Genomic DNA, 57,671 nt, shown 5'->3' on the forward strand with positions numbered 1-57,671 from the left:
AATGTATGTATCATTCCTGTAAAAATACCGCCGCCGACTGGCTTACTTGCCTCATCTTGCGGTGTAGCAATCCGCAATGAACCGCTTGCACGTGACAATTTAGCCGATGCCAATACCGCGACTTCTAACAGGATGATAGAGATAGCAATAAGCCAGGTTCTCCCGATATGCTCAATCAGGCCGCTTGTGATGGCTGAACCTAATAGTCCGCCAAAGGTTGCCCCTGCAGATAAAATGCCAAACAGGCGTTTGCCTTGTCCGCTATTAAAAATATCCTCTATGAACGACCAGAAGACGGAAACCACAAATAAATTGAAAACCGACACCCAAATAAAAAATGCCCGGCCAACCCAAACCTGATGCGCCTCTGAACTACTCGTCATAAGGACGATAAAAATAACTAAATTTGCGGCAAAAAATCGATACGCGATCGCAATGAAGCGTTCTCTCGAATAGCGCCGTACGATATATCCATAAATAGGGCTAACGAGCAGCATAACAATCAAGGTACCAGTGAACAGCCAGGGTAGATTACTGACGCCACCGGTCACCCCCAATTCATCCCGAATAGGCCGCAAGACATAGTAAGCGAGAAATAAAGCAATGATATAAATAAGCGACCAGCCTACTAAAGATGCTTCTTCAGGCCTTATGCCCGTTAGCCGTTGCAAAGGGCCTGGAATAACTTGCCTCTCTTTATACATTTTCTCTTAAACCCTCGTAAATCTTGCGCCTAACTATCGATGGATAATCGTCATGAAAGCCGCAGAAGTACGGCCTGGTGTTTTTATATTGATGGATGAATTGATCTATAACTAGTGGGTGAATTTTTAATGAGTTTGTGAGAAAAACTCAGCAATCTCTCATACAGAAAAAAGGGGCATCCGCGATTAAAAAATTATCCCTTGGTTTGTCTGAAAACTATGCGCGATAAATTTTTAAGGCACTCTTATATACCAAAAAAATATGCTGAATGACGACGTAACATGGGTGGAAAAAAGAAAAGGTCATCTGGCAGATTGCAGAATGTGCATCCAGATGACCTTTATTGGCCTTATTTCAGATTCTTGCTAAAGAAGTCAGTGATCTTATCAAACGGGATTTTGTCCATGCGGTCATAAAGATCGACATGGTTAGCATCCTTGATAATCACAAGCTCTTTCGGCTCAGCTGCGGCTTTATAAGCGTCTTCAGTGAAATAGCGAGAGTGTGCTTTATCACCAACAATAAACAGAATTGGACGCGGCGAAATTTCTTTGATGTACGTGAGCAGAGGCATATTCATGAACGCCATCGGGCTGGTGCCAGTGAATGCGCCCGAAGAGGCCACTGAGTTCTTATGGAAGCCACGCGGCGTGCGGTAGTATTCGAAGAATTCTTCGGTGACCGGATTCGGGTTTGCCGGCAACGTCTCTGGAAGGATTCGTTTGGCGATCTCGACATTGCCGTTCGCATCAACGTAGAAGTCGTGAGCGCCTGGAGCTGGCGTGCCACGCTCGGCGTCCGTCCAGCGCTGCTCGCTCAGGCGGGTCAGGATCTTAGTCCGGTTCTCCAGCGACAGACTGTCTTCAAAACCCTTACCCATCAGGCGCGACATGTCGTACATGGTGGCGGTGACGACCGCTTTAACACGCTTGTCGACAGCCACGGCATTGAGGGCCATACCACCGAAGCCGCAGATACCAATGACGCCGATGCGGTTGCGATCAACCGCAGGGTGCAGGCCAAGGTAGTCCACTGCGGCCATGAAGTCCTCGGTATTGATCTCAGGGGACGCCACGTTGCGAGGTTCACCGCTGCTCTCACCCGTATAGGACGGATCGAATGCGAGGGTAACAAAACCATGCTCCGCCATAGTTTGTGCGTACAGACCAGAAGATTGCTCTTTAACCGCGCCAAAGGGGCCGCTCACGGCAATCGCAGCAAACTTTTTGTTACCACGATTTTTCGGGAGATACAGATCGGCGGCCAGAGTAATGCCGTAGCGATTCTTGAAAGTGACTTTCTGATGGTCGACCTTCGTGCTCTGCGGGAAAGTTTTGTCCCATTCCTGGGTCAGTTGTATGGTTTGCCCCTTGCCATTAGCAGGATTACTTTCTGCCAAAGCGGGATGCGCACTGACAAACATCGCGGTACAGGCCATGATGGCACCGCGAATAAATTGTTTGCGAGAAAGCAGATGGCTCATTGAATCTACTCCTTAATTTATATGTTAAAAATCGAGCAACGACAGTGCGTTTTCCAGCATCAATTTCCCTGCTTCCTGAGGGAAAATATCGCGATGCCAAGAAACGCCTATTGCTTGGTATATTCACAACAGGTATTGACCGAGCGACAATGCTTCGTCTTGGTCGGATTAAAGAAAGTAAAACGTTTCATGCCACGTGCCTTCGTCATTAAATACAAATCACGTAACAGCTATTTCCCTAACGCCCCTTCTTGTAAGAAATAACTGAGGGTATAGAGAAAGTGATTACGGGTAAGATGGAAAAACCCAAATGGATTTACCTTACCCATCGACATTCTTCCCCATCTGTCCTCCGCATCGATATACAAATTATCTCGATTTATTGCCTTATAATCTGAGAGTGTAGATTTTTGGAAGAAAAAATAGCGCGCTTCAGATTTAGACAATCAGGCAAGTATTCAAGGGAATTATGTTATTCCATCGTCGAGTGATGGCCTGATGATAGACAACGTTACCTGTGCCTATCTGCCACCTGTAAGCAGTCACCGTCTTGCTCGGGGGAGAAGAAATCATTCAACTTTTTAGGGGAGTAAATATAGTGATAAAGCGTTCTCTACTTTTATCATTGCTTATGGCTTCAACCGTCGTACATGCTCAGGAATTTCAGGTTAAGAGTAATGATATAAAACAAGGAGAGGAGATAGGGAATACTTTTATTCAAAACGGATCTGGCTGCTTTGGAAAAGATATATCACCTCAACTCTCCTGGTCAGGAGAGCCCGCAGAGACGAAAAGCTTTGCGATTACGGTGTATGATCCTGACGCCCCAACGGGGAGTGGGTGGTGGCATTGGACGATGGTAAACATCCCTAAAAATGTCCACAGCCTTGAAAGAGATGCTGGAAACAGGAATGGAAAAAATATTCCTGCCGGTGCCGTTCAGGGACGTACCGATTTTGGTAGTCCTGGCTATGGTGGTCCTTGCCCTCCAGCAGGAGACAAAACACACCGTTACCACTTCAAAGTCTGGGCGCTTAAGGTCGATAAACTGCCGATTGATGAACAATCCAGTGGTGCATTGGTTGGTTATATGCTGAATACGAACAAGTTGGCCGAAGCAGAATTAGTCGCTCATTCAACGCGATAAGAGAACGGATGACTATGCGCAGCGGATGACATCTACCATACGCTGCGCGTACCGTTATTCAGCGAGTAGAATCAACATCACGTTAAATTCCCTCTCATAAAATATTTATAAATCAAATACATTACCAACCTAGCGATGATTTAATTTTCACTCTCTGAAAAATGATTACTGAATTTAATTCAGTGGCCTTTCAAATGAGGGCCCATTTATCACCATATTATTTTCAGGTAGCATTTCTCTCATAGCATGACTTATCTAAAAGATAGGTAGAGAACCAGAAATATTACTTTTCCCACAGGGAACGTTTTCAATAAATAACCCAATAGCGCAGAGACGCTGACCGGAAAACCGATTGAGATAATCTATCGGGAAACAATAACGGGTAATAAAAAACATCGAAAGTAATTCAATTTCCAGCAGATAGCAGAATGTGGGTTAAGACATGCATTGGAAGGAAGGAGAATTGTTTTCCCACCACTGAATTGCATGGTGGGAAAACGAGAGTTTTTGCTATTAAGCGGCGGTTAGACCTCGATCTCCGCCTTATCGCCCTTCTCTTGCAGCCAGTTGCGGCGATCTTCCGAGCGTTTCTTCGCTAGCAGCATATCCATCATCGCCATCGTCTGATCCATATCTTCTTCACTGATGGTCAACTGCACCAGACGGCGAGTGTTGGGATCCAGCGTGGTTTCACGCAGCTGTAGCGGGTTCATTTCACCCAGACCTTTAAAGCGCTGCACGTTCGGCTTGCCTCTCTTGCGCTTAAGCTGCTCCAGCACGCCCGCTTTTTCCTCTTCGTCCAGCGCGTAGTAAACCTCTTTGCCCAGATCGATACGGTACAGCGGCGGCATGGCGACATAAACGTGCCCGCCCTGAACCAGCGCCCGGAAATGGCGGACAAACAGCGCGCACAGCAGCGTCGCAATGTGCAGACCATCAGAGTCCGCATCCGCCAGGATACAGATCTTGCCGTAACGCAGCTGGCTGAGATCGGTGCTGTCAGGATCGATACCGATCGCGACTGAAATATCGTGTACTTCCTGCGACGCCAAGACCTCATCGGAGGAGACTTCCCAGGTATTCAGGATCTTACCTTTCAGCGGCATGATCGCCTGAAATTCACGCTCGCGCGCCTGCTTCGCCGATCCGCCCGCCGAATCCCCTTCCACCAGGAACAGTTCCGTCCGGTTGAGATCCTGCGAGGTACAATCCGCCAGTTTGCCAGGCAACGCCGGCCCGCTGGTCAGCTTTTTACGCACCACTTTTTTGGCGGCACGCATACGACGCTGAGCGCTGGAAATCGCCAATTCGGCCAGCTGTTCCGCTGCCTGCACGTTCTGGTTCAGCCACAGGCTGAAGGCATCTTTCACGACGCCGGACACAAACGCGGCGCACTGACGAGAAGAGAGACGTTCTTTCGTCTGCCCGGCAAACTGCGGTTCCTGCATTTTGACCGACAGCACGTAAGCACAGCGTTCCCAGATATCGTCTGCACTCAGCTTCACGCCGCGCGGCAGAATATTGCGGAATTCGCAGAACTCACGCATCGCATCCAGCAAGCCCTGACGCAGGCCGTTAACGTGCGTCCCGCCCATTGGCGTAGGGATGAGGTTAACGTAGCTTTCCGTCAGCAGCTCACCGCCTTCCGGCAGCCAGAGCAGCGCCCAATCCACGGCTTCAGTATCGCCAGTAATCGACCCCAGAAACGGTTTTTCCGGCAGCGTGATCAGGCCATTTATCGCCTCGCACAGGTAGTCATTCAGGCCATCCTGATAGCACCAGCGCTGCTCGGTGTTGTTAACTTTATCTTTGAAGATGATTTCCACACCGGGACATAAGACCGCTTTGGCCTTCAGCAGGTGCGTCAAACGAGATACGGAAAAACGAGGGCTGTCGAAGAACTTCTCATCCGGCCAGAAATGCACGCGCGTTCCGGTGTTACGACGTCCACAGGTGCCGGTTACCGTCAGTTCCTGCACTTTATCGCCGTTTTCAAACGCGATGTCATGCACCTGACCATCGCGCTTAACGGTAACTTCAACACGGGTAGACAGGGCGTTCACCACGGAAATCCCGACGCCGTGCAAGCCGCCCGAGAACTGGTAGTTTTTACCGGAAAATTTGCCGCCTGCGTGCAAACGACACAGAATCAGCTCAACGGCGGGTACGCCTTCTTCCGGGTGGATATCCACCGGCATCCCACGACCGTCATCAATCACTTCCAGCGACTGATCGGCGTGCAGAATCACATCAATTCGGCGTGCATGGCCCGCCAGCGCTTCATCAACGCTGTTATCTATGACCTCTTGTCCCAGGTGGTTAGGACGCGTGGTATCGGTGTACATTCCCGGACGACGGCGCACCGGTTCCAGTCCGCTGAGTACTTCAATCGCATCAGCGTTATAACTTGATTGAGCCATAGTTTGCGTTAATTCTTTGAGTTCAGTGAATGGTGTTTAACGAACCGCTTTCGGCGATTCGTTTTTCAATGCCTATGTGTGGCGATTCAGTCTGTCGTGAGCCCTAAAAAATTCACAATCGGTGTGAAAAAGCGCTCAAATCCGACAAAGGCATGATTGCCCTCTGACTCCACAGTTTGACGGCAGGCCGTGTAATACGCGACTGCCTGACGATAGTCCAGAACCTCATCCCCTGTCTGCAACAGCAGCCAGAGCAAATCCGGCGATTCCAGTCGGTCAACCTGCATGACCTTCAGATCGTAAACGTGCCGAGACTCTAGCACATATTGTTCACCGGTGTAGGGGTTCTGATATTCGCCGAGATGGTCCAGCAACAGTTCAAACGGCTTCACCGCTGGGTTCACCACCACGGCTGGCAGCATAAAACACTGGGATAGCCAGGTGGCATAATAACCACCGAGGGAAGAGCCAACAATGCCCACCGGACGACCGGCTCGCTCCATAATCAGCGACTCCATCATCTCAGCCGCCTCCGACGGATACGGTGGGATCTGTGGAATCACCATGTCAATTTCAGGGTGCCGCTCTGCCAGCCACGTTTGCAGAGCCGTCGCTTTCGCCGACTGTGGCGTACTGTTGAAGCCGTGCAGATAAAGAAGCGTTGGCATTAGTAACCGTCCGAATCCATGTCAGGCAGGAATTCGCTGCCTGAGAGACGATAGACCTCGGTTTCCAGACGGCCATCCGGCAGCAGGTCCAGATAGCGCCATCCCGGTGCCACATCATCAATAGTGAAGTTAGTGCAGTGCGGTTTGAACTGTACGCAGGTCGACGGCGTGGCCAGCAAGCGGCGGCCATGCCAGTCAAAATCCATCTCCTGATGAATATGACCACACAGCACGGTGTTCACCTGTGGATAGCGCTCCAGTACCGTAGACAAATTATGCGCGTTACGCAGGCTGTGCTGATCGAGCCAGGTACAGCCGGAAGGATGCGGGTGATGGTGCAGCAACAGCAGCGTAAAACGTTCTGGCTGGCTTTTCAGGCTACGCTCCAGCCATTCAAGCTGGTATTCGCTCAGTTCACCATGTGGGACGCCGAACACCTGGCTGTCCAATAAAATGATCTGCCACTTGTCTCCCAGCAGCACATGCTTGGACGGCGCAATACCGGCGTCAGCCAGCGCATCAACCATCGCCGGTTGGAAATCGTGGTTACCCGGAAGCCATACGCAAGGTGCAGGGATCTGCGCAATTCCGCGCGAGAAATGATGATAGGCTTGCAGCGTGTGGTCCTGTGCCAAATCGCCCGTCGCGACGATCAAATCAAACGCATCCTGCCGAGCCTTGATGGCATTCAGCACAGCGTGATAGCTACGATAGGTGTTGATACCCAGCAAGGTTTCATGCTCGCCCGCAAAAAGATGGGTATCTGTTATTTGTAAAATCCTGACTCTGGCGCCACTCGCCACAGGCAGTGTCAACAGGCTTTCCAAATGGTGTCCTTGGTTACGTAAATCTGTCTCTACCCGTCATCTTTCAAATTGCAGAATACGCTGCTTTCCCTTGTTGGCTCGACTGCCGCCGCCCTGCGTCTTGAAATCTATTGGGTATCAAAAACCGGTATCGACATCGAACCATACGCCAAACAATACTTTAGCCAATCAGCAAGAAACTGATTAATTTGATGCTTTTCGTCACGTTGATGTAACTTCTTATTAGGATAATCATAACGTGCTTTGAAGCGAAAGATCTGCTGGCTGGCACACACTTCCGCAACCAACGCATCATGATACAACCTAACGCTCATCATTGGCAGGCTCCAGTAGCTGACAGTGGGCGCTGTCTGCTTAATTTCGACCAATGAGGTATAGCGAGTAGATTCAAGAATCGTCAGTTGATAGACCGCATTATTGACGTGATAAACCGCGATTTCGCCGACTTCATCATTTTTTGGCAGCAAACGCCGCAATTGCATGAAGTTGGTTTCACATAGCCTCATCATGGCTGGGAAATCCGGAGTATAACGTTTCATAAATTCAATCCACCCACTCACGTTTCAGTTCTTCATGGTGCAATGCCAACCATTGCAAGGCAATGACAGATGCGGCGTTATCAACAATCCCTTCTTCAACCCATTGATAACTTTGTTTACGGCTCACCACATGTACACGGATATCTTCATTCTCTTCCGCCAGGCCGTGAATACCTTTCGCTGTACGAGTATCCACTTCGCCCACCATCACCGCCAGGCGCTCGCTGGTGCCGCCGGGGCTCGCAAGATAGTTGATTATCGGTCGGCAACGGCCAACCCTTAATCCGGCTTCTTCCTCTGCTTCGCGCCGTGCCACCTCTTCATGGCTTTCTCCTGGCTCAATCATGCCAGCCACCAGCTCAAACAGCCAGGGAGACGCACTGGTGTCGTAGGCAGCGATACGAATCTGTTCGATTAATACCACTTCATCACGCACCGGATCGTAAGGCAGCAACACCACAGCATGACCGCGTTCTAAAATCTCGCGGCTAACTTCACCGCTCATACCGCCATTAAACAGGCGATGACGGAAACGGTAACGCTCCAGCGAAAAAAAACCGTCGTACAGCGTTTCGCGTGCAATAATTTCTACATCATCTTTGGTGAAAGTAACCGGACCGGATACGGAAGACGCCATGGCTGTACTCCTGTAACAAGTATTAATGGAATCCGGTATTGTATGGCGGAATCCGCTGTCATTATACTCATCATTGTTTTTGAACGTTTATTCGGCGTGACGTCGGCGAAGTGAGGGAGATTCCCATACATCGCATCACTTTTCGGTGCCTGACTGAACAGCAAAACGCCGCACTGAATCATCCAACAGGTCAATTTACCTGACCCTGTAGGCATATTCCGCTGAAAGATGGCACGTTCAGCTACCTTATCCTATTGGCAGATTCTGATAGAATCGACAATTATTCGTCTACAGACAGCGCTACCATAGCGAGATTGCTGCACAACAAGGAATGCAAATGAAGAAATTGCTCCCTCTTCTTATTGGTCTGAGCCTGGGTGGTTTTAGCGCCATGAGTCAGGCGGAAAACCTGTTACAAGTCTACCAGCAGGCAAAAAACACCAACCCTGATTTACGCAGCTCTGCGGCAACCCGCGACGCCGCGTTTGAAAAAATTAATCAAGCGCGTAGCCCGTTACTGCCTCAGCTCGGTTTAGGCGCTGACTATACCTATAACAGAGGCTACCGTGACAGCAAAGGCGTCGACAGCAACGCCAAGAGTGCCTCACTTCAATTGACCCAGACCTTGTTCGACATGTCCAAATGGCGTGCGCTGACGTTGCAGGAAAAACAAGCGGGCATTGAAGACGTCACCTATCAGACCGCTCAGCAAAACCTGATGCTGAACACGGCAACCGCCTATTTCAACGTCCTGCGTGCTATTGATTCGCTGTCCTACATCAATGCACAGAAGCAGGCGATTTATCGCCAGTTGGATCAAACGACACAGCGCTTCAACGTCGGTCTGGTCGCGATTACCGACGTCCAGAACGCCCGTTCACAGTATGACAGCGTGCTGGCAAACGAAGTGCTGGCTCGTAATACGCTGGATAACGCGCTGGAATCACTGCGTCAGATTACGGGCAACTTCTACCCACAGCTGGCCGGTCTGAACATCGAACGCTTCTCTACCCAGAAACCTGAAGCGGTTAACAACCTGCTGAAAGAAGCCGAAAACCGCAACCTGAACCTGTTGTCCGCACGCTTGAGCCAGGATTTGGCACGTGAGCAGATTCGCTCCGCCGAAACAGGCTATATGCCGACGTTGGATCTCACGGCATCGACGGGCGTGACTGATACCCGCTATTCCGGCTCACGGACGAATAACAGCAACTCGTTTAACGATTCAGACGCTGGGCAACACCGAGTGGGAATCAACTTCACTCTGCCGCTCTACAGCGGTGGTGCCACCAACTCTCAGGTGAAGCAGGCACAGCACAGCTATGTCAGCTCCAGTGAACTGCTGGAAAGTGCACACCGTTCCGTTATCCAGATAGTACGTTCATCGTTTAACAATATTTCTGCCTCCATCAGCAGCATCAACGCTTACAAACAGGCAGAAGTGTCTGCACAAAGCTCTCTGGATGCAATGGAAGCCGGTTATCAGGTAGGAACACGCACCATCGTTGACGTGCTGAATGCCACCACCACGCTGTATAACGCTAAACAGCAGCTCTCCAGCGCTCGTTATGATTACCTGATCAATCAGTTAAACATTAAATCCGCGCAGGGCACGTTGAGCGAAACCGACCTGCAAGCGCTGAATGCGTCACTGGGTCAACCGGTTTCAACCACGCCAGCCGTAACCGACAACACTGCTCCGCAGGCCACTACCGCCTCGGCGCAGCGTTAATCGGTAGCAGCGTTTACAAGCATTAAGATAGAGGGGAACCACGGTTCCCCTTTTTTATACCCGTTCTTTCCCCACAAAATAACGCGATAACACCTGAACACAGGAGCCGTCTTCTTTCGCCATAAAGCGAAACGTTGCACAACAGAATGTATAGCAACGTAAAGACATCTTTCGTTACACCTATTGCCGCTTTAAATTCAAGCAGTGTTCCCCTATCCTTAGGCACACTTATTTGTTATTGGCCGTGATGCTTTGCTCTGGGATAAACACGATGAAACGTACAAAAAATATTAATCAGGAAACGTTCCGCAAGGAATGGCGGACTCACCGTCTGGCACCTGTTGCTTTGGCCGTCAGCGCCGTATTTTTCCTCGCGGGCTGCGAACAAACGGATGAAACCGTCTCCCTCTACCAGAATGCGGATGATTGTTCGTCAGCTAACCCGTCAATGGCTGCACAGTGCACTACTGCATACAATAATGCGTTAAAAGAAGCAGAAAAAACGGCACCAAAATACGCAACGAAAGAAGACTGCGTAGCAGAATTTGGCGAAGCGCAGTGTACTCAAACGCCTGCACCGGCACAGGCCGGTATGGCAGCAGAATCTCAGCAGGGCGGCGGTATGTCCTGGATGCCATTGATGGCGGGTTACATGATGGGCAGAATGATGAGTGGTGGAGCCGGTTTCACACAGCAGCCGCTGTTCAGTTCAAAATCACCGGCCAGTCCGGCTAACGGCAAATTCGTTGATGCCACTGGTAAAAACTACGGCAACGCGACAACAGGCCGTACGATGACCGTGCCTAAAACTGCACTGGCACCGAAGCCTGCAACCACCTCGACCATCACGCGTGGTGGCTTTGGTGAAACCGTCGCGAAGCAAAACAGCATGCAGCGCAGCAGCGCCAGTTCAAGTTCCAGCTCTTCCCGTAGCATGGGCGGCTGAGGACGTATCGAATGAAGCGGATAGATATTACAGCGCGTCCTGACTGGCAGGAAAAAGCCACCGAGTTTGGTTTTCGTTTCCACACTATGTACGGCGAACCCTACTGGAGCGAAGAGGCTTACTACCAGTTCACGCTTGCCCAGATCGAAGAGCTGGAAGAAGCCACAGCAGAGCTGCACCAGATGTGTCTGCAGGTGGTGGAAAAAGTCGTCAACAGCGACGCGCTGCTCGCTAAATTCCGTATTCCCAAACACACCTGGGAATTCGTCAGACATTCATGGCGCACCAATCAGCCTTCGCTGTATTCACGCCTCGATCTGGCGTATGACGGTAAATCCCCAGCCAAGCTGCTGGAAAACAATGCGGATACGCCGACGTCGCTGTACGAAGCAGCCTTTTTCCAATGGCTCTGGCTGGAAGATCAAATCAACGCCGGCAATTTGCCGCAGAATTCAGACCAGTACAACAGCATTCAGGAAAAGCTGATCGAACGCTTTGAAGAGCTAAAGCTCAATCACGGCTTCGGTTTGTTGCATTTCGCCTGCTGTCAGGATACGGAAGAAGATCGCGGTACGGTACAATACCTTCAGGATTGCGCGCTGGAAGCCGGTCTGCCGAGCGAGTTTTTGTACATTGAGGAAATCGGCCTCGGTGAGAAAGGCCAGTTTACCGATCCTGAAAATCAGGTAATTAGTAATCTGTTCAAGCTGTATCCGTGGGAGTTCATGCTGCGCGAAGTGTTTTCCACCAAGCTGGAAGATGCGGGCGTGCGCTGGTTGGAACCAGCCTGGAAAAGCATCATTTCTAATAAAGCACTGCTGCCGATGCTGTGGGAAATGTTCCCAAATCACCCCAACCTGCTTCCTGCCTATTTCGCAGAAGATGAACATCCTGAGCTGGACAGCTACGTCATTAAGCCGCTGTTTTCACGCGAAGGGGCGAACATCCAGATCGTCGAAAATGGCAAAGAGATTGCGTCAGCCGACGGCCCTTACGGCGAAGAAGGCATGATCGTCCAGCAATACCATCAACTGCCGAAATTCGGCGACAGCTACACGCTGATTGGTAGCTGGCTGGTGAACGATCAACCTTGTGGTATCGGCGTACGTGAAGATCGCGCTCTGATCACCCAGGATCTCTCGCGCTTCTATCCGCATACCATTCTGGATTAAGCAGCACATTGAAAGTAATAAGGCACGGCTCTCGCCGTGCCTTATTTCTGCCGCAAAAAACGGATTACCCCACCAGCACCGACAGCATACTCAGCGATCCCATTTCAAGCCCATCGACCGGAATACTGATTGCATCTTTGCCGTCCCAGCTTCCCAGCACATAGAGCAGCGGGAAATAGTGATCGGGCGTCGGGTTGGATAATGCGGCACCTTCGTGTTGCATAAAATTAACCAGCGGATGGTCGTCTCCCTGATAAGTCAGGTTATCACGCACAAATTGATTGAACGAAACAGCCCACGGATACGGCTCCGCATTGCCATCCCATTTCACCATCCGCAGGTTATGCACGACGTTACCACTCGCCACAATCATGAAACCTTCATCACGTAGGGCTGCCAGTTTACGCCCTAATTCGTAGTGATACGCGGCAGGCTGCGTACCGTCCACGCTCAGTTGCACGACGGGAATATCCGCATCGGGATACATCTTGATCAGCACACCCCAAGAACCGTGATCCAAGCCCCATTGGCTTTGATCGGCAGTAACCGGGTACGGCGCCAGCACCTGCTGGATTCTAGCCGCCAGCTCAGGCGAACCGGGTGCCGGATACAGGGTATCAAACAGCGCCTGCGGAAAGCCGCCAAAATCATGGATGGTGCGCGGATTTTCCATCGCCGTCACGGCAGTACCACGGGTATACCAGTGGGCAGAAACCGCGATAATCGCCTTCGGACGCGGCAGCGTCTCACCCAGCGTTTGCCACGCCTGCGTATACACATTGTTTTCCAACACGTTCATCGGGCTACCGTGGCCGAGGAACAGTGCAGGCATCCGGGAAGTGTTGCTCATAGTCATATCCTCTGAAAGATGTCAGCGAGCGTGCAGCCGCACGCGATGGCCTTACTTTACGCGCTTTATGACACAGAAAAAGTCAGAGTTATGTGATGGAGAACATCAATTAATTTGAAAGGTAGTACATGCAAGGCAGAATAAGAAAAAAGCCTCCCGCCGAAGCGAGGTTTCATAATGAAGGGCGTTGACCGTTAAGCCGCGTTCTTTCATAAAAAGCGTCGTGGACAGTCATTCATCTTGCCTGCCCCATAAAGCAAAACCCCGCCGAAGCGGGGTTTTATGATGAAGGGAGTTGACCGTTAAGCCGGGTTCTGTCGTGGACAGTCATTCATCTAGGCCAGCAATCACTCACTGGCTCAAGCAGCCTACCCGGGTTCAGTACGGGCCGTACCATGTGAACCCCTATTTGGCCTTGCTCCGGGTGGAGTTTACCGTGCCACGAACTGTTGCCAGTCGCGCGGTGCGCTCTTACCGCACCCTTTCACCCTTACCTGATCCCACTTGCGTGGGCCATCGGCGGTTTGCTCTCTGTTGCACTAGTCGTAGGCTTGCGCCTCCCAGGCGTTACCTGGCACCCTGCCCTATGGAGCCCGGACTTTCCTCCCCTCCACCTGTCTCCCCCGAAAGGGACGGCAGTGAAGCGGCGACTGTCTGGTCAACTCCGGCGCGGATGATAGGGCAAATCGCCCTACTTGTCATCCTCCGATTCACCGCTATCACCTTCTTGCTCCAGCCCATAGCGGTAAAGCGCGTTTTTCTTCACGCCGTGAATCTCTGCTGCCAGCGCCGCCGCTTTCTTCAACGGTAGCTCGGCACGTAATAGCGTCAGCGTGCGCAGCGCTTCCGCCGACAGCGCGCTGTCATCAACCTGATGCCCTTCCACAATCAGCACCATTTCCCCTTTGCGCCGATTTTCATCTTCTTTCACCCAAGCCAGCAGTTCGCCTACAGGCGCACCGTGAATCGACTCCCAGGTTTTGGTGATTTCGCGCGCTAACACTACATAGCGCTCAGCGCCCAGCACCTCGCTGATATCCTGCAGGCTATCCAAGAGACGATGTGTGGATTCGTAGAAAATTAGCGTGCGGGATTCCTCCCCTAGCTCACGCAGCTTATCTTTGCGCCCTTTGGTTTTGGCGGGCAGAAAACCTTCATAGCAAAAACGGTCAGACGGCAGACCAGACGCGGAGAGCGCCGCTATCGCCGCGCACGCGCCCGGCAGCGGTACCACGCGAACGCCCGCTTCACGGCAGCGTCGAACCAAATGGTAACCGGGGTCGTTAATCAGCGGCGTGCCCGCATCTGAAACCAGCGCGATGCTTTGTCCTGACTGCAATTTAGCCAGCAACACATCCGCTTTTTGTTGTTCGTTGTGATCGTGTAATGCGAACAATCGCGCATTAATCGCAAAATGTTGTAACAGCAGACCGGTATGGCGGGTATCCTCTGCGGCGATCAGATCAACGCTCGCCAATACCGCCAGCGCACGCTGCGTGATGTCGCCCAGATTGCCGATTGGCGTGGGGACAATGTAGAGGGTAGATGCAGAAATGTCTGCTTGTTGGTCTTGATTCATTGTTTCATCCGGGTTGCCGATTTAATATTGAGCATCTTTAAAAAAAATCACTGGATACAGTATGCTTCCCTTTCATTTCGTCCGTACCCAGGCAGGGCGTGTTATCCCTGTTTTGTTAGCGGCACTGTTTCTCGCAGGCTGTCCAAGTCATGCACCGCAGAGCCCACCACCCGAGGTTCAGGGCAAAGCTGACGCATCATCCGATTATTATCTGCAACAGATGCAGCAAAGTAGCGATAATAACAAGGCTGACTGGCAATTACTTGCTATTCGTTCCCTGTTACAGGAAGGGAAAGCCCCTCAGGCAAGCCAGCAGTTCAATGCACTGCCAGAAAAGTTGAGCGCCGCACAAAAGCAAGAACAGCAGTTACTCAGTGCAGAACTGTCCGTCGCCCAAAACAATATGGATGCGGCTAAAGCAGCGCTGAGCCAGCTTGATGTGGGCGCGCTTTCCGATCAGCAGAAGCAGCGTTACTACCAGGCGCAAATCAAAACAGCACAAGGTCGTCCTTCCATTGAGCTGCTGCGGGCCTATATCGCTCAAGAGCCGCTGCTGAAAGGCGACGAGCATCAGATGAACCTCGATCAGACCTGGCTGGCATTGACGCAAATGCAGCCGCAGGAGTCGAACTCGCTGCTGATTAATGCGAATGAAAATGTGCTGCAAGGCTGGGTCGATCTGCTGAATAACTATCAGGATAACCGGACTTCTCCCGATCAGTTAAAAAGCGCAATTCAGGATTGGCAAACCCGCTATCCACATCATCCTGCTGCAAAAACGCTGCCTACGCAGTTGAATCAGGTCATTAACTACCAGCAGTCATCGGTGAACAGCATCGCATTGCTGTTGCCACTCAATGGTCAGGCGCAGGTTTTCGCCAATGCCATCCAGCAAGGCTTTAACGCGGCAAAGAACGGTCAGATAGCCACCGCAGCTGTATCTACCCCTGCTGCACCGTCAGCGGACGCCACGCAAGCCGAACCGGTCACCCTATCGTCCGATGGTCAGAGTGCCCAATCGCCCGCACCGTACAGCGATCAGGCAGTATCCTCCCCAACGCCTGCACAGGCGACAAGCGCTGGGCTGTCCAGCTCGCTCCCGGTCAAAGTGTATGACACGTCTTCACAGCCGCTGGCGAATATTCTCACACAGGCCCAGCAGGATGGCGCCTCGCTGGTCATCGGTCCGCTGCTGAAAAATGAAGTGGATCAGTTGGCGAACAGCCAGTCACCGCTGAATATTTTGGCGTTGAACCAGCCGGAACACGTCGAAAATAGCCCTAACATCTGCTATTTCGCCCTCTCTCCAGAAGATGAAGCCCGAGACGCGGCAAAATTTATCCATCAACAGGGTAAACAGCAGCCGCTGGTCTTAGCCCCTCGTGGTGCACTGGGCGACCGTATCATTAACGCATTCGCTCAGGCCTGGAACCAGCAAAGCGGCACCAGCGCTCTGCAACAGCGCTTTGGCAACACGGCAGAATTAAAACAGGCCATCAATAGCGGCGCGGGCTTAAGCCTGAGCGGTCAGCCTGTTAACGTGTCGCAGCAGCAGGCACAGCCAGGCACCACCATCGGCGGCTTAACCATTCCTTCTCAGGTTCAACCGACGTCCAGTTCGTCCGTCAGCGGTAATATCGACGCGGTCTATATCATCGCAACGCCAGATGAGCTGGCGCTGATTAAGCCGATGATTGATATGCGCACCACGTCACGCGCACGCCCGGCGCTCTACGCCAGCTCACGTAGCTTCCAGGCCGGATTGGGCCCTGACTTCCGCCTCGAAATGGAAGGCTTGCAGTTCAGCGATATTCCGCTGTTAGCCGGTGCGAACCCAGCGCTGATGCAGCAGGTCAGCAGCCAGTTTAAAAACGATTACTCGTTAGTCCGCCTGTATGCGATGGGGATGGATGCCTGGACGCTCGCCAGCCACTTTGGTGAAATGCGCCAGATTCCGGGCCACCAGATTCCTGGGGCGACAGGCATGCTGAGTTCAGGACCAGATTGCACCATCAACCGACAGCTAACCTGGCAGCAATATCGTCAGGGCCAACTGGTACCCGTTCTCTGAATCAGCGAGCGGCTGGTGCAGTTTACGAACAACAGGCCCGGCGTTATCTTGAACGCGCGGGCCTGACCTTCACCGCGGCGAATGTTACGCTACGCGGCGGTGAACTGGATTTGATCATGCGCGATCGCCATATTTGGGTATTTGTCGAAGTGCGCTATCGGCGCAACGCCCATTTTGGTGATGCCGCAGCCAGCGTCACCCGACGCAAACAGCAGCGGTTGTTGCATGCCGCCGCCGTGTGGTTGGCACAGCGAGGTGCCAGCTTTGACACAGTGGATTGCCGTTTTGACGTGCTGGCAATTACAGGTGAACAGTTCGACTGGCTCCCTAACGCCTTTGCCGCACAGGGCTAACATTTTTACCATTCAGAGATATCTTATCCTTAATGGACTTCAATTTACGTAGGTTAATTCAACGTGCTGGATAGAATAAAAGTTTGTTTTACCGAGAGTATTCAAACGCAGATTGCAGCGGCAGAAGCCTTGCCAGACGCCATTTCCCGCGGCGCGATTGCGATGGTGCAGTCTCTGCTAAACGGCAACAAAATTCTGTGCTGCGGTAACGGAACATCAGCAGCCAATTCGCAGCATTTTGCCGCCAGCATGATTAACCGCTTTGAAGCAGAGCGCCCCAGCTTACCGGCTATCGCACTTAATGCGGATAATGTGGTCTTAACTGCGATAGCCAATGACCGCTTGCATGAAGAGATCTATGCCAAACAAGTCAGAGCGTTAGGTCAGGCTGGCGACGTACTGCTGGCAATTTCAACCCGTGGCAACAGCCGCGATATTGTTAAAGCCGTAGAGTCTGCCGTTACCCGCGACATGACGATTGTCGCCCTGACTGGCTACGATGGCGGAGAACTGGCCGGGTTGCTCGGGCCTCAGGATGTGGAAATTCGCATCCCGTCACACCGCAGCGCCCGTATTCAGGAAATGCACATGCTGACAGTCAATTGCCTGTGCGATTTAATTGATAACACACTTTTTCCACATCAGAACGATTGAAGGAGCACTACATGAGGATAAGTTCTGCATTTGCCGTGCTGTCTATCGCCCTGCTGCTACAAGGCTGTGTCGGGGTTGTTGCTGTTGGCAGTGCCGTGGCAACCAAAACGGCCACTGACCCGCGTACTGTAGGCACGCAGGTTGACGATGGCACACTGGAAGTCCGGGTGACGAATGCAATCAGCAAAGACGAGCAGTTGAAAAAGGATGCCCGTATCGTTGCAACGGCTTATCAGGGGAAAGTATTGTTAACAGGGCAAGCACCGAGCACAGAAATGGCAAGCCGGGCTAAGCAAATCGCCCTCGGCGTGGACGGGGCAGCCGAAGTCTACAACGAGATACGCCAAGGCACGCCGGTTTCAATAGGAACCGCCTCCATGGATACCTGGATCACCACCAAAGTGCGCTCACAGATCCTGGCAAGCGACACGGTTAAATCCTCTAACGTCAAAGTCACAACAGAAAACGGTGAAGTCTTCCTGTTAGGTCTGGTGACACAGCGTGAAGGCACCTCTGCCGCAGAGATCGCCAGTAAAGTTGGCGGCGTGAAGCACGTCACGACGGCCTTCACCTACCTGCAATAACGCGATTTTTCTTTAAAAAACAAAAACCGCTGATGTCTTCATCAGCGGTTTTTTTATCTCTGCGCTTTTTTATCCCAGTTCAGGGACGCGTATCTTTGCCCGATGAGATCGGGGCACAAGAAAATTATGGCGTAGCAGGGTTAAGCAACCAGAGTGCACGGCGAGTTTCAACGCTGATGTGGCTCGGTTCTTTATCACGCACGCCAGCCTCACCGGTGAGCAATTCCGCAAAGCCTGCCTGCCTGATTTGCGTCTGGTAACGCGGCGTTTTCAAACCACGATCTGCCTGCAATAACAGCGGGATAAGACGGCTACTTTGTCTGTCTATCGTCTTGTGCGGCCACGCCTTGTTTTCATCCAGATACGGTGCCATAAAATCCAGCGCCTTTATCACACTGCTTCCCTTCGGCGTTTGGTACTGCCAGATATCTTCCCCAATGCGGGAAGCCAACACCGCCATGTCCGTTATCGCCTGAAGGTTGAAGTAGCTGTAATGGAAAGAACGGGTACGTGCCAGCTCTTCCGGCTGAGCCCCATCCGGTTGCAGTTGATGATCCAGTTTTTCCCGCTGTAACTGCGCCATGGATTTCACCACGTCGATTTTCCCCAGATACCAGGCGATCCCCGCCACCTGTACGGTATACCAGCTACCGTGGTTGTTCTGGGCCGTTGCCTCTTTTTTCCCCAGCTTGCTGGTTTGCAGCCAGTGCAGATAATCACTCATCCATGTCTGCATCTGCTGCTCATCCTGCGCCGTCCAGCCCGGAGCGTGACGCAGCATAATCAGCGAATCGACGATGCGGGTGGAAAAATAGCGCCCGTCCAGCACGCCCGAGCCTCTGCCCGGCGCGATACCCGGCACGCCCTGCGCAAAGTCGAGGTTAGGGTTCATGCGCGTAGCGGGGTCGATAAACCAGGTACGGATCATCGACATCGCTTTATCGGCATAAGCCTGTTTGCCAGAGAAGTACCACGCCAGCGTCAACGCCTGCGTTTGAGCGGTGAATTTTGCCAGCCTTACCCCATCGGTCTCCTCATCCTTGCTGGCAGGGTTTACCTGCCCATCACGACGAATCCAAGGCAAACCATCAGCTTTGTCGGGATCGGGCCACCAGTAGGCGCTGAGGCTCAAATAATCATGCTTTGAACCACTGGGTGGCGTGGATTTCTTTTCCGTCACGCTGGGATTATTTATTTTCAGCGCGCGGTCGGCTTCCGAAATAAGCTGCTCGTACGCCATTCGCGTCTGCGGCTTTTCCGTTTTCTGCTGTAGCTGCTGTTTTACCGAGGATAGCTGAGGCTGCTGCAAGAAGGCGTAGGGATTATCGGGGGATGACGCTTTAGGCTCCGCATCCGCACGGGCAACAGAAGCCACACAACACAACGCAACCAGTAAACCTGACCAATAACGTAACCGCATACTTTCTCCTGATGTCGAAAACACGACCGTTAACGCGAAAATTTCTCGGTATAGTAAACGAACAAGGCGACTTAATTCAGATTGTTACCTCACAACAGATCGTTATCTCGCAAAAACGCGTCGCCGCCCATCTGTCTCATTTGGCGCAAAATCCACTGCTGACGTTGAATAACATAGCCGGAGGGCGCATTCGCACGAAAGCGAATGGGATTCGGCAGCACCGCCGCCAGTAGGGCTGATTCGCTTGCCGTCAGCCTGCTAGCGGGCTTGTTGAAATAACGCCTGGCGGCCGCTTCCACGCCAAAAATCCCGGGGCCAAATTCGGCGATATTCAGATACACAGTCAGAATTCGCCGTTTCGTCCAGACCAGCTCAACCCCGGTGGTAATACCCGCCTCAAGCCCTTTGCGCACCCAGCTACGTCCATCCCACAGAAACAGATTTTTCACCATCTGCTGCGACAGCGTAGAGGCACCGCGAATCCGCTGCGTGTTGCGCTCGTTGTGCTTCAGTGCCTGACCAATCGCATCAAGATCGAAACCCCAATGCTGAGGGAATTTTTGATCTTCTGCTGCCATCACCGCCAGCGCCATTTCCGGGGCGATCGCCTCCATTGCCACCCAGTCAGAATGGGCAACATAGGAAAACTCGCCTTTCAGCCATGCGCTAATCTGCCTGTCGACCATCACCGCAGAGAACGGCACGGGCAGGAAGGAAAACAGCAGGATGCCAGCCAACCACGCACCGATGACAACCAACACACTCCGAACAATCAGGCGCTTCAGCCACGTGAATAAGCCTCCACGCCCTCGGTTCCACCTCATTCGGTGAGATCCAATACGCGAGCAACGAGCTTATCAATGCCTTGTGCCGCTTCGCTGATGGAGTTAGCCAGCATATAGGCCGGTGTCGTCACGATTTTATGCTCCTCATCAACCACGATATCATCGACCGGACAAACCACGTGGATACCGCCCATTTCTTCGACGGCCTCAGCGGTATCAATATCGTTACCAATGGTTACGCGAACAGGTACACCCAAAATCGTTGGCAGCAGTGCGGGTGAGATGCAAATAAAACCAATTGGTTTATTTTGCTTATAAATTTCCTGTGTGAGCAATTGCAGCGTTTCATCAATCTGACACGCCGTTCCCTGCGTAGCGAAGTCGCTTAAATTTTTCGCAGCGCCAAAACCACCCGGCACAATCAGCGCATCTAAATCTTGTGCATCTGCTGCAGAAAGCGGTTGGATTTTTCCTCTGGCGATCCGTGCTGATTCTGCTAAAACGTTGCGATTCTCACCAGTTACGTCACCCGTCAGGTGATTAACCACCTGTAATTGTGGTTTATCTGGCGCAAAGCAAACGGCTTGCGCGCCTGCGCGATCCAGCGCAAGTAACGTCAACACGGCTTCATGAATCTCGGAACCGTCATAAACACCACAGCCACTAAGGACAATGCCGACTCGTTTCATCATCTTTTCCTTCATTTCATTACATCAACTAATTGATTTTTTAATTGACAAACACTAATCTACATCACACATTTTAATGATTCTTGTAACAAAGATTTCTACATTTGCTATTTTGTTGCTTGATGAAGATGTACAGTAGCTAGGTTTTAGTCGCTGTTGTAAGTTGTAGTCGTTAAGAACGTTTGCCGTTATGGTAGAGCAGTTCTAGTAGAAACATAGTTAAGACACGAATATCCGCACTTGCGAGTTTACAAACCCTGAGATCTAAATGCAGGTGCATGTTTTCCCTGGTGTTGGCGCATAATTCGCGCACCCCGGCTTCGGCCGGGGTCATTTTTTTCTATCGTATGAAAACGTGCAAAGTCCTCGTATCCCCCAACTATCTTCAATCGTAGCCCCCTCTCAATCTGACGCCGTTTTGCATTTTTTGCATGATATGCGTGAGAAGAGAAAAATTTTCTAACCGTTTTACTCGCCACGTCCTTGTGGCCGCAACAGACCGTATCAGGATTCTTTTTCTGCTTTTGCTACCCAATCACGCAGTACCTGAACGTCATGGCGCCAGTCGTGCTTAAGCTCATCAACCCATTCCTGCACGTTATCCCACCATGCCGGTAGCGATGAGGTCTGAATCTGCTGGGCAACTTGCTGCAAATGTCGTAGCCCAACGGAACCCGCCGCCCCTTTGATTTTGTGCCCTTCTTCCGTAATACCTTTCTCATCGCGCGCCGTCATGTTGGAATCCAGAATCGCCAGATAGCCCGGCATCATCTGTTCAAACATCTCCAGACTCTGGTGAATCAATTTCGGTCCCACTAAATCCAAATACTGTTCCAGCATTGGGATATCCAGCAGATCTTCTTCTGCGTTTGCCATTTCATCCTCCGCCTCAACCACCGGTTCTTCTGTCCACACCGAGTGCGTATCCCAGAATTGTTTGATGACAGCAGTCAGTGCAGGCACCGACAGCGGTTTGCTCAGCACGTCGTCCATACCCGCATCCAGATATTCGCGTTTATCTTTCAGCACGTTCGCCGTCAGCGCCACTAGCGGCGGCATGCTACGTTTGCCATAGCGTGAACGCAGCTGACGCGCCACATCCAGCCCGGTCATATCCGGCAGTTGGATATCGAGCAGTACCAGATCGAACTCATCGGGATCGAACATATCCAGCGCTTCCTGCCCAGTCATGGCGACATCTACGCTGTTCCCCAGTTTTTCCAGTACCGAGCGCGCGACCACCACGTTGAGTTCGATATCTTCCACCAGCAGAACATGCAGCGCCGGTAGCGGCAAATCATCGTCGTCGTCCAGACCGCTTCCCACTTCATCGACACTCGGTGCCGTCACCGTCAGGGTGAAGCAGGAACCCTTGCCTTGCGTGCTGGAAACCTGGATATCGCCCCCCATGTTCTGTGCCAGACGCTTCGACACCGCCAGACCGATTCCCGTGCCCGTTGCGGGCTTCCCGCCGTGCTGGTCTTTGACCTGATAATACATGGCGAAGATTTTTTCCAGCTCATCCGCCGGAATGCCCATCCCGGAATCTTCCACCTCAAAGCGCAGGCGATCGCCCTTTTCATGCCAGACGCGCACCACAATTTCGCCCTTTTTGCCGTTCTCACCCTTCGGCGTGAATTTCACTGCGTTACTAAGCAGGTTCCACAAAATCTGCCGCAGGCGCGTTCCGTCAGTAATGACTTTCTGCGGCAGAGGCTGATGTTGGTCCATAATCAGCTTCAGGCCTTTCGGTTCCGCCAGCAGGCCACCGAGGTTTTCCAGATCCACCAGAAAACCGGTGAAATCAATCGGCTGGTTATCCAGTTGCACCTTGCGGCGCTCCTGTTTGTCCATCTCAATCACGTCGTTAAAGATATTGCCCAGCGTAATCGCGCTGACGTGGATGGTTTTCAGGTATTTTTGCTGTTCAGGGTCAAGTTGCGTATCCAGCAGGATGCGACTTAACCCGACAATGCCATTAAGCGGCGTACGAAGCTCGTGGCTGATTGTTGAGATAAAAGTGGTCTTCTCCCTACTGGCGTTCTCTAACGCGTCCTGGTAACGCTTACGCTCCGTTATATCGCGTCCAAATCCCATCAGCCCGTGACGTTTGCCCATCCGGTCATAAAACGGCACCTTCCGCAGCTCAAAACAGGCTTTACGGCCATCGGGATAAACCAGCCATTGTTCATAGGTCAGAGAAACGTTGTGGCGGAACACTTTTTCGTCCGTCTCCATCACTTTCTCGGCAATATCGGGGGCGTAAACATCCTGTGGCGTCAGGCCGATAAGCTGCTTCTGGCTTTTGCCCACCAGCAGCTCCATCGCACGGTTACAGCCGGAGAATTCTTTATCTTCGTTACGGTAGTAAACCAAATCCGGCGAGGCATCGAGAAACGAGCGCAGCAGCGCAGATTGCTGCTCCAGCTCAATTTGCGCCTGTTCGCGGCGGGACATCTCTTCTTTGAGTCGGCTCATCACCAGCACGCGCGCATCTTCCGCTTTGATACGGTCAGCGATTTCCTGATTGAGCTGCGCGATATTCTCCTGAAGCTGCGCATTCAGCTCCAGATCCCGGTGGCGCATTTCTTCCAGCTTCGCCACCAGCTTCGCCAGCCGCTGGCGCGACTCTTCAAGCTGTTCCACCACCACGGAGAGAAAATAAACGGCCCAGGGCGTAATCAACAGCCCGAAGAAAATGGAGCGGACGACGTCGATATTTTCGACTTCCCCGCTGAGCAACAGGGTGACCGCCATTTGCACCACCATCGCCAGCAACACCAATACCGAGGCCAGCAGCAGTGAAAAACGGACAAGCCCTAGTTTTACCATTAAATCAACATAGTACTGCGCCAACAGACGAATTTGCTTCATAGCGATTTCCCTTAGTCACCCACCCGCGCATCATAACGTAAAATGGCGACGTATACGGTGCCGCCACGCAGATTCACGGCACGAAATATCGGCGTCTACCGCCCATGTATTATGACGCATCAAACCCTATCGTAACGGTAAGGCGTACCCAGCGCGGAACCCTGTACGCCATGCGTTTGCAGATAGCGATCCAGCTCTACCATGCCCGTCCAACGGTTTTCACACCAGAGCGGTGCCAGCAGGGTCGGGCGGCGAGCGCTGGCGGAAATGCGGTGATAAATCACATCCGGCGGCGTATGGCGAATCATCTCTCCCGCTATCTCCACATAGCGATCCAGCGCCAGTTCGGGCAGCCTTCCCGCTCGCCAGGCCTTCGCCATCGTGCTGCCTTCCACGATATGGAGAGGATGAAGCTTAATGCCCTCCACACCGGTTTCAATAACCTGCTCCAGCGTCGATAAACAGCGCTGTGCGTCTTCTCCCGGTAAACCGACAATCAGATGACTACACACTTTCAGACCGCGATCACGCGCGCGGCGGGTGGTTTCTTGATAACAGGCGAAATCATGGCCGCGATTAATACGATGCAGCGTTTTGTCGCATGCGCTTTGCAGCCCCAGTTCCAGCCAGACCTCGTAACCCTGTTCATGATAGCGGGACAGCAAATCCAGCACCGCATCGGGCACGCAGTCGGGGCGAGTGCCCACGCAAATCCCCACCATTTCGGCCTGCTTCAACGCTTCCTGATACATGCTTTCCAGCACCTGAACCTCGGCATAGGTGCTGGTATACGCCTGAAAATACGCCAGATAGCGTTTGGCTCGGTTTACCTTTCCCGCCTGCGCTTCCAACTGCTGCGTGATGCTGCTTTGCTGCATCTGCTCATCGGCAAACGAGGCCACATTACAGAACGTGCAACCGCCGCGCCCCAGCGTGCCATCACGGTTTGGGCAGTTAAACCCACCGTGCAGCGTCAGCTTGTGGATCTTCTCGCCATAGCGACGTTGAAGATTTCCGCCAAACATATTGATTAATTTTTGCAATTGCATATTCTAGCCTGCTCCCTTGAGGAACAGCAGACTACCTTTCTCTCGCTCCCTTCGCGATGACCGCGATCAATCACACACATCCCAATGAAATGAATTTTTATTCGCTTTTAGTGAAAATAAACTCACGTCGGTGCTAATTAATTTTTCTTATCCCGCATGCTCGCTTAATGAAAAGATGAAGCAATACTTAAAAATAGTTTCATAAAATCTAAAAGTAGCCATATACAGCATAATATGCTGCGACGTAGAAAGAACATAGCACGGAGAAGGGTTCTCACGCTTTTGTATAGTGATACAGCTCACACTTCAATTAAACCCCATATTCATTTACCGAGATAGTTTTTCTAAAAAAATCATTATCTTTCATAGGTATAATTAAAAATTATCGCTTATCAGCACATTTTACACTGGTATTTGACCTGAACAGGCTTTCTCGCTAATTTGGGGATCCGCTGGAAGCTTTCCTGACGGGCACACGACTCGTCATATTTATGCAGTAAATGAAGACTCCCTCTAAAAACAAGTCATTTACCACTTGTGAGACCGTCACGAGAGGCCGAAGAAGAGAGCGTAATACTAGCCGCTCAACGCCACGGTGCTTTCTCGCAGTAGGTTGTGAGAGTCACACAGAGCCTGGGGAGGTTCACTAACATGTTGTACGATGCATCCCAAGAGAGAGATAACTGTGGTTTCGGATTAATCGCCCATATAGAAGGTGAGCCGAGCCATAAAGTAGTGCGTACTGCTATTCACGCACTCGCACGCATGCAGCACCGTGGCGCAATCCTTGCTGACGGCAAGACTGGCGACGGCTGCGGTTTATTACTTCAGAAGCCCGATCGTTTCTTTCGTCTAGTGGCGGAAGAGCACGGCTGGCGTTTAGCCAAAAACTACGCCGTTGGCATGATGTTTCTCAATCAGGACGAAGAACTGGCTCGCGCCACACGTCGGATTGTAGAAGAAGAGTTGCAGAACGAAACGCTGTCCGTACTGGGCTGGCGTGAAGTTCCAACCAACCCGGATGTACTGGGGGAAATTGCCCTGTCATCCATGCCGCGTATTGAGCAAATTTTCGTTAACGCCCCGGCTGGCTGGCGTCAACGTGATATGGAACGTCGCCTGTTCATGGCGCGTCGTCGTATCGAAAAGCGCATTGAAGATAAAGAGTTCTACGTTTGTAGCTTCTCCAATCTGGTCACGATCTATAAAGGTCTGTGCATGCCAGCGGATCTGCCGCGCTTCTACCTCGATCTGGCCGATCTGCGTTTGGAATCGGCAATTTGCCTGTTCCACCAACGCTTCTCAACCAACACCGTTCCACGCTGGCCGCTGGCTCAGCCGTTCCGCTATCTGGCGCACAACGGCGAGATCAACACCATTGCGGGTAACCGCCAGTGGGCACGCGCGCGTGCTTACAAGTTCAAAACGCCGCTGATCCCAGATTTGCAGGATGCCGCGCCGTTCGTCAACGAAACAGGCTCTGACTCCAGCTCACTGGATAACATGCTGGAACTGTTCCTGAGCGGCGGGATGGATATCATCCGTGCCATGCGCCTGCTCGTTCCGCCAGCCTGGCAGAACAACCCGGATATGGATCCTGAGCTGCGCGCCTTCTTCGACTTTAACTCCATGCACATGGAGCCGTGGGATGGCCCGGCCGGAATCGTGATGTCCGATGGGCGCTATGCTGCCTGTAACCTGGATCGTAACGGCCTGCGCCCTGCGCGCTACGTCATCACCAAAGACAAGCTGATCACCTGTGCCTCTGAAGTCGGTATCTGGGATTATCAGCCGGATGAAGTGGTTGAAAAAGGCCGCGTCGGTCCGGGCGAACTGATGGTGATCGATACCCGCAGCGGCCGCATCCTGCACTCTGCCGAAACCGATGACGACTTGAAAAGCCGCCACCCTTACAAAGAGTGGATGGAGAAAAACGTTAAGCGTCTGGTGCCGTTTGAAGAGTTGCCAGACGAGCAGGTCGGCAGTCGTGAATTCGACGATGAGCTGTTGGAGACCTTCCAGAAACAGTACGGTTACAGCAGCGAAGAACTGGATCAGGTCATCCGTGTACTGGGCGAGAACGGTCAGGAAGCGACTGGTTCAATGGGCGACGATACGCCGTTTGCCGTGCTGTCCAGCCGTCCACGCATCATTTATGACTACTTCCGTCAGCAGTTCGCGCAGGTGACCAACCCGCCAATCGATCCGCTGCGTGAAGCCCATGTGATGTCGCTGGCGACCAGCATTGGCCGCGAGATGAACGTCTTCTGTGAAGCAGAAGGTCAGGCTCACCGTCTGAGCTTTAAATCTCCGATCCTGCTTTACTCCGACTTCACCCAGTTGACGTCACAGGATGAGCTGCACTATCGCGCCGACACGCTGGATCTGACGTTTGATCCGTCGCAGCAAACGCTGCAACAGACGATCGAGAAACTGTGTGACGAAGCAGAAAGCAAAGTCAGAGACGGTGCTGTTCTGCTGGTGCTTTCCGACCGTGGCATTAGCGAATCACGCTTGCCTGTCCCTGCGCCGATGGCCGTGGGTGCCGTTCAGCGCCGTCTGGTCGAAAAGAGCCTGCGCTGTGATGCCAACATCATTGTCGAAACCGCCAGTGCACGCGATCCGCACCACTTTGCCGTGCTGTTAGGCTTTGGTGCGACGGCTATCTATCCTTACCTCGCCTACGAAACGCTGGCGCGGATGGTCGATAACCACACCATCGACAAACCTTATCGTGCCGTGATGCTGAACTACCGTAACGGCATCAATAAAGGCCTGTACAAGATTATGTCCAAAATGGGCATCTCGACGATTGCGTCTTATCGTTGTTCCAAGCTGTTTGAAGCCGTGGGCCTGCATAAAGATGTGTCGACGCAATGCTTCCTGGGCGTCGTCAGCCGCATCGGCGGTGCAAACTACAGCGACTTCGAACAGGATCTGTTGAACCTGTCCAAGCGTGCCTGGCTGAAACGTAAAACGCTGGAACAGGGCGGTCTGCTGAAATTTGTTCACGGCGGCGAATACCATGCCTACAACCCAGATGTCGTCACCACGCTGCAAACCGCGGTGAAAACTGGGGAGTACAGCGATTACGAGCAATACGCCAAACTGGTTAACGAGCGCCCAGCTGCGACCTTACGCGACCTGCTGGCACTGAAACCACAAGAAGGCGCGGCCATCGCGATCGACAGCGTTGAACCCGCTTCTGAAATGTTCAAACGCTTCGATACCGCAGCCATGTCCATCGGTGCACTCAGCCCCGAAGCCCATGAATCGCTGGCTGAAGCGATGAACGGATTGGGCGGTTTCTCCAACTCCGGTGAAGGCGGCGAAGATCCAGCGCGTTACGGCACCAATAAAGTGTCCCGTATCAAGCAGGTAGCTTCTGGTCGCTTTGGTGTGACGCCAGCCTATCTGGTTAACGCCGATGTGATTCAGATTAAAGTGGCTCAGGGCGCGAAGCCGGGCGAAGGCGGTCAGTTACCGGGTGATAAAGTCACGCCGTACATTGCCCGTCTGCGTTATTCCGTGCCGGGCGTGACGCTGATTTCACCACCGCCGCACCACGATATTTACTCTATCGAAGATCTGGCACAGCTGATTTTCGATCTGAAACAAGTCAACCCGAAAGCGATGATTTCGGTAAAACTGGTATCCGAACCGGGCGTTGGTACTATCGCTACGGGCGTTGCCAAGGCGTACGCCGATTTGATCACCATCGCCGGTTACGACGGTGGTACTGGTGCCAGCCCGCTGTCCTCCGTGAAATACGCAGGTTGCCCGTGGGAACTGGGTCTGGTTGAAACGCAACAGGCTCTGGTCTCCAACGGCCTGCGCCACAAAATCCGCCTTCAGGTGGATGGTGGCTTGAAAACCGGTCTGGATATCGTCAAAGCGGCGATTCTGGGCGCAGAAAGCTTCGGCTTTGGCACCGGACCGATGGTGGCGCTGGGCTGTAAATACCTGCGTATCTGTCACCTGAATAACTGTGCAACAGGCGTTGCAACGCAGGATGAGAAGCTGCGCCGCGATCACTACCACGGCCTGCCTGAGCGTGTAACCAACTACTTCCACTTCATCGCGCATGAAACTCGCGTGCTGATGGCAGAACTGGGCGTCAGCCGTCTGGTAGATCTGATTGGTCGTACCGACTTGCTGGTCGAGCTGGACGGTTTCACTGCGAAACAGAACAAGCTGGATCTGTCGCCGCTGCTGCACGCTGCACAGCCTCAGCCGGGCAAAGCGCTGTACTGCACTGAAAGCAATCTATCGTTCGATAAAGGCTTGTTGAACAAAGAGCTGCTGGCACAGGCACAGCCGCACCTTGATGCGAAACAGGGCAAAGCGCTCTACTTCGATATCCGCAACACCGATCGCTCCGTCGGCGCGACGCTGTCTGGCGCAATTGCTGAGAAACACGGCGATCAAGGGCTGGCTGGCGATCCGATTAGAGCTTACTTCTCCGGTACCGCAGGACAGAGCTTTGGCGTCTGGAACGCAGGCGGCCTGGAACTGAAATTAACCGGCGATGCCAACGACTACGTGGGCAAAGGCATGGCAGGCGGCAGCATATCCGTGCGTCCTCCGGTGGGGTCAGCCTTCCGCAGCCACGAAGCCAGCATCATCGGTAACACCTGCCTCTACGGCGCTACCGGCGGTAAGCTGTTTGCCGCAGGCCGTGCTGGTGAGCGTTTCGCCGTACGTAACTCCGGCTGTATCACCGTGGTAGAAGGCATCGGCGATAACGGCTGTGAATACATGACGGGCGGTATCGTCTGCGTGCTAGGCCGTACTGGCGTGAACTTTGGTGCAGGGATGACCGGTGGATTCGCCTACGTGCTGGATGAAGACGGTGAATTCCGCAAACGCGTTAACCCGGAACTGGTGGAAGTACTGGATGTCGAAGAACTGGCGATTCATGAAGAACATCTTCGTGGCCTGATCACCGAGCACGTGCAGAATACCGGTTCACACCGCGGAGAAGAGATCCTCGCTAACTGGCCGACCTGGGCACCGAAATTTGCTCTGGTGAAACCGAAGTCAAGTGATGTGAAGGCATTGTTGGGTCACCGTAGTCGTTCCGCAGCCGAGCTGCGGGTTCAGGCGCAGTAAGAGGTCATCATGAGTCAGAATGTTTACCAGTTTATCGACTTACAGCGCGTTGATCCGCCCAAGAAGCCGCTGAAGATTCGTAAAATTGAATTTGTTGAGATCTACGAGCCGTTCTCAGAAAGCCAGTCCAAAGCCCAGGCAGACCGCTGCCTGGCGTGCGGCAACCCTTACTGTGAGTGGAAATGTCCGGTACATAACTACATCCCGAACTGGCTGAAGCTGGCGAACGAAGGCCGCATTATCGAAGCGGCTGAGTTATCGCACCAGACCAACAGCCTGCCGGAAGTCTGCGGTCGCGTATGCCCGCAGGATCGTCTGTGTGAAGGGTCTTGTACGCTGAATGATGAATTCGGCGCAGTCACCATCGGCAACATCGAACGCTATATCAATGATAAAGCGATAGAGATGGGCTGGAAGCCAAGCGTTGCCAACGTCAAACCGACCGGCAAACGCGTCGCCATCATTGGCGCGGGTCCGGCAGGGCTGGCGTGTGCCGACGTGCTGGCACGCAGTGGCGTACAGGCTGTCGTGTTCGATCGTCATCCTGAGATCGGTGGCCTGCTGACCTTCGGTATCCCTTCTTTCAAGCTGGAAAAAGAAGTGATGGTGAAACGTCGTGAGATCTTCACCGAGATGGGCATCGAATTCCGTCTGAATACCGAAGTCGGCAAAGACGTGCAGATGAAAGCGCTGCTGGACGAGTACGACGCGGTATTCCTCGGCGTCGGCACCTATCAGTCTATGCGTGGCGGATTGGACAATGAAGACGCTCAGGGTGTCTACGATGCGCTGCCGTTCCTGATCGCTAACACCAAGCAGTTGATGGGCTTCGAAGCCGCAGTAGACGAGCCTTACATCAGTATGCAAGGTAAACGCGTTGTGGTGCTGGGCGGTGGTGACACCGCGATGGACTGCGTGCGTACCTCGATTCGTCAGGGTGCAACGCACGTTACCTGTGCCTATCGTCGTGATGAAGAGAACATGCCGGGTTCTAAACGCGAAGTGAAAAACGCGCGTGAAGAAGGCGTCGAGTTCAAATTCAACCTGCAACCGTTAAGCGTCGAGATCAATGGCGCGGGCAAAGTGTGTGGCGTGAAAATGGCGCGTACCGCACTGGGCGTACCGGATGCCAACGGGCGTCGTCGTCCTGAAATCGTAGAGGGTTCCGAGCACGTTCTGGAAGCCGATGCGGTCATCATGGCGTTTGGCTTCCGTCCGCACAAAATGGCGTGGCTGGCAGAACATGACGTCAAGCTGGACGACCAGGGTCGCATTGTCGCACCGGAAAGCTGCGATAACGCGTTCCAGACCAGCAACCCGAAAATTTTTGCGGGTGGCGATGCAGTACGCGGTTCCGATCTGGTGGTTACCGCTATCGCAGAAGGTCGTAAGGCCGCTGACGGTATCATGAACTATCTGGAAGTGTAGAAACACATCTCGTCTCTTGAGGGCAGCGCTGGCTGCCCTTTTCTTTTTCAGCCTTCACCCGATTCAGTCTTTATTTGAATACTCAATCTTTACCTGAATACAGGTCAATCACATCCTGTTCCGTCAGCATCGGTGTTTTCTCAGCAAGCGAGTAGTAGCTCGGTTTCTTATCAATATAAATCTGCGATACCAACGTTTTATTGGTTTCGTCAGCAAAAAGACCCGCCGGAATATGATAAGTACCACCGCCACGCAGCCGATAGAACAGGTGCGTTCCACATACGCGGCAAAAACCACGTTCGGCCCATTCCGATGACTGCCAGACCGTAATATTTTCCTCACCCTCTATGGCAATCGCCGGATCCGTACATTCAATAGCCATGAGCGGACCACCGCCCCACGTCTGGCACATTCCACAGTGGCAGGCATCTACCTGACTCACCGAATACGCCGTGGAAATCGTCACACCACCACATAAACAACGACCTTGATGCATTGATCCCTCTCCTGAGTTTTCGTTCTGGAATCGCAATACCCCATAAAAAGGATATCACCGCCAGTTTCGGTTATAGCATAGGTTATATACGCGCTTTTTCTTATTCTCAGGAAGTTGGAAAATGTTCAACGTTCAATCGATATTCCCCTAAGGCCGCAGCAAGAAAATGAAATAAGTCGCACCGTAGCAATCGATGCCAACATACCCCACTTATTTCCTCGGAATATCACACCAGACAGGCTAATAAAAACTTCATCTTTCCACTGGGTTCTAAAGAACCTTTCGTAATAAATCCTGCAATATCACGCTAAAGACCTACACTTACCTCCGGCATTAATTTGTCTTTATTGAGATTGGATTTCATTAAGGAGGAAATATGACAGTCGAAGTGGCTCTTGTAACAGGAGCCGGTCAAGGAATTGGCCGCGCTATTGCTCTCAGACTGGCGGCAGACGGTTTTGCCGTCGCCATCGTGGACTATAACCAAGAAACCGCACACAGCGTCGCGCAGGAAATCGAAAAATCCGGCGGACAGGCCATCGCACTACAGGCGGACGTCGCGGATCGTGAGGCAGTTTTCGCTGCGGTTGCCGCAACCAAAAAGCACTTTGGTGACTTTAACGTCATCGTCAATAATGCCGGTGTGGCCCCTTCAACCCTGATTGAAGACATCACGCCAGACGTTGTCGATCGCGTTTATAACATCAACGTCAAAGGCGTTATCTGGGGGATTCAGGCTGCGCTCGATGCCTTCAAATCTCTGGGTCACGGCGGTAAAATTATCAATGCCTGTTCGCAGGCTGGGCATGTAGGCAACCCTGAACTCGCCGTCTACAGCTCAAGTAAATTCGCGGTTCGTGGCTTAACGCAAACGGCTGCGCGCGATTTAGCGCCGCTGGGCATCACGGTCAATGGTTACTGTCCAGGTATCGTAAAAACGCCAATGTGGGATGAAATTGATCGGAAGATCTCCGAATCCGCAGGGAAACCGCGTGGCTATGCGACGGAAGAGTTCGCCAAACGCATCACGCTGGGCCGCCTTTCCGAGCCGGAAGATGTCGCTGCCTGCGTGTCCTATCTGGCCAGCCACGATTCTGACTATATGACGGGACAATCGCTATTGATTGATGGCGGAATGGTGTTCAATTAACCGTATAGTCAGCGAATAACGGGAATAAGAAAGGGCACCACAAGGGTGCCCTTAAACATTACTTCACGACCCGTAGCGACGGTCGGCCACCTTTAGGTGGCTGTGGTGGTTCATCATCAGAACCCGAGCCATCGTCAGGCGCTTCAGAATCAGGTGAACTATCGACAATCGACATGACCGTCCCTGAAGCGGGTGCGCCTTCCTGAAAGTCTTCATATTCACCTGCAGATTCGTAAGCAGGTTCGGACTCAAACATCGTTCCAGCCCCGTTCTCACGTGCATAAATCGCCATGACGGCCGCCATCGGCACATAAACCTGACGTGGTACGCCGCCAAAACGGGCATTGAAACGAACGCTGTCATCAGCTAACTCAAGGCCGCCAACAGCGCGCGGTGCGATATTCAGCACGATCTGGCCGTCACGGGCGAACTCCATCGGCACCATAACATCCGGCAGAGTGACATCTACCACCAGATGAGGCGTTAATTGGTTATCCAGCAACCAATCATAAAAAGCCCGTAATAAATACGGACGACGCGGAGACAGTTGAGACAACGCCATACGGTTTAACCTCGGGTTTGCAAACGCATTTCACGTTCCACTTCCGTCAGGGAAGCCAGGAACGCATCACGCTCAAAGACGCGAGTCATGTAGCCTTTCAGCTCTTTCGCGCCCGAACCACTCAGTTCAATGCCTAACTGCGGCAGACGCCACAGCAGCGGAGCCAGATAGCAATCCACCAGGCTGAACTCTTCGCTCATGAAGTAAGGCGCTTCATTGAACACAGGGGCAATGGCCAACAGTTCTTCACGTAATTGCTTACGTGCTGCGTCCGCTTCCTGAGCGCTGCCGTGCGTAATTTTCTTCAGCAAAGAATACCAGTCGCTCTCAATGCGGTGCATCATCAGGCGGCTGTTACCGCGCGCAACCGGATAGACAGGCATTAACGGCGGATGAGGAAAACGTTCATCCAGATACTCCATGATAATACGGGATTCATAGAGCGTCAGTTCGCGATCGACCAGCGTTGGCACGGAACCGTAAGGATTGAGGTCAATAAGATCCTGAGGCAGATTATCCATGTCTACCTGCTCAATCTCGACACTCACACCCTTTTCCGCCAATACGATGCGGACCTGATGGCTAAAAATGTCGGATGGACCAGAAAACAGCGTCATTACCGAACGTTTGTTGGCAGCGACAGCCATGAAAACCTCCAAGTTTATCGAGAAAATATGGCGAATAACCGCGCAGTCAGTAACCTGCAAACCGCTATTCGAAATGCTGCTTGCCAATGTGTGTAAACGTCACCGGACAAAATCCGGCTGTTTTAAACCGCTACACGATAGCTTACACACAGGCACAAAATCGGCGGATAGCTTATCAGATTTTGTTCGTTTTGTGGGGATATAAGCGGATAATCTTATTTAACAAAATGATAAATAAGAGTTTTTTTATTAAATACAAATTTTTCATCTGCAATAGCGAAGGCCAAACAACACCGCCAGAGAATAATCAATCCCCGGTATTAGCCTGCGTTGAAGCGTCAAGCGCATAGAAGCCGACGAGGGCCGTCGGCTTCTAAGTAATCGAAATTAAAGCAAATTGATGCCGTTAAGCCGATGATTAAGGTCGTGCCGCCGTGCCATCTGGCAAGCGTGCATTCGTCCATGACGGCAATCCACCTTCAACAGGGAATTGCTTCGCTTTTTGCTCATCGATATCAATCCCTAATCCTGGCTTATCGTTCAGGTACGCGTATCCGCCTTCAATATCTGGGCAGCCAGGGAAAACATCCCGTAGAGCCTCATTCATCGGCGTATATTCTTGAATACCCAGATTAGTAATACTCATATCAATGTGCATATTCGCGACTACGCCAATAGGGGAGATATCACCCGGGCCATGCCAGGCGGTTCTCACGCCATGAAACTCGGCGAGTGTCGCCAGTTTTTTGGCGGGTGTAATCCCACCGATCATACTGATATGGCAGCGAATAAAATCAATCAGATGATTGGTTATCAGGTGCTTGTATTCGGCAACATGAACAAACAGTTCGCCCATCGCGATTGGGGTGGATGTTTGTTGGCGCATCACGCTAAGGAAATCAACATTCTCTGGCGCGACGGGGTCTTCAAGATAAAAGAGCTTGTAATCTTCCAGAGACTTCGCCATTTGCAACGCGGTAACCGGCGATACCCGCTCATGAACATCATGAATAAATTCAACATCAAACCCAATTTTATTGCGCAGATGATCGAAAAAGGCCGGAATGCTTCTGGCATAAGCATCAGGATCGAAATAAATACCGGGCGTCTTCGTTCTTGGCGAGCGCTTCGGCGTGATATTGGCTTTATCCAACTGAGTGGCAATCAGTTTGAGGTCTTCCGTCCCCGCTCCACCGTACATGCCCATCTGACAACGAACATACTGGTACCCTTCTTCCATTGCCGCACGGATGTTATCTTCCGCCGCAACCGCATCCGCACCATCGCAATGACGATAAAGCGGAATACCGTCACGGCATTTGCCGCCCAGCAATTCATAGACCGGCAGGTTAGCGACTTTGCCCTTGATATCCCACAGCGCCATATCGATAGCCGAGATCGCATTGTTCATCACCGGCCCATTGCGCCAATAGCCGCTCACGACAGCAGACTGCCAAATATCTTCAATACGAGAAGGATCTTTCCCGATCAGGAAAGGCTTCATGTACTCATTAATGGCCGCTTCAACCGCGAAAATACGTTGGGTAAAGGTCGCACATCCCAGCCCATAAAGCCCCGGCTCGTTGGTTTCGACCTTGACGACCACTAAATCAATGCCACCTGGCGCCGTCAGAATCGTTTTCACGTTGGTGATTTTCAGGTTACTCACTTTCACTCCTCAACTCAGCGAATTTACCGCATGTCATGCTGTTGTGGATAACATGACACATATTTGTAAGTTGTCCTACAACTATGCGCTGTTATATCACGCTTTTTTTACAGAGGATTGTTGCGAGCGCAATTCTGTGACAGCGATCAAATTGCGGTCAATAAAAAATAAACGACTTCCTATAACTAATTGTATTAATTGAATTACAACGATCACCATGCAGAGATGTTTGTGATCCTTGTTGCAAATTTATGGGTGAGATGTTGATTTTATCAAGGCGAAAATCCAACCTTAAATAAGATAGTCGTCATACAAATTAAACGAATGAGGAAACAACATGACCGCTTTATTTGATTTAACCGGGAAAACGGCGCTGGTAACGGGTTCTGCACGTGGACTGGGCTTTGCCTACGCAGAGGGCCTTGCCGCTGCGGGCGCACGGGTCATCCTGAATGATATTCGCGACACGCTGCTGGTCGAATCAGTGGATACGCTAAAAAGCAAGGGCTACGACGCACACGGCGTGGCTTTCGACGTCACCGATGAACAGGCGATTGAGGAGGCGTTTAGCAAACTCGATGCAGAAGGGATCAGTGTTGATATCCTGATCAATAACGCTGGGATTCAGTACCGCAAACCGATGGTCGAACTGGAGCTGGAAAAATGGCAGAAGGTGATCGACACCAACCTGACCAGCGCATTCCTAGTCTCTCGCACTGCGGCGAAACGAATGATTGCGCGCAACAGCGGCGGCAAAATCATTAATATCGGCTCGCTCACCAGCCAGGCGGCCCGCCCGACGGTTGCCCCGTACACGGCGGCAAAAGGCGGCATCAAAATGCTCACCTGCTCGATGGCCGCAGAATGGGCGCAGTTTAATATCCAGACCAACGCCATTGGGCCGGGCTACATTCTGACCGACATGAACACCGCGCTTATCGAAGACAAGGAGTTCGATAGCTGGGTGAAAAGCAGTAACCCTTCTCAGCGCTGGGGTCGTCCTGAAGAGCTCATCGGCACCGCCGTCTTCTTATCATCCAAATCATCAGATTATATCAACGGGCAAATTATTTACGTCGATGGCGGCTGGCTCGCAGTGCTGTAATTAACATCTACTGCCATTCGTTAAGCGAATGGCAGTAATTAAACGGGAAAACATCATGAATCAAAACATACAAAAACGGTTAGCACCGATTCGCTGGCGTAAGTTAATTCCACTGGCGTTTATTACCTATAGTCTTGCCTATCTCGACCGCGCTAATTATGGATTTGGCGCAGCTGCCGGTCTGGCTGAGGATCTCAATATCACACCAGGGATTTCCTCACTACTGGGCGCTCTATTCTTCCTTGGGTATTTTTTCTTTCAGGTGCCCGGTGGTATTTACGCTGAAAAAAGAAGTGCCAAGAAGCTTATTTTTTGGAGTTTAATTCTCTGGGGGATATTAGCAACGGCGACCGGCATGGTCTACGACGTTAAGGTGCTGGCAGTCATTCGCTTCCTGCTTGGCGTGGCTGAAAGCGTTGTTATGCCTGCCATGCTTGTTTTCTTAAGTCATTGGTTTACTAAGAAAGAAAGGTCAAAAGCCAACACGTTTCTTTTTCTTGGCAACCCCATAACCGTACTTTGGATGTCAGTGCTGTCAGGATATCTCGTGGATGCTTTTGGCTGGCGCGGTATGTTTATTATCGAAGGCATCCCCGCCATCATCTGGGCGGCTATCTGGTGGTTTATTTTTGTTGACCGCCCCACGGATGCTAAATGGTTAACAGAGCAAGAAAAAGAAGATATTGAAGCGGCACTGGCAGCAGAACAAACCAATATTAAAGAAATTAAAAACTACAGCGAAGCATTTCGTTCCCGCAAAGTCTTATCACTCTCCTTTATACATTTCTTCTGGAATATTGGGATGTATGGTTTCATTATGTGGCTACCCTCTATTTTGAAGTCAGCATCTGGATTGGGTATCGTAGCAACAGGTTGGCTATCTGCAGCACCCTACTTATTAGCTGTGCCACTTATGCTGAGTGCATCTTGGTATTCAGATAAATTTCTGAACCGTAAAATCATTGTTCTTCTGTTTTTAGGATTGGGCGCAATCTGCTTTATTGGGTCGTTTACCGTTGGAGCATCCAATTTCTGGCTCTCGTATGTCCTGCTGATGGTTGCCGGTGGCGCGATGTATACCCCTTACGGACCATTCTTTGCCGCAATGCCGGAAATGATCCCGCGTAATGTGTTGGCTGGTGCAATGGCATTTATCGTAAGTTTCGGCGCTCTAGGTTCGTTCGTCGGATCATGGATTGTCGGTTATCTGAATGGCTTAACGGGTGGCCCAGGCGCTTCTTATGTCTTCATGGGGCCTCGCTGGTTGTGGCGGTGTTACTCACCTCACTCACCTCGTTTAGCACTGAAAAATCCACGGCAGCAAAAGTACAAACTTGTTAAGATCAGGCGCCCGCTTGGGCGCTTTGATTTTAAAAATGATATATTGTATGACGTTTCTAAACTGACTGCGGATACCTATATTGAGCATAAAATCCATTCAAAAACAGAATGTTGTAAATGAAATTTATGATCAGATAAGCTGCAAATTGCTGGATGGCAGTTGGGCGCCGGGTAGCCGTTTGCCCTCAGAAGCCGAGCTGACCACCTCATTTAACGTCAGCCGGGTCAGCGTTCGCAGCGCGGTGCAGCGTTTTCGTGACCTGGGGATTGTTGTGACGCGACAGGGCAGCGGCAGCTATGTGAGCGAAAACTTCACGCCTCAGATGTTGAGTAACGATCACCGCCCGATCATGCATCTTAGCCGCGAAGAGTTTCACGATATGATGATTTTCCGTCAGACCGTGGAGTTCAAATGCGTGGAGCTCGCAGTCACGCACGCCACCGATGACGACATCCGCCAGCTAGAAGACGCGCTGAACAGTATGCTGATCAACAAGGGCGACTACAAAAAGTATTCGGAAGCGGACTACGAGTTCCATCTGGCGATTGTCAGGGCATCGCACAACAGCGTTTTTTACAACGTGATGAACTCGATTAAAGACATCTATTACTACTACCTTGAAGAGCTTAACCGTGCGCTCGGTATCACCCTCGAGAGCGTGGAGGCCCATATCAAGGTCTACATGTCGATCAAAAATCGTGATGCCAGTACGGCGGTAGAAGTGCTCAATGAAGCAATGTCAGGCAATATTATTGCCATCGAAAAAATCAAATCAACAGATACAGCAGCTATAAAAGATCTGCCAGTTGCAGACTCAACTGGCGAAATGAATCAGTAGGCAGGACCTAACGGATAAAAGGGTTCTGTCGCATTAAGCATCAGCTCAGGTAATATGCTGTTTTTTCACAATGTTGCCTGACCATGTCTCTGATCCAAAAATCCTTTAAACGCCTGCATTACCCCGTCGATGTCATTGCTCAGTGTGTTCGCTTGTATCTGGCTTATGCCCTGAGCCCCCGCGATCTGGAAGAGATGATGGCTGAGCGCGGCATCCTCGTTGACCATTCCACGCTTCATCGTTGGGTTATCACGACTGGACCAGGCCTTTCGCCGTCATAAACGTCCCGTGGGACGCCGCTGGCGAATGGATGAGACCTATATTAAAGTTAGACACCTGTACTAGGCAGTCGGCCAGACGATTGATTTTCTGCTGACGGATAAACGGGATACTGCAGCTGCACTGAGCTTTTTCAGAAAAGCCATACGTCACCATGGCGAACCGGAAGTCGTCACCCTTAATAAAAGTGGCGCTAATACAGCGGATCTGTCCATACTCAATAGCGATAAAGCGGATGAAGAGACCATTACGGTCAGGCAGAGTAAATGCCTGAATAATCGACAACGCCAAGTTTTGCTGACTTGCCCCCGCTAATGCGGCTGAGGCATAAAAAAACCCGGTGACCAGCACCGGGTTTTTTGCATTGATTTCGCTGCAAAGCAGCCAGAAATTAACGCTTGGAGAACTGAGGACGACGACGTGCTTTACGCAGGCCGACTTTCTTACGTTCAACCTGACGAGCATCACGAGTAACGAAACCAGCTTTACGCAGTTCGCTACGCAGAGACTCATCATACTCCATCAGAGCGCGGGTGATACCGTGACGGATCGCACCAGCCTGACCAGAGATACCACCACCTTTAACGGTGATGTACAGATCAAATTTACCAACCATGTCGACCAGTTCAAGCGGCTGACGAACTACCATGCGGGCAGTTTCGCGACCGAAGTACTGTTCCAGACTACGCTGGTTGATAACGATGTTACCGTTGCCCGGTTTGATGAACACGCGAGCGGCGGAGCTTTTGCGGCGACCAGTGCCGTAGTATTGATTTTCAGCCATTGCCTATAATCCCGATTAAATGTCCAGAACTTGCGGTTGCTGTGCCGCGTGATTGTGCTCGGTGCCCGCGTAAACTTTCAGTTTACGGAACATAGCACGACCCAACGGGCCCTTCGGCAGCATGCCTTTAACCGCGATTTCAATCACACGCTCAGGACGGCGGGCAATCATCTCTTCAAAGGTCGCTTGTTTAATACCACCGATGTGACCGGTGTGATGATAATAAATCTTGTCAGTACGCTTGTTGCCAGTTACAGCAACTTTGTCAGCGTTCAGAACGATGATGTAATCACCCGTATCAACGTGCGGGGTATATTCCGCTTTATGCTTGCCGCGCAGACGACGAGCCAGTTCAGTAGCGAGACGGCCTAAAGTTTTACCGTTCGCATCAACAACGTACCAGTCACGTTTTACGGTCTCTGGTTTAGCTGTAAAAGTTTTCATTAAAAGCTTACCCAATAATTAGTTACACGTTGGTGAACACCCGAACGCTCGAAAACAGTTGAGGCTCACACGACCATCAAGTCCAGCAAACCTACCCCTTCGAATAGCCATTGCCGGCACTATAAAGTTTTTGGGAAAAAAACTTTGTTGTAACGTGGGGTCGCAAGATTATAGAGAAGTCATTCTTAAAAATCGACCCTTTTTCGCTCGAAAATGACGAAAAGCCATCGTCTGCGTTACGCCAAATGGGGTTGACGCAAGTACTCTTCGCTTTGCATTTCCTGCAAACGGGATAAACAGCGCTGATATTCAAATTTCAGGTGTTCTCCCTGATAGATATCAAACATCGATGCCTGCGCAGAAATAATCAATTTGATACGGCGATCGTAGCACTCGTCCACCAGCGCCAGAAAACGGCGGGCGGTATTCTCTTCCTTCGTTTCCATCACCGTCACATTGTGCAACAGCATTGTGTGGTAGAGACGTGAAAGTGCGATGTAATCATTCTGGCTGCGTGCTTCGGTACACAGCGTGTGGAAATCGACCGCCAATACGCCGTCACTCACGCCAAGTGTCGATAACGGACGATGATTGATCTCCAGCACCGGCCCCGGCGTCTGCCACTGTTTCCCGGTCAGGCGGGTAAACATCTGCTGCATCGCAGCATCTGTCTCTTCATTCAGCGGCGAGAGATAAAGGTGTGCCTGCGTCAGCGTACGCAGACGATAATCGATACCCGCATCGACATTACGCACTTCACAATACTGCTTAATCAGCTCAATCGCAGGCAGAAAACGCGCGCGTTGCAGCCCATTACGGTAGAGATCGTCTGGCGGAATATTCGACGTCGCCACCAATGCAATGCCACGGGCAAACAGCGCACGCAGCAGTTCAGCCAACAGCATCGCATCGGTAATGTCAGAGACGAAAAACTCATCGAAGCACAGCACATCCGTTTCGGCTTTAAAACCGTCGGCCACTTTCTCCAGCGGATTTTCCTGCCCCTGAAACTGGTTCAGTTCTTCATGCACACGCAGCATAAAACGATGAAAATGCAGGCGCATTTTTCGCTCAGCAGGCAAGCTGTGGAAAAACATATCCATCAGCCAGGTTTTACCACGCCCGACGCCGCCCCACATGTACAGCCCCTGAACTGGCGCAGATTCACGTTTATTACGCCGCCCCAACCAGCTACGCCATTTCCCCACGCGCTCGGATGTCCCCGCATCGCCATCAGCAGCACGTTCACATAACGCCTGATGTATCGCTTCCAGGCGCACAACGGTTTGCCGTTGCACCTCGTCTGGCTGATATTCACCAGCGGAAAGCGCCTGCTGATAAAGCGCCAAGGGTGTTGTTTGCTGCTGTGTTGTCTGTGGAATAACCATAGCCATCGCAATCCCTGAGAAAAAAGTTAGTCGTGTTTTGCTGTGTGTTGTCGTCGATTTAAGCCGTAATCGTCGCAGTTAACAACCTTGATGTCTGCGGTAGGTCAACATTCCTTTCTGTCATCGAGTATCAGGATTCCACTCAGGCAAGGTTAACGGTTATAGTGACTATTATTAAGTGAAAAACCCTACGGGACAACGACGTCAAAATAGGAGCTATTATGACTTGGGAGTATGCGCTGATAGGTTTAGTTGTCGGTATCATTATTGGTGCTGTCGCCATGCGCTTTGGTAACCGTAAGCTGCGGCAACAGCAGGTATTGCAAAATGAGCTGGAGAAAAGCAAAACCGAACTGGAAGATTATCGTCAGGAATTGGTGGGTCACTTCGCCCGCAGTGCGGAGCTGTTGGATAACATGGCGGATGATTATCGTCAGCTTTATCAGCACATGGCGAAAAGCTCCAATAACCTGTTACCTCACGTTCCCGGTCAGGATAATCCGTTTAAATATCGTCTGACCGAATCAGAAGCGGATAACGATCAGGCTCCGGTGAACATGCCGCCGCGCGATTATTCCGACGGTGCATCAGGCCTGCTGCGTGGCGAACGCCCGATTCGCAAGTAATTCAGTTTCCCCTTAAGCGTGAGACTTTCTGTCTCACGCTTTCCCCTCTCTTGTTCTACGCTTAAAACGCTTGTACGTTTAAGACGCGTACCGCAGGCTGTCATCGCCCGATCACGCATTAAAAAAGCGATAGTTACAATCTGCTGACGAAACAGCAGTGAACTTTACACATTGATCGCCAGTCTGACTCTTCACCGTGTCTTTAAGTTTATATATCATCGTTTTATTCATCCGCAGGCCGTGAGAGAGTTAATAACAATGAAAAAAACATCATTACTATTTAGTGCACTGGCAATGAGTATAGGTTTGACCCTGTCCACGCTTCCCGTAGCGAATGCTGCGCTGCCTGCCGTGGTTCAAGGGCAACAGACGCCAAGTCTGGCCCCGATGCTGGAGAAAGTTTTGCCAGCCGTCGTCAGCGTGCATGTTGAAGGTACACAGGTACAGCGTCAGCGCGTACCGGAAGAATTCAAATTCTTCTTTGGTCCTAACTTCCCGACGGACAAACAAAATTCTCGCCCGTTTGAAGGATTGGGCTCTGGCGTCATTATTGATGCTGCAAAAGGTTACGTGCTCACCAACAATCACGTGATCAATAACGCCGACAAAATCCGCGTCCAGCTTAATGATGGACGTGAGTATGAGGCGAAATTGATTGGGCGTGATGAGCAGACCGATATCGCCCTGCTACAGCTGAATGACGCCAAGAATCTGGTCTCTGTAAAAATGGCCGATTCCGATCAACTGCGCGTCGGTGATTTTGCCGTTGCCGTAGGTAACCCGTTTGGCCTTGGCCAGACCGCAACTTCCGGCATTATCTCCGCGCTGGGACGTAGCGGCCTGAATCTTGAAGGGTTAGAAAACTTCATCCAGACTGATGCTTCCATCAACCGCGGTAACTCCGGCGGTGCGCTGGTTAACCTCAACGGTGAGCTGATCGGTATCAACACCGCGATCCTGGCACCGGGCGGCGGAAACATCGGTATCGGTTTCGCTATCCCTAGCAACATGGCCCAGAATCTGGCGCAGCAGCTGGTTGAATTTGGTGAAGTGAAACGCGGACTGCTGGGTATTAAAGGCAGCGAGATGACGTCGGAAATGGCGAAAGCCTTCAACGTCGACGCGCAGCGCGGTGCCTTCGTCAGCGAAGTCTTACCGAAATCTGCCGCATCCAAAGCCGGTATCAAGGCAGGCGACGTGTTGACGACGCTGGATGGTAAACCAATCAGCAGCTTTGCAGAACTGCGGGCCAAAGTCGGCACCACCGCGCCGGGCAAGACCGTAAAAATCGGCCTGCTGCGTGATGGTAAACCGCAGGAAGTTTCCGTCGTGTTGGATAACAGCTCATCGGCATCAACCAGCGCTGAAACACTTTCACCGTCATTGCAGGGAGCTTCTCTGACTAATGGCCAATTGAAAGACGGCAGCAAAGGCGTACAGATCGATAACGTTGCTAAGGACACACCAGCAGCACAGGTCGGTCTGCAAAAAGGCGATGTCATCATCGGCGTGAACCGCGAGCGTATTGAAAACATCACGCAACTGCGCAAACTGCTGGAAGCGAAGCCTTCCGTTCTGGCCTTGAATATCGTCCGGGGCGAAGAAACGATTTATCTGCTGCTACGTTAATCACTTGCCGTCTTTTTCGGCAACTTAACTGGCAAGAACATCGCTAATGTTAAAAAATCGGACACCGAGCCATGCGGTGTCCGAACTTCTCGTGATATCCTCCCTTTATCTCCCTTTTTCCACAGTAAATCACGGCCATGCTTGCTAAGTTATTACGTTCAGCGCTCTTTGGTGCCCTCGTCGCCGGTATTATTCTGGCCGTACTGCCCTTTGTCGGGTCTGGCTCGTCATTTCTGAAAGGCAATGACAGAAATACTGATGGTTCGCCTATAAGCTACCATCAGGGCGTCAGCAATGCAGCGCCTGCCGTGGTGAACGTTTATAACCGGGTTACCAAGCCGGATAACCCCAGCGAAGTCACCATTCATCCTCTCGGATCCGGCGTCATCATGAATGAGAAAGGGTATATTTTAACCAATAAGCATGTGATTAATAACGTGCAGCAAATCCAGATAGAGCTGTCAGACGGCAGGCTGTACGAAGCCCGCGTGATCGGTTCCGATAGCCTGACAGACCTGGCGGTGTTGCAAATTGATGGCGTCAATTTACCCGTTATTTCGATAAATCCAGACCGCATACCGCACGTCGGCGATGTCGTGATGGCGATCGGCAATCCTTACAATCTGGGGCAAACCGTCACGCAGGGCGTCATCAGCGCCACTGGTCGCGTCAGCCTTAGTACGTACGGTCAGCAAAAAAGTCAGGTAGGACGACAAAATTTGCTACAAACCGATGCATCCATCAACCACGGGAATTCCGGTGGTGCGCTGGTCAATACGCTTGGTGAGCTGGTCGGGATTAATACCCTCTCGTTTGATAAAAGCAGCAACGGCGAAACGCCGGAAGGGATTAGCTTCGCCATTCCTGTCGCGCTGGCGACCAAAGTGATGGGCAAGCTCATCCGCGATGGTCGTGTAGTGCGTGGCTATCTTGGCGTCAACGGCGTACAGCTCGAAAACTTTGAGAACAGCACGTCAACCAACAACCGTAATGCACAGGGGCGATTAACCGGTATTCTTGTTCAGACTATCGACTCAGGTGGGCCAGCGGATAAAGCGGGGATTCGTATCGAAGACGTCATCGTGAGCGTAAACAATAAGCCTGCACGTTCGATTATTGAAACCATGGAGCAGGTTTCAGAAATACGCCCCGGCACCGTCATTCCCGTCACCATTGAGCGCGATAATAAGCAAATCACACTACAAATGACGATTCAGGAATTCCCTACCCAATAACGGCATACAAGGTCGTTGATAAAGTCACATCAGTAGGTAAACAAGAAACCGGGTGGGGACCCACCCGGCTGACAAACCTAATTGTGAAGATAAAGCAGCTAAAACACTTACTCGTGCTCTTTAACGCGCTCGATATTCGCACCTAACGCACGCAGCTTATCTTCGATGCGGTCATAGCCGCGATCGATGTGATAAATACGATCGACTATCGTCACACCTTCCGCGATACAACCGGCTAATACCAGACTGGCTGACGCACGTAAGTCGGTCGCCATCACCTGCGCACCAGACAGCTTATCAACACCGTGGCAAATTACCGTATTGCTCTCAATTTCCGCCTGTGCGCCCATACGAATAAGCTCAGGCACGTGCATGAAGCGGTTTTCGAAGATGGTTTCGGTAATCACGCCCGTCCCTTCCGCAACCAGATTCAGCAGGCTGAACTGCGCCTGCATATCGGTCGGGAACCCCGGATGCGGCGACGTGCGAACGGTAACGGCTTTTGGACGCTTGCCGTGCATATCCAGACTGATCCAGTCTTCGCCAATTTCGATCTCCGCGCCCGCTTCGCGCAGCTTCGCCAACACCGCATCCAGCGTATCAGGACGGGTATTACGACAGATAATCTGACCACGGGATACCGCAGCCGCGACCAGGAATGTCCCGGTTTCAATACGGTCAGGCACCACGCGGTAGACACCGCCGCCCAGACGCGCAACACCTTCAATGGTGATTTTATCCGTACCTGCACCGCTAATTTTCGCACCCAGCGTATTCAGGAAGTTTGCCGTATCGACAATCTCTGGTTCACGCGCGGCGTTCTCAATAATCGTGGTGCCTTCCGCCAGCGTTGCCGCACTCATGATGGTGACCGTGGCACCCACGCTCACTTTGTCCATCACGATGTGCGCACCTTTCAGGCGGCCATCAACCGTTGCTTTGACATAGCCTTCTTCCAGTACGATCTGCGCACCGAGCTGCTCAAGGCCGTAAATGTGCAAATCTACCGGGCGCGCACCAATCGCACAGCCGCCGGGCAGCGAGACCTGACCTTGACCAAAACGCGCCACCAGCGGCCCTAAAGCCCAAATAGAGGCGCGCATGGTTTTCACCAGATCGTACGGCGCACAAAACACGTTTACATCGCTGGCATCCACATGGACGGAACCGTTACGCTCAACGCGCGCACCCAGCTGACCAAGCAGCTTCATGGTGGTATCAATATCGCGCAGTTTCGGTACGTTCTGAATTTCTACCGGCTCTTCTGCGAGCAACGCAGCGAACAGGATGGGCAACGCAGCATTCTTGGCGCCGGAAATGGTCACTTCCCCCGCTAAACGGGTTGGGCCCTGAACACGAAATTTATCCATAGTCTTTGTATCTCGATGTCTTAATTCAATATATCGTCACACTGATACCGGCAGTTTATTCCCACTCTCGCAGGGAATACTTAGAAGCCGTTCAGTTTACGGTCGCGTTGCCACTCTTCCGGCGTATAAGCCTTGATCGACAGCGCATGAATACGGTTATCCGCGATGTACTCCATCAGCGGCGCATAAACAGCCTGCTGTTTTTTTACTCGGCTCATTCCAGCAAAAAGTCCGCCCACTGCGATGACCTGAAAATGGCTGCCATCACCAGAAACATGGGCTTCTTCCAGTGCTAATGCGTTCATCAGCACGTCTTTAATTTCGTTATTTTCCATCGCTCTCGATTTCTATGTCAGGGGGAGATGATTTACAGGGAGGTATCTTAGATGAATATGACGCTATCTTAAACAAAGAATGCGCCCCTTCAGACGATGCCTAAAGGGGCGAATCCGATAACCCACGTTACCGTTTAAGACACAGGAATGATTTCATTCAGGTTATAGAGCGCAATGAGCGTTTTTAGCCTATCGCTGGCACCGACAATCGTTATCTCTCCGCCTGAAGACGGCTGCTGATAAACGTGCATCAGCAATGCTAACCCGGCAGAATCAACGCGGTTTAATCCGGACACATCCAGCGTGGTTTTACCCGCCAGCAACGATTCACGCTGCTGCCAGAACGGTAACAGCGTTTCACGATCCAGATCGCCCGTTAACGCCAGCGTGGAGTCCTGTGCCTGCCAGTTCAATGCGTTCGCCATGTTCGTACCCAAATTACTTTTTCTGATCCAACGTGATGGTCTGCTTCGCCGAGGCTTCCAACTGTTTAGTCAGGCCATCCACGCCGTTCTGACGCAATATTGCCGCCCACTCGTTCTGCTTGGTGGTGATCATACTGACACCTTCAGCAATCATGTCGTATGCCTGCCAGTTACCGGTTTTACTGTTCTTACGCCATTGGAAATCCAGACGTATCGGAGGACGGCCGCCGTTATCAGTGATGGTGACGCGAATGGAAACGATATCGGCATTGCCCAGCGGCTGTTCAGGAGCGATCTGATAAGACTGCCCGTTATACATCGCCAACGCCTGTCCGTAAGCCTGCTCCAGATAAGCTTCAAACGCTTTGAAATAGGCATCACGCTGCGCCGGTGTCGAATCTTTGTAGTAACGACCCAGAACCAGCGCACCGGCGTATCTCACCTGAACATACGGCAGCAGCTCTTCACGTACGACCGTACGCAAATAATCAGGGTTTTGTTTGATCTTTGGCTGTTCATTCTTTAAACGATCAAAAGTTTTTTCCGCCGCTTCATTCATTAAACGATAGGGATTCGTTTGATCCGCCGCGTTGGCTAATGGCGCGACCACCAGTAAAGCCACCATCAGTAAACGTTTAAACATGCAGATATCCTCTTATGGATGTGAAGGAACAGGTTCATTGTTGTGTTCAGGGGTTGCCGCAGGATTGGCACCCGGCTCCGTACCCGATTGACCGGTATTATCTTCGCTATTGCTACCGCTCTTATATAGGAATTGGCCGATGAGGTCTTCAAGCACCATCGCTGACTTGGTGTCCTGAATTACACCGCCGTCTTTCAGGATCGCGGTGCCCATTTCCTCATCTTCAAACCCAATGTTCAGTGCCAGATACTGCTCGCCCAGCAAGCCAGAGGTGCGAATGGCCAGAGAGCTGGTATCAGGAATATGATCGTAGCGCTGCTGAATATCCATTGCCACGCGTGGCAGGTACGTTTTCTCGTCCAGCGAAATATCCGCTACGCGGCCAACAACCACGCCGCCAATTCTGATCGGAGAACGCGCCTTCAGCCCGCCAATGTTGTCAAACGTCGCATACAGGCGGTACGTCGGCTCGCTACCAATCGATTTGAGATCGGCGACTTTCAGACATAAAAAGAGGATGGCAGCCAGCGCGATCAACATAAACACACCAACCCAGACTTCAGTTTTCTTTGTTTGCATCGACTCAGTTCCCAAACATCAGTGCTGTCAGCACAAAATCCAATCCCAGTACCGCTAACGACGAGTGCACGACGGTTCGGGTCGTTGCACGGCTGATCCCTTCAGACGTCGGGATCGCGTCATAGCCGTTAAACAGTGCAATCCAGGTTACGGTAATCGCAAATACGATACTTTTAATCACGCAGTTCAAGACATCCTGACGCCAGTCAACCGCGCCCTGCATGGCAGACCAGAAGAACCCGCTGTCGATGCCTTTCCAGTCCACACCGACCAGCGCGCCACCCCAAATGCCCACGGCGACAAAAATCACCGCCAGCAGCGGCATGCTGATTAACCCCGCCCAGAAGCGCGGTGCGACAACGCGGCGCAGCGGATCGACCGCCATCATCTCCATGCTGGAGAGCTGTTCCGTTGCCTTCATCAGGCCAATTTCCGCCGTCAGCGCGGAACCCGCACGTCCGGCGAACAGCAATGCCGTCACCACCGGACCAAGTTCACGCAGCAGTGACAGCGCCACCATCATGCCCAAGCTGGCCTCGGCGCTGTAAGTCGTCAGGATGAGATAGCCCTGTAACCCCAGCACCATGCCGATAAACAGGCCGGAAACCATGATGATAAGCAGCGACTGCACGCCAACGCTGTAAAGCTGTTTTACCAACAGCGGCCACTGTTTTCTGAATTCGGGTTTACCCACCAGTGCATTAAACAGCATCAGCCCGGCGCGCCCAAACGAGGCACTGGTGGAGATTCCCTGGCGCCCCAACGACGCCAACGTCCGTAATAACATGACTGCGTTAACCCCCTGAACCTAGCAGAGACGTTTTATAGTCACTGGCCGGAAAACGGAAAGGCACTGGCCCGTCGGCGATACCATCCAGGAACTGACGAACCTGCGGGTCATTGTTCGCCCTCAGTTGATCCGCTGTTCCTTCCCCCACCACCCGCTTGTCGGCCACGATATACGCATAATCGGCGATACTCATCACCTCCGGCACATCGTGAGAAACCACAATGCAGGTCACGCCCAATGCATGATTCAACTCATCGATGAGTTTCACCAGTATTCCCAGCGTGATCGGGTCTTGCCCGACAAAAGGCTCATCAAACATAATCAGTTCTGGGTCAAGTGCAATCGCTCTCGCCAGCGCCGCGCGCCGCGCCATGCCTCCGGAAAGCTCCGCAGGCATCAGTTCCGCCGCACCGCGTAGCCCTACCGCTTCCAGCTTCATCATGACGATGCTACGCAACAGCGATTCCGGCAGTTGAGTATGTTCACGCAGCGGCCAGGCGACATTATCAAACACGTTCAAATCGGTGAATAACGCCCCGGACTGAAACAACATGCTCATTTTCTTGCGCGCGTTGTACAGCTCACTGCGCGACAGTGTCGGGATATTCTCGCCATCAAACCAAATTTCGCCGCTGTCTGGCGGTAGCTGTCCGCCAATCAGGCGCAACAGCGTGGTTTTACCGATACCGGAAGGCCCCATGATCGCGGTGACCTTGCCTTTAGGCACATTCAGCGTGATGTCCGTAAAAATCTCTCGTTCTCCGCGCCGAAAGCTAAGACCACGGATCTCGACCAGATTAGTTGCCTCATGGTTCATTATTTCCATTCCTTACCCATCAGTACGCTCATAAAGAGGTCTTTCACTCCAGCCTAACGGCTGGCTTTCATCAAGGTGCGAGTTTTACAAAAACTTACCGTAAGTTCTTGTCCAAAATGGCGGCACAAACCGTTACTGGGTTTTACTTATCGCGACAGGTTTTACTTTTTCGCCAAGCACCGTCAGAATTAGCACTCATCACAGAAAAATGCTTTTTGTGCGAAAATCGTCCAGAAATACTGACTTATTCGACAACAGGCCGGTGATTATACACTAAATAATTCGAGTTGCAGGAAGGCGGCGACGCAGCGAATCCCCGGGAGCTTACATCAGTAAGTGACTGGGGTGAGAGAGAAAAGCCAACGCACATGCAGCTTGAAGTATGATGGGTATATATCCTATTAAAGGACGCTGCATGCTTTTTGCAACACTACTCTTGTTCGTTGGTTTGCTATTACTGGTTTACGGTGCCGATCGTCTTGTCTATGGTGCCGCCGTGCTTGCGCGTTCTCTTGGCTTACCTCCTTTCGTCATTGGCATCACTATTGTCGGCTTCGGCACCTCGCTACCGGAGCTCATCGTTTCGGTTACTGCTGCCTTAAACGATCAACGCGACATGGCCGTTGGTAATGTTCTGGGCTCCAATATCACCAATATTTTACTCATTCTCGGCAGCGCAGCGCTCATTCGCCCGCTAACGGTACATTCGGCCATCCTGCGCCGAGAATTACCGCTCATGTTGTCCGTCACTTTATTGTGTGGCGTTTTACTGCATGATAGCTACCTGAGCCGTGCCGACGGCATAATGCTGCTCTTGGCCGCCATTCTGTGTCTGGTGTTGATACTTCGCATGGCACAACAGGCGCAGCAGGAAGGCGGCGATAGCCTGACACGCGAACAGCTGGCGGAACTCCCGCAGGATGACAGCAGCCAGATGGTCGCCGTGCTATGGCTGATTCTCGGTATGATTATTTTACCCATGGCCGCCCGTATGGTGGTGGATAACGCCACCGTCATTGCACGCTACTTCGATGTCAGCGAGTTAACCATCGGGCTGACCATATTGGCGATTGGCACCAGCCTGCCTGAGCTTGCTACCGCCATCGTCGGGACGCTGAAGAAAGAAGATGACATTGCGCTGGGCAACCTGATTGGCTCGAACATTTTTAATATCGCGATTGTTCTGGGCGTGCCTGCTCTGCTCTCGCCAGGCGCACTGAACCCTCAGGCTTTTCAGCGCGACTATTGGGTCATGCTGGCGGCAAGCGTGCTGTTAACCGCACTGTGCCTCAGCAAAAAACGCCGTATAGGACAGGGCGCAGGCGCATTATTATGCTGCGCGTTTATCGCCTACCTGACGGCCCTATTTTGCTTTTCATAAGCAGTTTTGTTTTTCATAAGACGCTCTGTTTTTCATCATAATCAGGACTATTGGTATGTCACAGTTTGAACAAGATGCTCATCTAAAACAGCAGTCTGACCGTGCACTATCCGATCATGCACCACAAGCCGATCACGCACCACAAGCCGATCACACGCGACAAAAGGCTCATGAACTACCAGCAGATTTCGACTTCCAGCAGGCGGGCAAGCAAGTACTGAGTATCGAGCGCGATGGGCTTGCGCAATTAGACCAGTACATTGATGACAATTTTACCCTCGCCTGCAAGAAGATATTCGATTGTCAGGGCAAGGTGGTGGTGATGGGCATGGGCAAATCCGGCCACATCGGCTGCAAGATTGCCGCGACCTTCGCCAGCACCGGTACGCCTGCCTTTTTTGTTCATCCGGGCGAAGCCAGCCACGGTGACCTCGGCATGGTGACGCCGCACGATATCGTGATCGCCATTTCCAACTCAGGCGAGTCCCATGAAATTCTGTCGCTGATTCCCGTTCTGAAACGCCAGAAAGTGTTCCTGATCTGCATGACCAGCGCACCAGAAAGTACGATGGGTAAGGCTGCGGATATTCACCTGTGTGTTCACGTCCCGCAGGAAGCCTGCCCGCTCGGTCTGGCCCCCACCACCAGCACGACTGCAACGCTGGTCATGGGCGATGCATTGGCCGTAGCCTTGTTACAGGCGCGCGGCTTTACCGCCGAAGATTTCGCCCTTTCTCACCCCGGTGGCGCACTCGGCCGCAAACTTTTACTGCGCGTCAGCGATATCATGCATTCGGGTGATGAAATTCCCCATGTCCCACACGATGCCTCGCTGCGTGATGCGCTGGTGGAAATTACGCGCAAAAATCTGGGTATGACGGTAATCTGCGAGGCGGATATGAAAATTCAGGGCATCTTTACCGATGGTGACCTGCGCCGCATCTTCGACATGAATATTGACTTGAACAGCGCGCGCATTGCTGATGTGATGACCGCGGGCGGCATCCGGGTCGCACCGCAAACGCTGGCGGTAGATGCACTTAACCTGATGCAGTCGCGCCACATCACCTCCGTGCTGGTGGCAGAAAACGATCGTCTGGTCGGGATCGTCCATATGCACGATATGCTGCGGGCTGGCGTGGTTTAAAAAGAAAGGATAATAGTGAATGAGTGAAGTCAGGGCGCAAACCGATACCTGCTATGGGCCTGTCGATCAACAGGTACTGGATAAAGCCCGTGAGGTTCGCCTGTTAATTTGCGACGTTGACGGCGTGATGTCCGATGGTCTGATTTATATGGGTAATCACGGCGAAGAACTGAAAGCCTTTAACGTCCGCGACGGCTATGGTATTCGCTGCTTGCTGACGTCCGATATTGAGGTTGCCATCATTACCGGGCGTTCAGCAAAACTGCTGGAAGATCGGTGTAAGACGCTGGGCATTAACCATCTTTATCAGGGGCAATCGGATAAGGTTTTGGCCTTCAACGATCTGTTGGATAAACTGTCAGTAACGGCAAATCAGGTGGCGTATATCGGCGACGATATGATCGACTGGCCAGTGATGGCACAGGTCGGGCTGAGCGTTGCCGTGGCAGACGCCCATCCGCTGCTGCTACCACGCGCAGATTATGTCACCCGCATTGCGGGAGGCCGTGGCGCAGTACGTGAGCTGTGTGATTTGATTCTGTTCTCGCAGGACAAGCTGGAGCATGCCAAAGGGTTGTCAATATGAGTAAAACCAAGCGTTGGCTCACCGCTTTTCTGGCCCTGTTGGTGCTTATCCTCATCGGTTGGAATATTGCGGATGACGACACGGTAGCGGCACCGGATGCAAACGACCCCGCCGTGCCGGTTTATACCAGCGAAAAGACCAACACGCAGGTATACAGCCCCGCGGGTAAGCTGAGCTACAGACTGATTTCGGAAAAAGCGGAATATTTCAACGACGAGCAGTTGAGCTGGTTTACCAAGCCTGTTGCTACGCTGTTCAATGAACAAGGCACGGCAACCTGGTCAGTACGCGCCGATCGCGCCAAGCTGACAAAAGACAAGATGCTCTATCTGTACGGTAACGTCGAGGTGAATAGCCTGACGAAAGACGCACAGCTTCAGCGCATCACAACGAATAATGCCCAGGTGAATCTGGTAACGCAGGACGTTTCTTCCGATGATGAAGTGACCCTGTACGGCACCAGCTTTACCTCAAGCGGAATGAAAATGCGCGGGAATCTGCGTAACAAAACGGCCGAGTTGATCGAAAAGGTAAAAACCTCTTATGAAATCCAAAACCAATAATCTGATGCGTAACACCCTGATCGCCAGCTCGCTGTTCGCCGTCAGCGTTTCCGCCTTTGCCGTCACCGGCGATAGCAATCAACCTATTCACATTGATTCAGCACAGCAATCTCTGGACATGCAGGGCAACACGGTGACGTTCACTGGCAATGTTGTCGTGAAGCAAGGGACGATTGAAGTGAAAGCCGACAAGGTCGTCGTGACGCGTCCACAAGGCGCGCAAGGCAGTGAAGTGGTGGAAGGTTACGGCAATCCCGTGACGTTCTACCAGATGCAGGACAACGGTAAACCGGTAAAAGGTCACGCGCAGAAAATCCGCTACGAGCTGGCCACCGACTTTCTGGTGCTGACAGGCAATGCCTACCTGGAACAGCAGGACAGCAATGTCAAAGGCGATCGCATCACTTATCTGGTGAAACAGCAGCAGATGGAAGCGACCAGCGACAAAGGAAAGCGCGTGACGACGGTGTTGGTCCCTTCTCAGCTTCAGGAGAAAGAGAACAAAAGCCAGCCTTCTCGTTCTCAGCAACCGCAACCACGGGTCACTGAATAAGTTATGGCAACATTAACCGCAGAAAATCTAGCCAAGGCGTACAAAGGCCGTAAGGTCGTGGAAAACGTCAGCCTCACCGTGAATTCCGGTGAAATCGTCGGCCTGCTTGGGCCGAACGGTGCCGGCAAAACGACAACGTTCTACATGGTCGTGGGTATTGTTCCGCGTGATGAAGGACGCATCGTCATTGACGACGATGACATCAGCCTGCTGCCTTTACACGAACGTGCGCTGCGCGGCATCGGCTATCTGCCGCAGGAAGCCTCGATCTTCCGTCGCTTAAGCGTGTATGACAACCTGATGGCGGTGTTACAGATCCGTAAAGATCTGACGACCGAACAGCAGGAAGATCGTGCCAATGAGCTAATGGAAGAATTCCATATTATTCATTTGCGCGATAGTCTGGGACAATCGCTGTCTGGTGGAGAAAGACGCCGCGTAGAGATTGCGCGTGCGCTGGCAGCGAATCCGAAGTTCATCCTGCTGGATGAACCGTTTGCGGGCGTAGACCCGATCTCCGTACTGGATATTAAAAAAATCATTGAGCATCTGCGTGACAGCGGACTTGGCGTGTTGATTACCGATCATAACGTCCGCGAAACGCTTGATGTATGTGAACGAGCCTACATCGTGAGTCAGGGTAACCTGATCGCCCACGGTTCACCGACCGATATTCTGGCCGATGAACAGGTGAAACGCGTCTATCTGGGCGAAGGCTTCCGACTCTGATAGGGTAATATTTTCTCTTTGCAGTACTTATGGGACGTTAGCGCGATTTATGAAGCAAGGTTTGCAACTCAGGCTTAGCCAGCAACTGGCCATGACTCCACAGCTCCAACAGGCGATCCGCCTGTTGCAACTGTCCACGCTTGAATTGCAACAGGAAATTCAACTGGCGCTGGAAAGCAATCCGTTGCTCGAACAAACGGATCAGCACGACGAAATCGAGTCATTCGAAAAGGCAGATAGCGATTCACTGGATACCGGTGAAGCGCTTGAACAAAGAGACATGCCGGAAGAATTGCCGCTCGATGCAACCTGGGATGAAATCTACTCCGCAGGCACGCCGTCGGGCACTGGCACCGACTATCGCGATGAAGAACTGCCAATTTATCAAGGCGAAACCACGCAAACACTTCAGGATTACCTGATGTGGCAGGTTGAGCTAACGCCGTTTTCCGACACCGACGCAGCTATCGCGACCTCTATCGTCGATGCAGTAGACAACACCGGCTACCTGACCGTACCGCTACAGGACATTCTTGAGAGCATCGGTGACGACGACGTAACGCTGGAAGAGGTTGAGGCCGTACTCAAACGCGTGCAGCGCTTCGATCCCGTTGGCGTGGCCGCTCGCGATCTGCGTGATTGTCTGCTGGTGCAGCTTTCCCAGTTTGCCGACGACACACCACGCCTGATCGAAGCGCGTCTGATCGTCAGCGATCATCTCGATCTGTTAGCCAACCATGATTTCCGCAGCCTGATTCGTGTAACGCGTCTGAAAGAAGACGTGCTGAAAGAAGCACTGGCGCTGATCCAATCGCTCGATCCCCGTCCAGGCCAGTCGATCAACACCGGCGAATCCGAATACGTGATTCCTGACGTACTGATACGTAAAGTTCAGGGAGTCTGGGTCGTCGAACTGAACACCGACAGCGTTCCCCGTTTGCAGATTAACCAGCAGTATGCCGCGCTGGGTAACAGCGTACGCAACGACAGCGACGGACAATTTATCCGCAGCAATCTGCAAGAAGCGCGCTGGCTCATCAAAAGCCTGGAAAGTCGCAACGACACGCTGCTGAAAGTGACCCGCAGCATCGTCGAACAGCAACAGGATTTCTTCGAGCAGGGCGAAGAATTCATGAAGCCTATGGTACTGGCAGACATCGCTCAAGCGGTGGATATGCATGAATCCACCATCTCACGCGTGACGACACAGAAGTTCCTGCACAGCCCGCGCGGCATTTTTGAGCTAAAATATTTCTTCTCCAGCCACGTTAATACCGATAGTGGCGGAGAAGCGTCATCAACGGCAATCCGCGCGTTGGTGAAGAAGCTTATTGCGGCGGAAAACCCCGTGAAGCCACTGAGCGATAGCAAGCTTACGGCACTGCTCTCCGATCAGGGCATCATCGTGGCGCGTCGAACCGTTGCAAAATACCGAGAGTCTTTATCTATCCCACCATCGAATCAGCGTAAACAACTGATTTGATCTCAACAGAGAAGGAAGACACTATGCAGCTCAACATTACCGGACACCACATCGAGATCACTGAACCGCTGCGTGATTTTGTTAATGGCAAGTTTGCCAAATTAGAGCAGTATTTTGACCGGATTAATCAGGTCAATGTGGTATTGAGAGTGGAAAAAGTTCAGCAAATTGCCGAGGCCACGCTCCACGTTAATGGCGGCGAGCTGCATGCAACCTCAGAGGCGGCAGATATGTACGCCGCGATAGATTTATTGATTGATAAGCTGGCGAGACAGCTCAATAAGCATAAAGATAAACTCAAGCAGCACTAATTTTCTCCTTTGCCGTTTGGCAAAGGACAAACTCGGCCCAT

General features: G+C 52.0%; 52 protein-coding genes, 1 other RNA gene and 2 pseudogenes (1 of these 55 only partly in view). 26 read left to right on the forward strand and 29 right to left on the reverse strand.

Annotated elements, in window-relative coordinates:
• Positions 1 to 704: the 5' portion of an NTP/NDP exchange transporter gene (locus QWJ20_RS09090; RefSeq protein ID WP_095701327.1), read on the reverse strand. 643 nt of this gene lie to the left of the window's left edge; 704 of the gene's 1,347 nt are visible here — the first part of the coding sequence; it begins with the start codon at positions 702 to 704; its stop codon lies off the left edge, out of view.
• A 350-nt stretch (positions 705 to 1,054) separates the two neighbouring features.
• On the reverse strand, positions 1,055 to 2,188 hold the full coding sequence (locus QWJ20_RS09095) for an alpha/beta hydrolase (protein ID WP_174866473.1): 1,134 nt from the start codon (positions 2,186 to 2,188) through the stop codon (positions 1,055 to 1,057).
• A 631-nt stretch (positions 2,189 to 2,819) separates the two neighbouring features.
• Between QWJ20_RS09095 and QWJ20_RS09100 the strand changes: the two genes are divergently transcribed.
• On the forward strand, positions 2,820 to 3,335 hold the full coding sequence (locus tag QWJ20_RS09100) for a YbhB/YbcL family Raf kinase inhibitor-like protein (RefSeq protein WP_095702001.1): 516 nt from the start codon (positions 2,820 to 2,822) through the stop codon (positions 3,333 to 3,335).
• Between the two features lie 524 nt (positions 3,336 to 3,859).
• Here QWJ20_RS09100 and parE read toward each other — a convergent pair.
• The 5 genes from parE to nudF form a co-directional block, all read right to left on the reverse strand.
• Positions 3,860 to 5,755: a DNA topoisomerase IV subunit B gene (gene parE / locus QWJ20_RS09105; RefSeq protein ID WP_095701324.1), complete on the reverse strand. Its 1,896-nt coding sequence runs from the start codon at positions 5,753 to 5,755 to the stop codon at positions 3,860 to 3,862.
• An 86-nt stretch (positions 5,756 to 5,841) separates the two neighbouring features.
• A complete protein-coding gene (yqiA, locus tag QWJ20_RS09110) occupies positions 5,842 to 6,423 on the reverse strand; it encodes an esterase YqiA (RefSeq protein ID WP_039482239.1) in 582 nt (193 codons plus the stop codon).
• Entirely contained in the window at positions 6,423 to 7,250 is an 828-nt protein-coding gene (gene cpdA / locus QWJ20_RS09115) for a 3',5'-cyclic-AMP phosphodiesterase (RefSeq protein ID WP_095701323.1), read from the reverse strand. Before cpdA ends, yqiA begins: the two co-directional genes overlap by 1 nt.
• Positions 7,251 to 7,357: 107 nt before the next feature.
• Positions 7,358 to 7,789 carry a DUF1249 family protein gene (locus QWJ20_RS09120; protein ID WP_039482244.1) on the reverse strand — a complete coding sequence of 144 codons (432 nt, stop codon included), beginning with the start codon at positions 7,787 to 7,789 and terminating at the stop codon, positions 7,358 to 7,360.
• A gap of 4 nt (positions 7,790 to 7,793) precedes the next feature.
• Positions 7,794 to 8,426, reverse strand: a complete 633-nt coding sequence (nudF, locus tag QWJ20_RS09125; protein ID WP_039493025.1) for an ADP-ribose diphosphatase — start codon at positions 8,424 to 8,426, stop codon at positions 7,794 to 7,796.
• 337 nt (positions 8,427 to 8,763) lie between these two features.
• Here nudF and tolC point away from each other — a divergent pair, with 337 nt between their 5' ends.
• The 3 genes from tolC to QWJ20_RS09140 all read left to right on the forward strand — a co-directional run bounded on the left by tolC (position 8,764) and on the right by QWJ20_RS09140 (position 12,276).
• The gene (gene tolC / locus QWJ20_RS09130) at positions 8,764 to 10,158 is read left to right on the forward strand and encodes an outer membrane channel protein TolC (protein ID WP_433992344.1); all 1,395 of its coding nucleotides are present in this window, start codon (positions 8,764 to 8,766) and stop codon (positions 10,156 to 10,158) included.
• A gap of 271 nt (positions 10,159 to 10,429) precedes the next feature.
• On the forward strand, positions 10,430 to 11,104 hold the full coding sequence (locus QWJ20_RS09135; RefSeq protein ID WP_095701321.1) for a DUF1190 family protein: 675 nt from the start codon (positions 10,430 to 10,432) through the stop codon (positions 11,102 to 11,104).
• A gap of 11 nt (positions 11,105 to 11,115) precedes the next feature.
• Positions 11,116 to 12,276: a glutathionylspermidine synthase family protein gene (locus tag QWJ20_RS09140; protein WP_433992345.1), complete on the forward strand. Its 1,161-nt coding sequence runs from the start codon at positions 11,116 to 11,118 to the stop codon at positions 12,274 to 12,276.
• 64 nt (positions 12,277 to 12,340) lie between these two features.
• Here QWJ20_RS09140 and ygiD read toward each other — a convergent pair whose 3' ends face one another.
• The 3 genes from ygiD to rsmI all read right to left on the reverse strand — a co-directional run bounded on the left by ygiD (position 12,341) and on the right by rsmI (position 14,705).
• Positions 12,341 to 13,126: a 4,5-DOPA dioxygenase extradiol gene (gene ygiD / locus QWJ20_RS09145; RefSeq protein WP_433992346.1), complete on the reverse strand. Its 786-nt coding sequence runs from the start codon at positions 13,124 to 13,126 to the stop codon at positions 12,341 to 12,343.
• 287 nt (positions 13,127 to 13,413) lie between these two features.
• Positions 13,414 to 13,792: RNase P RNA component class A (gene rnpB / locus QWJ20_RS09150), an RNA gene on the reverse strand.
• A gap of 25 nt (positions 13,793 to 13,817) precedes the next feature.
• Positions 13,818 to 14,705: a 16S rRNA (cytidine(1402)-2'-O)-methyltransferase gene (gene rsmI / locus QWJ20_RS09155; RefSeq protein WP_219678838.1), complete on the reverse strand. Its 888-nt coding sequence runs from the start codon at positions 14,703 to 14,705 to the stop codon at positions 13,818 to 13,820.
• A 61-nt stretch (positions 14,706 to 14,766) separates the two neighbouring features.
• On the opposite strand from rsmI, the gene QWJ20_RS09160 reads away from it, so the two are divergent.
• The 4 genes from QWJ20_RS09160 (at position 14,767) to dolP (ending at position 18,367) form a co-directional block, all read left to right on the forward strand.
• On the forward strand, positions 14,767 to 16,776 hold the full coding sequence (locus tag QWJ20_RS09160) for a penicillin-binding protein activator (protein ID WP_433992347.1): 2,010 nt from the start codon (positions 14,767 to 14,769) through the stop codon (positions 16,774 to 16,776).
• On the forward strand, positions 16,773 to 17,129 hold the full coding sequence (locus QWJ20_RS09165) for a YraN family protein (protein ID WP_039279491.1): 357 nt from the start codon (positions 16,773 to 16,775) through the stop codon (positions 17,127 to 17,129). The genes QWJ20_RS09160 and QWJ20_RS09165 overlap by 4 nt, the downstream gene beginning before the upstream one ends.
• Before the next feature lie 63 nt (positions 17,130 to 17,192).
• The gene (diaA, locus tag QWJ20_RS09170) at positions 17,193 to 17,783 is read left to right on the forward strand and encodes a DnaA initiator-associating protein DiaA (RefSeq protein ID WP_011091952.1); all 591 of its coding nucleotides are present in this window, start codon (positions 17,193 to 17,195) and stop codon (positions 17,781 to 17,783) included.
• A gap of 11 nt (positions 17,784 to 17,794) precedes the next feature.
• Positions 17,795 to 18,367, forward strand: a complete 573-nt coding sequence (gene dolP / locus QWJ20_RS09175; RefSeq protein WP_095701315.1) for a division/outer membrane stress-associated lipid-binding lipoprotein — start codon at positions 17,795 to 17,797, stop codon at positions 18,365 to 18,367.
• A 124-nt stretch (positions 18,368 to 18,491) separates the two neighbouring features.
• Here dolP and QWJ20_RS09180 read toward each other — a convergent pair whose 3' ends face one another.
• The 5 genes from QWJ20_RS09180 to QWJ20_RS09200 form a co-directional block, all read right to left on the reverse strand.
• Positions 18,492 to 19,787: an alginate lyase family protein gene (locus tag QWJ20_RS09180; RefSeq protein ID WP_433992348.1), complete on the reverse strand. Its 1,296-nt coding sequence runs from the start codon at positions 19,785 to 19,787 to the stop codon at positions 18,492 to 18,494.
• Between the two features lie 89 nt (positions 19,788 to 19,876).
• Positions 19,877 to 20,611, reverse strand: coding sequence for a monofunctional biosynthetic peptidoglycan transglycosylase (gene mtgA / locus QWJ20_RS09185; protein WP_095993468.1), 735 nt, complete (start codon positions 20,609 to 20,611; stop codon positions 19,877 to 19,879).
• Positions 20,608 to 21,261, reverse strand: a complete 654-nt coding sequence (gene elbB, locus QWJ20_RS09190) for an isoprenoid biosynthesis glyoxalase ElbB (protein WP_039482274.1) — start codon at positions 21,259 to 21,261, stop codon at positions 20,608 to 20,610. Before elbB ends, mtgA begins: the two co-directional genes overlap by 4 nt.
• Before the next feature lie 504 nt (positions 21,262 to 21,765).
• Positions 21,766 to 24,135: an aerobic respiration two-component sensor histidine kinase ArcB gene (gene arcB / locus QWJ20_RS09195; RefSeq protein ID WP_039482276.1), complete on the reverse strand. Its 2,370-nt coding sequence runs from the start codon at positions 24,133 to 24,135 to the stop codon at positions 21,766 to 21,768.
• Positions 24,136 to 24,254: 119 nt separating this feature from the next.
• Positions 24,255 to 25,184, reverse strand: a complete 930-nt coding sequence (locus QWJ20_RS09200; RefSeq protein ID WP_433992349.1) for a TIGR01212 family radical SAM protein — start codon at positions 25,182 to 25,184, stop codon at positions 24,255 to 24,257.
• A 651-nt stretch (positions 25,185 to 25,835) separates the two neighbouring features.
• Between QWJ20_RS09200 and gltB the strand changes: the two genes are divergently transcribed.
• Together gltB and QWJ20_RS09210 are read left to right on the forward strand one after the other, a co-directional pair.
• Positions 25,836 to 30,296 carry a glutamate synthase large subunit gene (gene gltB / locus QWJ20_RS09205; protein ID WP_039482282.1) on the forward strand — a complete coding sequence of 1,487 codons (4,461 nt, stop codon included), beginning with the start codon at positions 25,836 to 25,838 and terminating at the stop codon, positions 30,294 to 30,296.
• Between the two features lie 9 nt (positions 30,297 to 30,305).
• A complete protein-coding gene (locus QWJ20_RS09210) occupies positions 30,306 to 31,724 on the forward strand; it encodes a glutamate synthase small subunit (protein ID WP_039482283.1) in 1,419 nt (472 codons plus the stop codon).
• Between the two features lie 82 nt (positions 31,725 to 31,806).
• Here the strand turns inward: QWJ20_RS09210 and QWJ20_RS09215 are convergent, their stop codons facing one another.
• Positions 31,807 to 32,220 (reverse strand): GFA family protein, encoded by a 414-nt coding sequence (locus QWJ20_RS09215; protein WP_219678829.1) that lies wholly within the window; start codon positions 32,218 to 32,220, stop codon positions 31,807 to 31,809.
• Positions 32,221 to 32,596: 376 nt separating this feature from the next.
• Here QWJ20_RS09215 and QWJ20_RS09220 point away from each other — a divergent pair, with 376 nt between their 5' ends.
• A complete protein-coding gene (locus QWJ20_RS09220; protein WP_433992350.1) occupies positions 32,597 to 33,370 on the forward strand; it encodes a (S)-acetoin forming diacetyl reductase in 774 nt (257 codons plus the stop codon).
• Between the two features lie 58 nt (positions 33,371 to 33,428).
• Here the strand turns inward: QWJ20_RS09220 and sspB are convergent, their stop codons facing one another.
• From sspB to QWJ20_RS09235, 3 genes are all read right to left on the reverse strand, one after another.
• Positions 33,429 to 33,932, reverse strand: a complete 504-nt coding sequence (gene sspB / locus QWJ20_RS09225) for a ClpXP protease specificity-enhancing factor (RefSeq protein ID WP_010296690.1) — start codon at positions 33,930 to 33,932, stop codon at positions 33,429 to 33,431.
• Positions 33,933 to 33,937: 5 nt separating this feature from the next.
• Positions 33,938 to 34,579: a stringent starvation protein SspA gene (gene sspA / locus QWJ20_RS09230; protein ID WP_005975503.1), complete on the reverse strand. Its 642-nt coding sequence runs from the start codon at positions 34,577 to 34,579 to the stop codon at positions 33,938 to 33,940.
• Positions 34,580 to 34,997: 418 nt separating this feature from the next.
• Positions 34,998 to 36,248 carry an enolase C-terminal domain-like protein gene (locus QWJ20_RS09235; RefSeq protein WP_174869198.1) on the reverse strand — a complete coding sequence of 417 codons (1,251 nt, stop codon included), beginning with the start codon at positions 36,246 to 36,248 and terminating at the stop codon, positions 34,998 to 35,000.
• 337 nt (positions 36,249 to 36,585) lie between these two features.
• Here QWJ20_RS09235 and QWJ20_RS09240 point away from each other — a divergent pair, with 337 nt between their 5' ends.
• The 4 genes and pseudogenes from QWJ20_RS09240 to QWJ20_RS09255 form a co-directional block, all read left to right on the forward strand.
• Complete coding sequence (locus QWJ20_RS09240; RefSeq protein WP_095701306.1) at positions 36,586 to 37,353, forward strand: SDR family oxidoreductase; 768 nt, start codon at positions 36,586 to 36,588, stop codon at positions 37,351 to 37,353.
• A 55-nt stretch (positions 37,354 to 37,408) separates the two neighbouring features.
• Positions 37,409 to 38,694 (forward strand): annotated as a pseudogene (locus tag QWJ20_RS09245) (MFS transporter).
• Between the two features lie 80 nt (positions 38,695 to 38,774).
• The gene (locus QWJ20_RS09250; RefSeq protein ID WP_095701304.1) at positions 38,775 to 39,533 is read left to right on the forward strand and encodes a FadR/GntR family transcriptional regulator; all 759 of its coding nucleotides are present in this window, start codon (positions 38,775 to 38,777) and stop codon (positions 39,531 to 39,533) included.
• An 83-nt stretch (positions 39,534 to 39,616) separates the two neighbouring features.
• A pseudogene (locus tag QWJ20_RS09255) lies at positions 39,617 to 40,103 on the forward strand (IS6 family transposase); the annotation flags it as partial.
• 100 nt (positions 40,104 to 40,203) lie between these two features.
• Here QWJ20_RS09255 and rpsI read toward each other — a convergent pair.
• The 3 genes from rpsI to zapE all read right to left on the reverse strand — a co-directional run bounded on the left by rpsI (position 40,204) and on the right by zapE (position 42,428).
• A complete protein-coding gene (rpsI, locus tag QWJ20_RS09260; RefSeq protein WP_010280182.1) occupies positions 40,204 to 40,596 on the reverse strand; it encodes a 30S ribosomal protein S9 in 393 nt (130 codons plus the stop codon).
• A gap of 15 nt (positions 40,597 to 40,611) precedes the next feature.
• Complete coding sequence (rplM, locus tag QWJ20_RS09265) at positions 40,612 to 41,040, reverse strand: 50S ribosomal protein L13 (RefSeq protein ID WP_005975488.1); 429 nt, start codon at positions 41,038 to 41,040, stop codon at positions 40,612 to 40,614.
• 236 nt (positions 41,041 to 41,276) lie between these two features.
• Positions 41,277 to 42,428, reverse strand: a complete 1,152-nt coding sequence (gene zapE, locus QWJ20_RS09270) for a cell division protein ZapE (protein ID WP_120358167.1) — start codon at positions 42,426 to 42,428, stop codon at positions 41,277 to 41,279.
• Positions 42,429 to 42,649: 221 nt separating this feature from the next.
• Between zapE and zapG the strand changes: the two genes are divergently transcribed.
• From zapG to degS, 3 genes are all read left to right on the forward strand, one after another.
• Positions 42,650 to 43,054, forward strand: a complete 405-nt coding sequence (gene zapG, locus QWJ20_RS09275) for a Z-ring associated protein ZapG (RefSeq protein ID WP_010296674.1) — start codon at positions 42,650 to 42,652, stop codon at positions 43,052 to 43,054.
• 258 nt (positions 43,055 to 43,312) lie between these two features.
• Positions 43,313 to 44,683, forward strand: coding sequence for a serine endoprotease DegQ (degQ, locus tag QWJ20_RS09280; protein ID WP_095701302.1), 1,371 nt, complete (start codon positions 43,313 to 43,315; stop codon positions 44,681 to 44,683).
• Positions 44,684 to 44,820: 137 nt separating this feature from the next.
• Positions 44,821 to 45,918, forward strand: a complete 1,098-nt coding sequence (degS, locus tag QWJ20_RS09285) for an outer membrane-stress sensor serine endopeptidase DegS (protein WP_433992351.1) — start codon at positions 44,821 to 44,823, stop codon at positions 45,916 to 45,918.
• Positions 45,919 to 46,025: 107 nt separating this feature from the next.
• Here the strand turns inward: degS and murA are convergent, their stop codons facing one another.
• The 7 genes from murA to mlaF all read right to left on the reverse strand — a co-directional run bounded on the left by murA (position 46,026) and on the right by mlaF (position 50,877).
• Positions 46,026 to 47,288, reverse strand: a complete 1,263-nt coding sequence (gene murA, locus QWJ20_RS09290) for a UDP-N-acetylglucosamine 1-carboxyvinyltransferase (protein WP_039354621.1) — start codon at positions 47,286 to 47,288, stop codon at positions 46,026 to 46,028.
• A gap of 80 nt (positions 47,289 to 47,368) precedes the next feature.
• Complete coding sequence (gene ibaG / locus QWJ20_RS09295) at positions 47,369 to 47,623, reverse strand: BolA family iron metabolism protein IbaG (protein WP_039304057.1); 255 nt, start codon at positions 47,621 to 47,623, stop codon at positions 47,369 to 47,371.
• 134 nt (positions 47,624 to 47,757) lie between these two features.
• A complete protein-coding gene (gene mlaB, locus QWJ20_RS09300) occupies positions 47,758 to 48,048 on the reverse strand; it encodes a lipid asymmetry maintenance protein MlaB (protein WP_029367657.1) in 291 nt (96 codons plus the stop codon).
• Between the two features lie 13 nt (positions 48,049 to 48,061).
• Positions 48,062 to 48,691, reverse strand: a complete 630-nt coding sequence (gene mlaC, locus QWJ20_RS09305) for a phospholipid-binding protein MlaC (RefSeq protein ID WP_109410533.1) — start codon at positions 48,689 to 48,691, stop codon at positions 48,062 to 48,064.
• A 12-nt stretch (positions 48,692 to 48,703) separates the two neighbouring features.
• Entirely contained in the window at positions 48,704 to 49,270 is a 567-nt protein-coding gene (gene mlaD / locus QWJ20_RS09310) for an outer membrane lipid asymmetry maintenance protein MlaD (RefSeq protein WP_095701298.1), read from the reverse strand.
• A 4-nt stretch (positions 49,271 to 49,274) separates the two neighbouring features.
• On the reverse strand, positions 49,275 to 50,057 hold the full coding sequence (gene mlaE / locus QWJ20_RS09315) for a lipid asymmetry maintenance ABC transporter permease subunit MlaE (RefSeq protein WP_010296655.1): 783 nt from the start codon (positions 50,055 to 50,057) through the stop codon (positions 49,275 to 49,277).
• A gap of 7 nt (positions 50,058 to 50,064) precedes the next feature.
• Entirely contained in the window at positions 50,065 to 50,877 is an 813-nt protein-coding gene (gene mlaF, locus QWJ20_RS09320; protein ID WP_095701297.1) for a phospholipid ABC transporter ATP-binding protein MlaF, read from the reverse strand.
• Between the two features lie 415 nt (positions 50,878 to 51,292).
• On the opposite strand from mlaF, the gene QWJ20_RS09325 reads away from it, so the two are divergent.
• From QWJ20_RS09325 to hpf, 8 genes are read left to right on the forward strand one after another with little or no spacing between them, the layout of a single operon-like run.
• Positions 51,293 to 52,258, forward strand: a complete 966-nt coding sequence (locus tag QWJ20_RS09325; RefSeq protein ID WP_433992352.1) for a calcium/sodium antiporter — start codon at positions 51,293 to 51,295, stop codon at positions 52,256 to 52,258.
• A gap of 55 nt (positions 52,259 to 52,313) precedes the next feature.
• Positions 52,314 to 53,405 carry an arabinose-5-phosphate isomerase KdsD gene (gene kdsD / locus QWJ20_RS09330; RefSeq protein ID WP_010296646.1) on the forward strand — a complete coding sequence of 364 codons (1,092 nt, stop codon included), beginning with the start codon at positions 52,314 to 52,316 and terminating at the stop codon, positions 53,403 to 53,405.
• A gap of 19 nt (positions 53,406 to 53,424) precedes the next feature.
• Positions 53,425 to 53,991, forward strand: coding sequence for a 3-deoxy-manno-octulosonate-8-phosphatase KdsC (gene kdsC, locus QWJ20_RS09335; protein ID WP_010296644.1), 567 nt, complete (start codon positions 53,425 to 53,427; stop codon positions 53,989 to 53,991).
• Positions 53,988 to 54,554, forward strand: a complete 567-nt coding sequence (gene lptC / locus QWJ20_RS09340; protein ID WP_039482324.1) for an LPS export ABC transporter periplasmic protein LptC — start codon at positions 53,988 to 53,990, stop codon at positions 54,552 to 54,554. The genes kdsC and lptC overlap by 4 nt, the downstream gene beginning before the upstream one ends.
• Positions 54,535 to 55,107, forward strand: coding sequence for a lipopolysaccharide ABC transporter substrate-binding protein LptA (lptA, locus tag QWJ20_RS09345; RefSeq protein WP_014913854.1), 573 nt, complete (start codon positions 54,535 to 54,537; stop codon positions 55,105 to 55,107). Before lptC ends, lptA begins: the two co-directional genes overlap by 20 nt.
• A gap of 3 nt (positions 55,108 to 55,110) precedes the next feature.
• The gene (gene lptB, locus QWJ20_RS09350) at positions 55,111 to 55,836 is read left to right on the forward strand and encodes an LPS export ABC transporter ATP-binding protein (protein ID WP_010296638.1); all 726 of its coding nucleotides are present in this window, start codon (positions 55,111 to 55,113) and stop codon (positions 55,834 to 55,836) included.
• Positions 55,837 to 55,885: 49 nt separating this feature from the next.
• A complete protein-coding gene (gene rpoN, locus QWJ20_RS09355; protein WP_095701293.1) occupies positions 55,886 to 57,319 on the forward strand; it encodes an RNA polymerase factor sigma-54 in 1,434 nt (477 codons plus the stop codon).
• 23 nt (positions 57,320 to 57,342) lie between these two features.
• On the forward strand, positions 57,343 to 57,630 hold the full coding sequence (hpf, locus tag QWJ20_RS09360) for a ribosome hibernation promoting factor (RefSeq protein ID WP_005975449.1): 288 nt from the start codon (positions 57,343 to 57,345) through the stop codon (positions 57,628 to 57,630).
• The last annotated feature ends 41 nt before the right edge of the window (positions 57,631 to 57,671 follow it).

Source organism: Pectobacterium sp. S5 (genome assembly GCF_051707265.1).
Lineage (GTDB): Bacteria > Pseudomonadota > Gammaproteobacteria > Enterobacterales > Enterobacteriaceae > Pectobacterium > Pectobacterium polare.

Excerpts from the sequence above, each read along its gene's own strand:
- lptC (WP_039482324.1), top strand. The coding sequence starts at position 53,988 with ATGAGTAAAACCAAGCGTTGGCTCACCGCTTTTCTGGCCCTGTTGGTG.
- mtgA (WP_095993468.1), bottom strand. The coding sequence starts at position 20,611 with ATGAGGTGGAACCGAGGGCGTGGAGGCTTATTCACGTGGCTGAAGCGC.
- arcB (WP_039482276.1), bottom strand. The coding sequence starts at position 24,135 with ATGAAGCAAATTCGTCTGTTGGCGCAGTACTATGTTGATTTAATGGTA.
- QWJ20_RS09325 (WP_433992352.1), top strand. The coding sequence starts at position 51,293 with ATGCTTTTTGCAACACTACTCTTGTTCGTTGGTTTGCTATTACTGGTT.
- QWJ20_RS09210 (WP_039482283.1), top strand. The coding sequence starts at position 30,306 with ATGAGTCAGAATGTTTACCAGTTTATCGACTTACAGCGCGTTGATCCG.
- QWJ20_RS09160 (WP_433992347.1), top strand. The coding sequence starts at position 14,767 with ATGCTTCCCTTTCATTTCGTCCGTACCCAGGCAGGGCGTGTTATCCCT.
- nudF (WP_039493025.1), bottom strand. The coding sequence starts at position 8,426 with ATGGCGTCTTCCGTATCCGGTCCGGTTACTTTCACCAAAGATGATGTA.
- lptB (WP_010296638.1), top strand. The coding sequence starts at position 55,111 with ATGGCAACATTAACCGCAGAAAATCTAGCCAAGGCGTACAAAGGCCGT.
- hpf (WP_005975449.1), top strand. The coding sequence starts at position 57,343 with ATGCAGCTCAACATTACCGGACACCACATCGAGATCACTGAACCGCTG.
- QWJ20_RS09240 (WP_095701306.1), top strand. The coding sequence starts at position 36,586 with ATGACCGCTTTATTTGATTTAACCGGGAAAACGGCGCTGGTAACGGGT.
- elbB (WP_039482274.1), bottom strand. The coding sequence starts at position 21,261 with ATGAAACGAGTCGGCATTGTCCTTAGTGGCTGTGGTGTTTATGACGGT.
- ibaG (WP_039304057.1), bottom strand. The coding sequence starts at position 47,623 with ATGGAAAATAACGAAATTAAAGACGTGCTGATGAACGCATTAGCACTG.
- rsmI (WP_219678838.1), bottom strand. The coding sequence starts at position 14,705 with ATGAATCAAGACCAACAAGCAGACATTTCTGCATCTACCCTCTACATT.
- QWJ20_RS09095 (WP_174866473.1), bottom strand. The coding sequence starts at position 2,188 with ATGAGCCATCTGCTTTCTCGCAAACAATTTATTCGCGGTGCCATCATG.
- QWJ20_RS09100 (WP_095702001.1), top strand. The coding sequence starts at position 2,820 with ATGGCTTCAACCGTCGTACATGCTCAGGAATTTCAGGTTAAGAGTAAT.
- QWJ20_RS09220 (WP_433992350.1), top strand. The coding sequence starts at position 32,597 with ATGACAGTCGAAGTGGCTCTTGTAACAGGAGCCGGTCAAGGAATTGGC.
- rpsI (WP_010280182.1), bottom strand. The coding sequence starts at position 40,596 with ATGGCTGAAAATCAATACTACGGCACTGGTCGCCGCAAAAGCTCCGCC.
- lptA (WP_014913854.1), top strand. The coding sequence starts at position 54,535 with ATGAAATCCAAAACCAATAATCTGATGCGTAACACCCTGATCGCCAGC.
- rpoN (WP_095701293.1), top strand. The coding sequence starts at position 55,886 with ATGAAGCAAGGTTTGCAACTCAGGCTTAGCCAGCAACTGGCCATGACT.
- mlaC (WP_109410533.1), bottom strand. The coding sequence starts at position 48,691 with ATGTTTAAACGTTTACTGATGGTGGCTTTACTGGTGGTCGCGCCATTA.
- QWJ20_RS09200 (WP_433992349.1), bottom strand. The coding sequence starts at position 25,184 with ATGCAATTGCAAAAATTAATCAATATGTTTGGCGGAAATCTTCAACGT.
- tolC (WP_433992344.1), top strand. The coding sequence starts at position 8,764 with ATGAAGAAATTGCTCCCTCTTCTTATTGGTCTGAGCCTGGGTGGTTTT.
- zapG (WP_010296674.1), top strand. The coding sequence starts at position 42,650 with ATGACTTGGGAGTATGCGCTGATAGGTTTAGTTGTCGGTATCATTATT.
- QWJ20_RS09135 (WP_095701321.1), top strand. The coding sequence starts at position 10,430 with ATGAAACGTACAAAAAATATTAATCAGGAAACGTTCCGCAAGGAATGG.
- mlaD (WP_095701298.1), bottom strand. The coding sequence starts at position 49,270 with ATGCAAACAAAGAAAACTGAAGTCTGGGTTGGTGTGTTTATGTTGATC.
- mlaF (WP_095701297.1), bottom strand. The coding sequence starts at position 50,877 with ATGAACCATGAGGCAACTAATCTGGTCGAGATCCGTGGTCTTAGCTTT.
- gltB (WP_039482282.1), top strand. The coding sequence starts at position 25,836 with ATGTTGTACGATGCATCCCAAGAGAGAGATAACTGTGGTTTCGGATTA.
- degQ (WP_095701302.1), top strand. The coding sequence starts at position 43,313 with ATGAAAAAAACATCATTACTATTTAGTGCACTGGCAATGAGTATAGGT.
- QWJ20_RS09120 (WP_039482244.1), bottom strand. The coding sequence starts at position 7,789 with ATGAAACGTTATACTCCGGATTTCCCAGCCATGATGAGGCTATGTGAA.
- mlaB (WP_029367657.1), bottom strand. The coding sequence starts at position 48,048 with ATGGCGAACGCATTGAACTGGCAGGCACAGGACTCCACGCTGGCGTTA.
- mlaE (WP_010296655.1), bottom strand. The coding sequence starts at position 50,057 with ATGTTATTACGGACGTTGGCGTCGTTGGGGCGCCAGGGAATCTCCACC.
- degS (WP_433992351.1), top strand. The coding sequence starts at position 44,821 with ATGCTTGCTAAGTTATTACGTTCAGCGCTCTTTGGTGCCCTCGTCGCC.
- kdsC (WP_010296644.1), top strand. The coding sequence starts at position 53,425 with ATGAGTGAAGTCAGGGCGCAAACCGATACCTGCTATGGGCCTGTCGAT.
- QWJ20_RS09215 (WP_219678829.1), bottom strand. The coding sequence starts at position 32,220 with ATGCATCAAGGTCGTTGTTTATGTGGTGGTGTGACGATTTCCACGGCG.
- ygiD (WP_433992346.1), bottom strand. The coding sequence starts at position 13,126 with ATGAGCAACACTTCCCGGATGCCTGCACTGTTCCTCGGCCACGGTAGC.
- parE (WP_095701324.1), bottom strand. The coding sequence starts at position 5,755 with ATGGCTCAATCAAGTTATAACGCTGATGCGATTGAAGTACTCAGCGGA.
- zapE (WP_120358167.1), bottom strand. The coding sequence starts at position 42,428 with ATGGTTATTCCACAGACAACACAGCAGCAAACAACACCCTTGGCGCTT.
- sspB (WP_010296690.1), bottom strand. The coding sequence starts at position 33,932 with ATGGCGTTGTCTCAACTGTCTCCGCGTCGTCCGTATTTATTACGGGCT.
- kdsD (WP_010296646.1), top strand. The coding sequence starts at position 52,314 with ATGTCACAGTTTGAACAAGATGCTCATCTAAAACAGCAGTCTGACCGT.
- dolP (WP_095701315.1), top strand. The coding sequence starts at position 17,795 with ATGAGGATAAGTTCTGCATTTGCCGTGCTGTCTATCGCCCTGCTGCTA.
- QWJ20_RS09180 (WP_433992348.1), bottom strand. The coding sequence starts at position 19,787 with ATGCGGTTACGTTATTGGTCAGGTTTACTGGTTGCGTTGTGTTGTGTG.
- yqiA (WP_039482239.1), bottom strand. The coding sequence starts at position 6,423 with ATGCCAACGCTTCTTTATCTGCACGGCTTCAACAGTACGCCACAGTCG.
- sspA (WP_005975503.1), bottom strand. The coding sequence starts at position 34,579 with ATGGCTGTCGCTGCCAACAAACGTTCGGTAATGACGCTGTTTTCTGGT.
- rplM (WP_005975488.1), bottom strand. The coding sequence starts at position 41,040 with ATGAAAACTTTTACAGCTAAACCAGAGACCGTAAAACGTGACTGGTAC.
- murA (WP_039354621.1), bottom strand. The coding sequence starts at position 47,288 with ATGGATAAATTTCGTGTTCAGGGCCCAACCCGTTTAGCGGGGGAAGTG.
- QWJ20_RS09140 (WP_433992345.1), top strand. The coding sequence starts at position 11,116 with ATGAAGCGGATAGATATTACAGCGCGTCCTGACTGGCAGGAAAAAGCC.